This window comes from Polaromonas eurypsychrophila (assembly GCF_014641715.1).
GTDB lineage: Bacteria > Pseudomonadota > Gammaproteobacteria > Burkholderiales > Burkholderiaceae_C > Polaromonas > Polaromonas eurypsychrophila.
This window is the reverse complement of sequence record NZ_BMIG01000003.1, coordinates 56,418-112,869: the sequence shown is the minus strand read 5'-3', so window position 1 is coordinate 112,869 and position 56,452 is coordinate 56,418. Positions and strand designations below refer to the sequence as shown.

General features: G+C 62.2%; 51 protein-coding genes and 1 pseudogene (1 of these 52 running past the window's edge). 30 read left to right on the top strand and 22 right to left on the bottom strand.

Features of this window, described 5'->3' with window-relative positions; genetic code table 11:
- The first annotated feature begins 158 nt into the window (after positions 1–158).
- On the top strand, positions 159–1,031 hold the full coding sequence (locus IEX16_RS05420; protein WP_188707334.1) for a transglutaminase-like domain-containing protein: 873 nt from the start codon (positions 159–161) through the stop codon (positions 1,029–1,031).
- A gap of 103 nt (positions 1,032–1,134) precedes the next feature.
- Here the strand turns inward: IEX16_RS05420 and IEX16_RS05415 are convergent, their stop codons facing one another.
- The 6 genes from IEX16_RS05415 to IEX16_RS05390 form a co-directional block, all read right to left on the bottom strand.
- Positions 1,135–2,097, bottom strand: coding sequence for a branched-chain amino acid ABC transporter permease (locus tag IEX16_RS05415; protein ID WP_188707564.1), 963 nt, complete (start codon positions 2,095–2,097; stop codon positions 1,135–1,137).
- Between the two features lie 42 nt (positions 2,098–2,139).
- Positions 2,140–3,024: a branched-chain amino acid ABC transporter permease gene (locus tag IEX16_RS05410; protein WP_188707333.1), complete on the bottom strand. Its 885-nt coding sequence runs from the start codon at positions 3,022–3,024 to the stop codon at positions 2,140–2,142.
- Between the two features lie 93 nt (positions 3,025–3,117).
- Positions 3,118–4,311 (bottom strand): ABC transporter substrate-binding protein, encoded by a 1,194-nt coding sequence (locus IEX16_RS05405; protein ID WP_188707332.1) that lies wholly within the window; start codon positions 4,309–4,311, stop codon positions 3,118–3,120.
- A 60-nt stretch (positions 4,312–4,371) separates the two neighbouring features.
- Positions 4,372–5,076 (bottom strand): ABC transporter ATP-binding protein, encoded by a 705-nt coding sequence (locus IEX16_RS05400; protein WP_188707331.1) that lies wholly within the window; start codon positions 5,074–5,076, stop codon positions 4,372–4,374.
- The gene (locus IEX16_RS05395; protein ID WP_188707330.1) at positions 5,076–5,849 is read right to left on the bottom strand and encodes an ABC transporter ATP-binding protein; all 774 of its coding nucleotides are present in this window, start codon (positions 5,847–5,849) and stop codon (positions 5,076–5,078) included. Before IEX16_RS05395 ends, IEX16_RS05400 begins: the two co-directional genes overlap by 1 nt.
- 264 nt (positions 5,850–6,113) lie before the next feature.
- On the bottom strand, positions 6,114–6,878 hold the full coding sequence (locus IEX16_RS05390) for an SDR family oxidoreductase (RefSeq protein WP_188707329.1): 765 nt from the start codon (positions 6,876–6,878) through the stop codon (positions 6,114–6,116).
- Between the two features lie 313 nt (positions 6,879–7,191).
- Here IEX16_RS05390 and IEX16_RS05385 point away from each other — a divergent pair, with 313 nt between their 5' ends.
- A complete protein-coding gene (locus IEX16_RS05385; protein WP_188707328.1) occupies positions 7,192–7,437 on the top strand; it encodes a DUF6139 family protein in 246 nt (81 codons plus the stop codon).
- Between the two features lie 12 nt (positions 7,438–7,449).
- Here IEX16_RS05385 and IEX16_RS05380 read toward each other — a convergent pair whose 3' ends face one another.
- Positions 7,450–8,715: a DEAD/DEAH box helicase gene (locus IEX16_RS05380; protein WP_188707327.1), complete on the bottom strand. Its 1,266-nt coding sequence runs from the start codon at positions 8,713–8,715 to the stop codon at positions 7,450–7,452.
- Positions 8,716–8,872: 157 nt separating this feature from the next.
- Here IEX16_RS05380 and IEX16_RS05375 point away from each other — a divergent pair, with 157 nt between their 5' ends.
- The 3 genes from IEX16_RS05375 to IEX16_RS05365 all read left to right on the top strand — a co-directional run bounded on the left by IEX16_RS05375 (position 8,873) and on the right by IEX16_RS05365 (position 10,192).
- A complete protein-coding gene (locus tag IEX16_RS05375) occupies positions 8,873–9,223 on the top strand; it encodes a DUF6172 family protein (protein ID WP_188707326.1) in 351 nt (116 codons plus the stop codon).
- Positions 9,220–9,534: a hypothetical protein gene (locus IEX16_RS05370; protein ID WP_188707325.1), complete on the top strand. Its 315-nt coding sequence runs from the start codon at positions 9,220–9,222 to the stop codon at positions 9,532–9,534. The genes IEX16_RS05375 and IEX16_RS05370 overlap by 4 nt, the downstream gene beginning before the upstream one ends.
- 127 nt (positions 9,535–9,661) lie before the next feature.
- A complete protein-coding gene (locus IEX16_RS05365) occupies positions 9,662–10,192 on the top strand; it encodes an RcnB family protein (RefSeq protein ID WP_188707324.1) in 531 nt (176 codons plus the stop codon).
- 122 nt (positions 10,193–10,314) lie between these two features.
- Here the strand turns inward: IEX16_RS05365 and IEX16_RS05360 are convergent, their stop codons facing one another.
- From IEX16_RS05360 to fdxA, 5 genes are read right to left on the bottom strand one after another with little or no spacing between them, the layout of a single operon-like run.
- Positions 10,315–10,923: a 3'-5' exonuclease gene (locus IEX16_RS05360; RefSeq protein WP_188707323.1), complete on the bottom strand. Its 609-nt coding sequence runs from the start codon at positions 10,921–10,923 to the stop codon at positions 10,315–10,317.
- 10 nt (positions 10,924–10,933) lie between these two features.
- Complete coding sequence (locus IEX16_RS05355) at positions 10,934–12,130, bottom strand: amidohydrolase family protein (protein ID WP_188707322.1); 1,197 nt, start codon at positions 12,128–12,130, stop codon at positions 10,934–10,936.
- Between the two features lie 20 nt (positions 12,131–12,150).
- Positions 12,151–12,867 carry a TetR/AcrR family transcriptional regulator gene (locus IEX16_RS05350; RefSeq protein ID WP_188707321.1) on the bottom strand — a complete coding sequence of 239 codons (717 nt, stop codon included), beginning with the start codon at positions 12,865–12,867 and terminating at the stop codon, positions 12,151–12,153.
- A 37-nt stretch (positions 12,868–12,904) separates the two neighbouring features.
- Positions 12,905–13,678: a ferredoxin--NADP reductase gene (locus IEX16_RS05345; protein WP_188707320.1), complete on the bottom strand. Its 774-nt coding sequence runs from the start codon at positions 13,676–13,678 to the stop codon at positions 12,905–12,907.
- A 26-nt stretch (positions 13,679–13,704) separates the two neighbouring features.
- Entirely contained in the window at positions 13,705–14,049 is a 345-nt protein-coding gene (gene fdxA, locus IEX16_RS05340; protein ID WP_188707319.1) for a ferredoxin FdxA, read from the bottom strand.
- Positions 14,050–14,310: 261 nt separating this feature from the next.
- Here fdxA and IEX16_RS05335 point away from each other — a divergent pair, with 261 nt between their 5' ends.
- The 11 genes from IEX16_RS05335 (at position 14,311) to IEX16_RS05280 (ending at position 28,179) form a co-directional block, all read left to right on the top strand.
- Positions 14,311–15,933 carry a 6-hydroxynicotinate reductase gene (locus tag IEX16_RS05335; protein ID WP_188707318.1) on the top strand — a complete coding sequence of 541 codons (1,623 nt, stop codon included), beginning with the start codon at positions 14,311–14,313 and terminating at the stop codon, positions 15,931–15,933.
- Positions 15,934–15,958: 25 nt separating this feature from the next.
- Complete coding sequence (locus IEX16_RS05330) at positions 15,959–16,867, top strand: UPF0280 family protein (protein ID WP_188707563.1); 909 nt, start codon at positions 15,959–15,961, stop codon at positions 16,865–16,867.
- Between the two features lie 22 nt (positions 16,868–16,889).
- Positions 16,890–17,531, top strand: a complete 642-nt coding sequence (locus tag IEX16_RS05325) for an amino acid synthesis family protein (RefSeq protein WP_188707317.1) — start codon at positions 16,890–16,892, stop codon at positions 17,529–17,531.
- Between the two features lie 35 nt (positions 17,532–17,566).
- On the top strand, positions 17,567–18,151 hold the full coding sequence (locus tag IEX16_RS05320; RefSeq protein WP_188707316.1) for an amino acid synthesis family protein: 585 nt from the start codon (positions 17,567–17,569) through the stop codon (positions 18,149–18,151).
- Between the two features lie 75 nt (positions 18,152–18,226).
- Complete coding sequence (locus IEX16_RS05315; protein ID WP_373288293.1) at positions 18,227–19,402, top strand: ABC transporter substrate-binding protein; 1,176 nt, start codon at positions 18,227–18,229, stop codon at positions 19,400–19,402.
- 74 nt (positions 19,403–19,476) lie between these two features.
- The gene (locus IEX16_RS05310) at positions 19,477–21,393 is read left to right on the top strand and encodes an ABC transporter permease (RefSeq protein WP_188707314.1); all 1,917 of its coding nucleotides are present in this window, start codon (positions 19,477–19,479) and stop codon (positions 21,391–21,393) included.
- Positions 21,390–22,199, top strand: coding sequence for an ABC transporter ATP-binding protein (locus IEX16_RS05305; RefSeq protein WP_188707313.1), 810 nt, complete (start codon positions 21,390–21,392; stop codon positions 22,197–22,199). The genes IEX16_RS05310 and IEX16_RS05305 overlap by 4 nt, the downstream gene beginning before the upstream one ends.
- 55 nt (positions 22,200–22,254) lie before the next feature.
- On the top strand, positions 22,255–22,986 hold the full coding sequence (locus IEX16_RS05300) for an ABC transporter ATP-binding protein (protein ID WP_188707312.1): 732 nt from the start codon (positions 22,255–22,257) through the stop codon (positions 22,984–22,986).
- A gap of 42 nt (positions 22,987–23,028) precedes the next feature.
- Positions 23,029–23,748: a bifunctional nicotinamidase/pyrazinamidase gene (gene pncA / locus IEX16_RS05295; RefSeq protein ID WP_188707311.1), complete on the top strand. Its 720-nt coding sequence runs from the start codon at positions 23,029–23,031 to the stop codon at positions 23,746–23,748.
- Between the two features lie 34 nt (positions 23,749–23,782).
- Positions 23,783–24,274 carry a (2Fe-2S)-binding protein gene (locus IEX16_RS05290; protein ID WP_188707310.1) on the top strand — a complete coding sequence of 164 codons (492 nt, stop codon included), beginning with the start codon at positions 23,783–23,785 and terminating at the stop codon, positions 24,272–24,274.
- Positions 24,271–28,179 (top strand): molybdopterin cofactor-binding domain-containing protein, encoded by a 3,909-nt coding sequence (locus IEX16_RS05280; RefSeq protein ID WP_229676200.1) that lies wholly within the window; start codon positions 24,271–24,273, stop codon positions 28,177–28,179. The genes IEX16_RS05290 and IEX16_RS05280 overlap by 4 nt, the downstream gene beginning before the upstream one ends.
- 75 nt (positions 28,180–28,254) lie before the next feature.
- Here the strand turns inward: IEX16_RS05280 and IEX16_RS05275 are convergent, their stop codons facing one another.
- Together IEX16_RS05275 and IEX16_RS05270 are read right to left on the bottom strand one after the other, a co-directional pair.
- Positions 28,255–29,466 (bottom strand): CaiB/BaiF CoA transferase family protein, encoded by a 1,212-nt coding sequence (locus IEX16_RS05275; protein ID WP_188707309.1) that lies wholly within the window; start codon positions 29,464–29,466, stop codon positions 28,255–28,257.
- Between the two features lie 63 nt (positions 29,467–29,529).
- On the bottom strand, positions 29,530–30,720 hold the full coding sequence (locus IEX16_RS05270; protein WP_188707308.1) for an acyl-CoA dehydrogenase: 1,191 nt from the start codon (positions 30,718–30,720) through the stop codon (positions 29,530–29,532).
- Between the two features lie 171 nt (positions 30,721–30,891).
- On the opposite strand from IEX16_RS05270, the gene IEX16_RS05265 reads away from it, so the two are divergent.
- Complete coding sequence (locus IEX16_RS05265) at positions 30,892–31,803, top strand: LysR substrate-binding domain-containing protein (RefSeq protein WP_188707307.1); 912 nt, start codon at positions 30,892–30,894, stop codon at positions 31,801–31,803.
- Positions 31,804–31,811: 8 nt separating this feature from the next.
- On the opposite strand, the gene IEX16_RS05260 is transcribed toward IEX16_RS05265, so the two are convergent.
- Complete coding sequence (locus IEX16_RS05260; RefSeq protein WP_188707306.1) at positions 31,812–32,336, bottom strand: hypothetical protein; 525 nt, start codon at positions 32,334–32,336, stop codon at positions 31,812–31,814.
- A gap of 220 nt (positions 32,337–32,556) precedes the next feature.
- Between IEX16_RS05260 and IEX16_RS05255 the strand changes: the two genes are divergently transcribed.
- The 4 genes from IEX16_RS05255 to IEX16_RS05240 all read left to right on the top strand — a co-directional run bounded on the left by IEX16_RS05255 (position 32,557) and on the right by IEX16_RS05240 (position 35,557).
- On the top strand, positions 32,557–33,618 hold the full coding sequence (locus IEX16_RS05255; RefSeq protein ID WP_188707305.1) for a DUF6352 family protein: 1,062 nt from the start codon (positions 32,557–32,559) through the stop codon (positions 33,616–33,618).
- Between the two features lie 5 nt (positions 33,619–33,623).
- Positions 33,624–34,457: an aldo/keto reductase gene (locus tag IEX16_RS05250; RefSeq protein ID WP_188707304.1), complete on the top strand. Its 834-nt coding sequence runs from the start codon at positions 33,624–33,626 to the stop codon at positions 34,455–34,457.
- A 101-nt stretch (positions 34,458–34,558) separates the two neighbouring features.
- Positions 34,559–34,723: a hypothetical protein gene (locus IEX16_RS05245; RefSeq protein WP_188707303.1), complete on the top strand. Its 165-nt coding sequence runs from the start codon at positions 34,559–34,561 to the stop codon at positions 34,721–34,723.
- 108 nt (positions 34,724–34,831) lie between these two features.
- Positions 34,832–35,557 (top strand): sulfite exporter TauE/SafE family protein, encoded by a 726-nt coding sequence (locus tag IEX16_RS05240; protein WP_188707302.1) that lies wholly within the window; start codon positions 34,832–34,834, stop codon positions 35,555–35,557.
- Between the two features lie 614 nt (positions 35,558–36,171).
- Here the strand turns inward: IEX16_RS05240 and icmF are convergent.
- The 5 genes from icmF to IEX16_RS05215 form a co-directional block, all read right to left on the bottom strand.
- Positions 36,172–39,465 carry a fused isobutyryl-CoA mutase/GTPase IcmF gene (icmF, locus tag IEX16_RS05235; protein ID WP_188707301.1) on the bottom strand — a complete coding sequence of 1,098 codons (3,294 nt, stop codon included), beginning with the start codon at positions 39,463–39,465 and terminating at the stop codon, positions 36,172–36,174.
- A gap of 25 nt (positions 39,466–39,490) precedes the next feature.
- The gene (locus tag IEX16_RS05230) at positions 39,491–40,333 is read right to left on the bottom strand and encodes a PPK2 family polyphosphate kinase (protein ID WP_188707300.1); all 843 of its coding nucleotides are present in this window, start codon (positions 40,331–40,333) and stop codon (positions 39,491–39,493) included.
- A 128-nt stretch (positions 40,334–40,461) separates the two neighbouring features.
- A complete protein-coding gene (locus IEX16_RS05225; protein WP_188707299.1) occupies positions 40,462–42,432 on the bottom strand; it encodes a TRAP transporter large permease subunit in 1,971 nt (656 codons plus the stop codon).
- 2 nt (positions 42,433–42,434) lie between these two features.
- Positions 42,435–43,061 (bottom strand): TRAP transporter small permease subunit, encoded by a 627-nt coding sequence (locus IEX16_RS05220; RefSeq protein ID WP_188707298.1) that lies wholly within the window; start codon positions 43,059–43,061, stop codon positions 42,435–42,437.
- A gap of 93 nt (positions 43,062–43,154) precedes the next feature.
- Complete coding sequence (locus IEX16_RS05215) at positions 43,155–44,273, bottom strand: TRAP transporter substrate-binding protein (protein ID WP_188707297.1); 1,119 nt, start codon at positions 44,271–44,273, stop codon at positions 43,155–43,157.
- Between the two features lie 428 nt (positions 44,274–44,701).
- Here IEX16_RS05215 and IEX16_RS19925 point away from each other — a divergent pair.
- The 4 genes and pseudogenes from IEX16_RS19925 to cqsA form a co-directional block, all read left to right on the top strand.
- Positions 44,702–45,202 (top strand): annotated as a pseudogene (locus tag IEX16_RS19925) (MBL fold metallo-hydrolase); the annotation flags it as partial.
- A gap of 120 nt (positions 45,203–45,322) precedes the next feature.
- Complete coding sequence (locus IEX16_RS19920; RefSeq protein ID WP_373288292.1) at positions 45,323–45,823, top strand: rhodanese-like domain-containing protein; 501 nt, start codon at positions 45,323–45,325, stop codon at positions 45,821–45,823.
- A gap of 232 nt (positions 45,824–46,055) precedes the next feature.
- Positions 46,056–47,366 (top strand): acetylornithine deacetylase/succinyl-diaminopimelate desuccinylase family protein, encoded by a 1,311-nt coding sequence (locus IEX16_RS05205; protein ID WP_188707295.1) that lies wholly within the window; start codon positions 46,056–46,058, stop codon positions 47,364–47,366.
- Positions 47,367–47,515: 149 nt separating this feature from the next.
- Positions 47,516–48,793, top strand: coding sequence for an alpha-hydroxyketone-type quorum-sensing autoinducer synthase (gene cqsA, locus IEX16_RS05200; RefSeq protein WP_188707294.1), 1,278 nt, complete (start codon positions 47,516–47,518; stop codon positions 48,791–48,793).
- A gap of 37 nt (positions 48,794–48,830) precedes the next feature.
- Here cqsA and IEX16_RS05195 read toward each other — a convergent pair whose 3' ends face one another.
- Together IEX16_RS05195 and IEX16_RS05190 are read right to left on the bottom strand one after the other, a co-directional pair.
- Positions 48,831–49,808, bottom strand: a complete 978-nt coding sequence (locus IEX16_RS05195) for a DNA-binding transcriptional response regulator (RefSeq protein WP_188707293.1) — start codon at positions 49,806–49,808, stop codon at positions 48,831–48,833.
- Between the two features lie 20 nt (positions 49,809–49,828).
- A complete protein-coding gene (locus IEX16_RS05190; RefSeq protein WP_229676199.1) occupies positions 49,829–51,181 on the bottom strand; it encodes a sensor histidine kinase in 1,353 nt (450 codons plus the stop codon).
- A gap of 39 nt (positions 51,182–51,220) precedes the next feature.
- Here IEX16_RS05190 and IEX16_RS05185 point away from each other — a divergent pair, with 39 nt between their 5' ends.
- The 5 genes from IEX16_RS05185 to IEX16_RS05165 form a co-directional block, all read left to right on the top strand.
- Positions 51,221–51,886, top strand: coding sequence for a helix-turn-helix transcriptional regulator (locus IEX16_RS05185; protein WP_188707292.1), 666 nt, complete (start codon positions 51,221–51,223; stop codon positions 51,884–51,886).
- 135 nt (positions 51,887–52,021) lie between these two features.
- A complete protein-coding gene (locus tag IEX16_RS05180) occupies positions 52,022–53,605 on the top strand; it encodes an ABC transporter substrate-binding protein (RefSeq protein WP_188707291.1) in 1,584 nt (527 codons plus the stop codon).
- Between the two features lie 187 nt (positions 53,606–53,792).
- Positions 53,793–54,746, top strand: coding sequence for an ABC transporter permease (locus IEX16_RS05175; protein ID WP_188707290.1), 954 nt, complete (start codon positions 53,793–53,795; stop codon positions 54,744–54,746).
- Positions 54,747–54,760: 14 nt separating this feature from the next.
- Positions 54,761–55,633 carry an ABC transporter permease gene (locus tag IEX16_RS05170; RefSeq protein ID WP_229676198.1) on the top strand — a complete coding sequence of 291 codons (873 nt, stop codon included), beginning with the start codon at positions 54,761–54,763 and terminating at the stop codon, positions 55,631–55,633.
- A protein-coding gene (locus tag IEX16_RS05165) for a dipeptide ABC transporter ATP-binding protein (protein ID WP_188707288.1) crosses the window boundary here: on the top strand, positions 55,630–56,452 show its 5' portion. Its footprint extends 830 nt past the window's final position; only the first 823 of its 1,653 coding nucleotides appear in the window; the start codon lies at positions 55,630–55,632; its stop codon lies off the right edge, out of view. Before IEX16_RS05170 ends, IEX16_RS05165 begins: the two co-directional genes overlap by 4 nt.

Here is a 56,452-nt window from a genome sequence, read left to right as displayed (position 1 = left end):
CGCTGGCGCGACTTGCCGGCGCGGTCATTTTCTTTCCTCACAATCAACCGTCGCGGGTGACGCCCGGCCTTGGACGCTGCTGCGGCCTTCGCCCCTCATTCTTTTTCCATTTGCAGCCTGCGCCCGCCGGCTGAAGCCCCCCCTTCAGGAAGCACCCCATGGTCAGGCTCAAATTTTCAATAGAACTCGCTTACCAGGTGGCCGACGCCGGCTGTGACTTTGTGTTCAACATTCATGCGGCGCAGACGCGTCAGCAGGTCGTGGTGTATGAGACGCTGGGCATCAGCCAGGTGTTGCAGCCCGACATCTACACCGATGCCGTCAGCCACAACCGCTACCTGCGCTTTCACGCTGCGCCCGGCCCGCTGACGGTGAGCTACGCGGCCACGGTCGATGTGCACCACTACCGTGAGTTGCCCGACAACCTGTCCGAGATTGGCGTGCTGCATTTGCCCGGCCAGGTGTTGCCTTACCTCTACCCCAGCCGTTATTGCCAGTCTGACCGGTTGCACCGGCTGGCGGTCAAGGAATTCGGACACCTGCGCCAGGGCTACAGCCGGGTGCAGGCGATCCGCGACTGGGTTAATCAGCGTGTGACCTTCACCCCCAACAGCTCGACCGGCACCACCACAGCGGTGGATACGCTGATCGACGAGGCTGGCGTCTGCCGCGATTTCGCGCATCTGATGATTGCGCTGTGCCGGGCGGTCAACATCCCGGCGCGTTTTGTCAGCGGCATTGACTACGGCGCCGACCCGGCCCTGGGGCCGACCGACTTTCACGCCTATGTGGAGGTGTATGTGGGCCACCGCTGGTATCTGTTCGATCCCTCGGGTACGGCGATTCCCATGGGGTTTGTGCGTTTTGCCACAGGCCGCGATGCCGCGTCTGCTGCGTTTGCCACGATGTTTGGCGGTGTCAGTTCTTCAGCGCCGGTGATCAGCATCGAGGCGTTACCCGATGACAACGGCAACCTGGTTCTGCCTGAACATCTTGCCGAAGCCTTGTCCACCGCCGGCCTGGAAGATTAGACCTCCACCTTCGCTCACTGATCTTCCGTTTTCCCCGAGCTTGTAGAAGAATGCCCCCCCGGGGGAGCCGTGCTTGCTTGGGCGGTCCTGCTGCGTCCCGCGATCAATTTACTGTTGTCGTTGCAGCGCGCCGGCGCCGCTCCAGATACGCCTGCACCTCGCCGACCACACCCTTGCGGAAGGCCAGCACGCAAATCACAAAAATAACGCCGATGATGACGGTGACCCAGGAGCCGACCTTGTCAGCCAAAAGATTTTGCAGCGAGATCACGATGCCGGCGCCGAATACCGGGCCAAAGAAGGTGCCGACGCCGCCCAGCAGCGTCATCAGGATCACCTCACCCGACATTGACCAATGTGCGTCGGACAGCGTGGCAAAACCCATGACCAGGGTTTTCAGCGAGCCGGCCAGACCAGCCAGTGCGCTGGAGAGCACAAAAGCGAGCAGCTTGTAGCGGTCCACCTGATAGCCCAACGAAATCGCACGGGGTTCGTTTTCGCGGATCATCTTGAGGACCTGGCCAAAAGGCGACCGCACGATGCGCGAGATAAAGAGAAAGCAGGCAACGAACACTGCCACCACCAGGTAATACATGGCGGTGTCCGACTCCAGCGAGATCAAGCCGAACAGCGCACCGCGCGGCACGCCCTGCAAGCCGTCTTCACCGCCGGTAAAGGGCGCCTGCAGGCAGACGAAATACACCATCTGTGCAATGGCCAGCGTGATCATGGCGAAGTAGATGCCCTGGCGCCGGATGGCGACCGCGCCGACCAGCAGCCCGATCAAGCCGGAAGCAATCACACCGGCTGCAATGCCGAGTTCGGGGGTCCAGCCCTGGGATTTGATGAACCAGCCCGTTACATAGGCAGCTGAGCCGAAAAACGCAGCGTGGCCAAAAGACAGCAGGCCGGTGAAGCCGAGCAGCAGGTTGAAAGCGGCCGCAAAAATGGCGAAACACAGCAGCTTCATCACGAACACCGGGTAAAGCCCGATCATGGGAGCTACCAGCGCCAGGGCGAGCAGGGCGATGTAAGTGATGCGAATGAGTTTGGCGGCTTTGGACATCGGAGTTTGGTGGATAGTAGGAGCGGTGGCTGTGCTCATGGCTCAGGCCTCCTTGCCGAACAGACCCGCAGGCCGGAACATCAGCACAATGACCATGATGACGAACACCACGATGTTCGACGCTTCCGGATAAAACACCCGCGTCAGCCCTTCGACAATGCCCAGGCCGAGGCCCGTCACGATGGAACCCATGATGGAGCCCATGCCGCCGATCACCACCACGGCGAACACCACGATGATCAGGTTGGAGCCCATCAACGGGTTGACTTGGATGATAGGCGCGGCCAGCACGCCAGCCAGCGCAGCCAGCGCAGCGCCGGCGCCGTAAGTCAGCATCACCATCATGGGCACGTTGATGCCGAAGGCCTGAACCAGGGCGGCGTTTTCGGTGCCGGCCCGCAGATAGGCGCCCAGGCGCGTGCGCTCGATCAGGTACCAAGTGCCCAGGCAGACCACCAGCGAGACCAGCACCACCCAAGCGCGGTAGTTCGGCAGGATCATGAAGCCCAGGTTGGTTGCACCCGAGAGCAGTTCCGGCACGTTGTAGGACTGGCCGGATGCGCCATAAATTTCGCGGAATACGCCCTCGAAAATCAGCGCCAGGCCAAAGGTCAACAGCAGGCCGTACAGCGGGTCCAGCTTGTACAGATGCTTGAGGAAAAGCCGCTCGATGACCACACCGAGGGCGCCCACCGTCAGCGGCGCCAGAATCAGCGCCGCCCAGTAATTGATGCCGAACTTGTCGAGCATGATCCAGGCGGCAAACGCACCCAGCATATACAGTGCGCCGTGCGCAAAATTCACAACGCCCAACAGACCGAAGATCACGGCCAGCCCGAGGCTGAGCATGGCGTAAAACGCACCATTGACCAGGCCCAGCAGCAGCTGGCCCAGAAATGCTTGATGGGGAATACCGAAAATTTCCATGGAAGCCCGTCAGTTCACACAACAACAATACATCACAACAGGAAAGTGAAAAGTGGCCGGTCGCGCATGCGGGCGGCCACTTCCGGACTCAGATTACTTTTTGATCAGCGCGCACTTGGACTCGGCGACCGTGGTGAAAGCCTGGTCGCCGGGAACCTTGGCGACCATCTTGTAGTAGTCCCATGGCGTGGTCGACTCCTTGGGCGACTTGACCTGGTACAGGTACATGTCGTGAATCATGCGGCCGTCGGCGCGGATCTGGCCCTTGTTGTAGAAGTCGTCGATCTTCATGCCTTTGAGGGTAGCCATGACCTTGTCACCGTCGGTTGTGCCGGCAGTTTGCACGGCCTTGAGGTAGTTCGTCGCGGCCGAGTAGTCGGCAGCATGCAGGCTGGAAGGCATGCGCTTGTATTTTTCGAAGAAGCGTTTGGCGAACTTGCGGGAAGCGTCGTCCTGGTTCCAGTACCAGCTGTCGGCCAGTTGCAGGCCTTCCGTGTTGGACAGGCCCAGGCTGTGCACGTCGTTAATGAAAACCAGCAGACCGGCGACCTTCATGGTTTTGTTGATGCCGAATTCCTTGGCCGCCTTCATGGCGTTGGTGAAGTCGCCGCCGGCGTTGGCCAGACCCAGCATCTGTGCCTTGGAGGTTTGTGCCTGCAAAAGGAAGGACGAAAAATCCGAAGCGTTGAGTGGGTGGCGCACGGTGCCGGCCACTGTGCCGCCATTGGCCTTGACCACGGTTGAGGCATCGGCTTCGAGCGAATGGCCGAAAGCGTAGTCAGCCGTCAGGAAAAACCAGTTCTTGGCACCAGCTTTCACCAGTGCACCGCCCGCCACCTTGGCCAGCGCCACGGTGTCGTAAGCGTAGTGCACGGTGTAGGGAGAGCAGGCCTCATTGGTCAGGCGAGCTGAGCCGGGGCCAATGGCGATGAATGGGCGTTTCTTTTCCTCGGCGACCTTGGCCATGGCCAGTGCCGTGCCCGAATTGGTGCCGCCGATGAGCATGGACAGGTTGTCCTTGTCCATCCACTCGCGGGCCTTGGAGCTGGCCACGTCGGCCTTGTTCTGGTGGTCAGCGCTCAGCACTTCGATCGGACGATTCAGCACTTTGCCGCCAAAATCCTGTGCTGCCCATCTGATCATTTCGGCGCCGGCCGGGCCGTCGATGTCGGCATACAGGCTGGACATGTCGGTGATGAAGCCGATCTTCACCGGGCCGGTGTTCTGGGCGGATGCGGCAGCGCCGAATCCGATGGCCAGTGCGGCGACGAGGGTCTTGAGTTTCATGGGGTCTCCTTGGGTTGTGGTCGAAAGCGGAAAACAGGTTAAGGATGCACCGGGCGGTTGTCAGACACCGAGGTATTCCTGCAGCATGCCCATGTTCTGGGTCAACTCGTTCTGGGCAAACTGTTTGACGATGGTGCCGTGCTCCATCACATAAAAGCGGTCGGCCAACGGCGCGGCAAAACGAAAGTTCTGCTCCACCAGCACGATGGTGTAACCCTTGGCCTTGAGCGTGAGGATCATCTCGCCGAGTTTTTGCACGATGACCGGCGCCAGGCCTTCGGAAATTTCATCTAGCAGCAGCAGGCGGGCGCCGGTGCGCAAGATGCGCGCGACCGCCAGCATCTGCTGCTCACCGCCGGACAGGCGTGTGCCGGGGCTGGACGCACGCTCTTTCAAATTGGGGAACATGTCGTAGATCTCGGCCAGACTCATGCCGCCCGGCGCGATTGTCGGCGGCAGCATAAGGTTTTCTTCAGCCGACAGGCTGGCGAAAATGCCGCGTTCTTCCGGGCAATAACCGATGCCCAGGCGCGCGACCTTGTGCGGGGCCAGCTTGATGGTTTCCTCACCCTTGATGCGAATGGATCCCTTGCGCGTTCCGGTCAGGCCGACGATGGCGCGCATGGTGGTGGTCCGGCCGGCGCCGTTGCGGCCGAGCAGGGTGACGACTTCCCCCTCGTGCACCGTCAGATTGACGCCATGCAGCACATGCGACTCACCGTACCAGGCGTGCAGGTCTTCGATCTTCAGGAGTTCCTTCGACATCAATGGGCTCCTTGCAGCTCTGTGTTGGCACTGCCCATATAGGCTTCGATCACCAGAGGATTCTTCGACACCTCGGCATAAGGCCCGTCGGCGATGATGGCGCCGCGTTGCAGCACAGTGATGCGGTCGGCAATCGAGGCCACCACATTCATGTTGTGCTCAACCATCAGGATGGTGCGGCCGGTTGATACCTGTTTGATCAGCTGTGTCACGCGGTCCACGTCCTCGTGCCCCATGCCCTGGGTCGGTTCGTCGAGCAGCATCAGTTCGGGCTCCAGCGCCAGCGTGGTGGCCAGCTCCAGCGCGCGCTTGCGGCCGTAGGGAAGGTTGACTGTCAGCTCATCGGCAAAGTCCTGCAGGTCGACTTCGGCCAGCAACTGGCGAGCGCGTTCGTGCAGATGAAACAGCGTGCTTTCGGCTTTCCAGAAATGAAACGAGGTGCCGAGGTTGCGCTGCAGCGCCGCACGCACGTTCTCCAGCACCGTCATGTGCGGGAAAACGGCCGAAATCTGGAAGGAGCGCACGATGCCGCGCCGCGCCGTCTGAGCCGGCTGCTCGGTCGTGATGTCGGTGCCGTTGAAGAGGATGGTGCCGGACGTCGGGTGCAGGAATTTGGTCAGCAGGTTGAAGAAAGTGGTCTTGCCGGCACCGTTGGGTCCGATCAGCGCGTGAATGTGTCCGCGCTGGACTTTCAGGTCTACCTGGTTGACGGCCACGAATCCCTTGAATTCCTTGGTCAAACCCCGCGTTTCAAGAATGAACTCCGCTGACAAATTGCTCTCCGGCTATTGAAGTTGCATGGACGAACGCACGGGCACGCCACAAGAGGATTGGATGCTAACGACTTGCGATGGCTGGTGCCAGCGGGTTAGGACTTAGGTAGTTTTACCTGCCTTGTAGTGATGCGGCGAACTACAGTTTGAGTCGCACTGTGCTGGCGGCTGCGATTGCGCAATGCGGCCGCTGCTTTTGCAAGAAAAGTGTAAGCAAAAAGATGCTGTTGAGCCACCTCGACATGGCCGCCATGCGCCAGCGGCTCAGCGCGCGTGGGTCACCCCGCCATCAACCACCAGCGTGGAGCCCACCACATAGTCGCCAGCACGCGAGGCCAGGTAAATCGCCGCACCAGCCATGTCGGCGTCTTCACCGACGCGACCGGCGGGAACCCGGGCCGCCACCGCCTCGCCATGGTCGCGCGCGTCCTTGTTCATGTCCGAGGCAAACGCGCCCGGTGCGATGGCGGTCACGACGATGTTGTCCTCGATCAGGCGCAATGCCATGCGGCGCGTGAGCTGGATCAGGCCGGCCTTGCTGGCCGCGTACGAGTAGGTTTCCATCGGGTTGACCGAAATGCCGTCGATTGAGGCGATGTTGATGACCTTGGCCGGCCGCTGTGCTGCCGCCTTGCGCAGCAGCGGTGCCAGCGCCTGGGTCAGGAAAAAGGGCGTCTTGAGGTTCAGGTCTACCACCTTGTCCCAACCGCTTTCCGGAAAGTCGTCAAAAGGCGCGCCCCAGGCCGCGCCGGCGTTGTTGACCAGGATGTCGAGCTGGCTTTCGTGTGCCGAAAACGCGGAGACCAGTGCGGCAATGCCGTCCGGGGTGGACACGTCGGCGGGCAGCGAGACGCAGTGGCCCTGGCTGGAGAGCTCTTTCGCGGTCTGGTTGCAAGCGGCGGCCTTCCGTGCCGAAATGTAAACGCGCGCGCCCTGCGCCAGAAAACCTGCGGCAATCATGCGGCCTATGCCGCGCGAGCCACCTGTGATCAGCGCGGTGCGGCCCTGGAGGGAGAAAAGATCTTTCATGGGTGAGTTCCTTGTCGTGGAAGGCCGGAGGGCGGCCTGGATGCGGCGCAGCTTAGCGCGGATGGTCATGCCTTGAGGTCACCTGTGTGTCTCAGGCCGGCGAAACTGGCCCAAGGGCGGTGCCCTGCCGGTTTTATGAGAAAAATAGGCCTGTAGCCCATACCCAGTGGACGTCAATAGCTATCAAAATAGGAGCGACGCACGTCAGGCGTCTCCGCTCCTGTGAACCGCAAGTCCCGAATGCGGGTTTCTCCTACAGCGCGGCCCCGGCACTGCGCTAAGGTAGGTGTCCAGCAAGCGCAAAGGAGCCAGCATGCGATTGGATATTTACCGCCGTGCCGAATCGGGGCACCGTTTTTCCTATTTGGCCGTGCCCGAGGGCCGGCTCATTCCTGAGGAAGCCACCAACACCGACTGGGAGACCGAGGCACGCGGGCTGGAAGGCGGTGCCAATGCCGAGCAACTCAGCAAATATGCGATTGCCGGGCTGGAGCAGCAGATCAGCGAAAAAGGCTATGCGATCACCAGTATCCATGCCAGGGTCGACGCCGGCGACTGAGGGGACGGCCGTTCAGGCGTCTTTGGCGCTGTCAGCGACGGCTGCCGCAGTGCGTAGCTTGTCTTTTTTGCTGGGGCGTTTGCCCTTGACGCCACCCGTTGAGGGCGCGGCGCTTTCAACAGGAGGGCTTATCGCGGCTTGCTGCGGCTCGAAACCTTCCACCTGCTCCAGCGGCAGACTCACGCCCTGGCGTTTTTCGATCAGCCGGAAATGCGTCTCGGTGTCGGCGCTGACAAAACTGACTGCCAAGCCGCTTTCACCGGCGCGCCCGGTGCGACCAATGCGGTGGATGTAATCCTGCGCCGAGCGCGGCAGGTCGTAATTGACCACCACCGGCAGTTGCGCAATGTCGATGCCGCGCGAGGCGACGTCGGTAGCCACCACCACCTTGAGCCGCGAGGCCTTGAAGTCGGCAAGCACCTGCGTGCGTTTGCCCTGGCTGAGTTCGCCATGGAAGGGTTCGGCATAAATCCTGGCCTTGCGCAACTTGTCTGCAACAATTTCGGCGGCATGTTTGGTGGCGACAAACACCAGCACCCGGCGCCAGGCGTTTTGCGTGATCAGGTGCCGCAGCAACTGCGTGCGCCGGCCCGGGTCCACCGCGATCGCGCGCTGCGTGATGTCCGGTTCGCCCTCGGCTTCGGCCGGCGCATCAATGTGCACAGGCTCGCGCAGCAGGCGCTGGGCCAGCGCCTGTACGGCGGGAGGGAAGGTTGCCGAGAAAAACAGGTTTTGCCGCTGCGCCGGCAGCAGCGCGAGGATGCGGCTGAGCTCATCGGCAAAGCCCAGGTCCAGCAGGCGGTCAGCCTCGTCCAGCACCAGCGCCGCCACGCCAGAGAGGACCACCGCGTTGTGGTCGGCCAGGTCCAGCAGCCGGCCGGGCGTCGCCACCACGATGTCGGCGCCGCCGCGCAAATTCATCATCTGCGGATTGATGGACACGCCGCCGAACACGACGGCGACCTTGAGCGCCTGCGGAAGGTGCTGGCCCAGGCTGCGGATTTCTCCGCCGACCTGCGCGGCCAGTTCGCGCGTGGGCACCAGCACCAGCAGGCGCAGACGGCGTGGTTTCTCGCTGGGCGCCTGCTGCAGCAACTGCAGCAGCGGCAGCGCAAAGGCGGCAGTTTTGCCCGAACCGGTTTGCGCCGAGGCCAGCACATCGCGGCCCTGCAGCACGGCTGGAATGGCGGCCGCCTGGATTGCGGTGGGGGCGAGGTAAGCCCGGGCGCTGACGGCGCGCAGCAGGGCGGGGGACAAGCCCAGGGAGGTAAATGGCATGAACAGGGCTTCGTGAGGAGGCGAGAGCCGGATTCGGCCCCGCAGTCGCCCAGTTTAAGCCCGCCAGACCCGGTGCTCCGGAGGGCAAGCCGCATAATCGACCGATGGCGAACCGGCTCATTTCAGGGGCCGGTCAAAAATCGACTTCAAGGCATCTGTGAAAAAGACATTCAAGCTGAACATCGAAGGCAAAAACCGTGAGCGCGTGCTGGACGCGGTCAAACACGACATCCGAAAATACGTCAAACGGCAGCGCCGCGTCGCCTTGCCCAAGGGCGTGGACTTCTGGGACTTTGACTGCCGCTTTGGCGCCAGCGAAGAAACGGCGGCGGTGGTGCATTTCGCGACCATCCTGCCGCTGGTCGATGCCGCCGCCAAAGACGGCGCCGACTCTTTTTACCTCGAGCTGCTTGCCAAAGAGGGCCGGCGAACGCACCGACCTCGTCCGCTGGACGATGAGGGCGGCGGCGGTGACGCGAATATGCAGGACCCCGAAGCCGGCGAATGAGCCTGCAGTTTCTCAACTTCGACTTCAGCGAGGACCCCGAGGGCGGGGGCACTTTCGACGCCATGGCCTCGGTGCGGTCAGCCCAGCTTGCTGCTGCGCGCGCTGAGATCGCTGAAGTTCTGGACTGGGCTGAAACAGCGTTTGCGGGGCAGCGTGCGCCCCTCGACGAGGGCGGCGAGTGGGACGTCGACCTGCAAGAGCACGCCGATGCGGCATCACCGCCCTGGCATGTACTGACTTTGTCCATCAGCGGCAGCGCGGCCTTTTGCGCGGCGTTTATGCAGCGCTTTGGCCTGGACTCGGACGACTGACGGTTTTTCTTCGCGATTGCCGGCCGAGCCCATGGCCTACTCTCACATCGTGAAAGCTCCTACTTCGGCGTGTAAGAAAATGTGACACACTTTTAGGAGCCAATTTCGGCTTCAAGGACCTCACGCCATGACTTATTTTTCATCCAAAACCCGCATCGTGACACTGGTCATTGCCACCCTTTTGCTCGCGGGGCCCGCGTTGTCAAAGGAAAAGGACGATGACGACAACCGTGGCAAAGGCAACGGTAAACACGCCCAGAAGGCAGAGGGAAAACAGCAAAAGCATGAATTCAAGGAGCAAGACAAGGCCGCCAAGCGGGAGCGCAAGGACATCCAGCCCGGCACCTACTTCAACGATCAGCAGCGTACGGTTGTGCGTCAGTACTACGTGCAAAACTACTCAAACGGAAAAAAATGCCCTCCAGGGCTGGCCAAGAAAAACAATGGCTGCATGCCCCCAGGCCAAGCGCGCAACTGGGTTGTGGGCCAACCGATACCACGCGGCGTCACGACTTATTCCGTGCCTCAACCCGTCATTTTGCAGCTACCGCCCGCGCCTTACGGCTATCGCTATACCCGCATTGGTGGCGACATCGTGTTGGTGCAGCAGCAGAACAACCTGATTGTGGACATTATTCAGGGCCTGCTGGGCGGCTGAATCAGGGAGATAACCGGGTTAGTCATGCTGATTGAAGCATGAGAACCCTGGCCAGCTCCTGCGGGTGCGATGGCCGGAGCAGCAGTTTTCACCTCACTCACACAGCGCAATTTTGTTGGTGTTCACACCCCCTGGCTAGGGGGCCAACCCAGCGCGTCGAACACCCGCATCGCGGCCCAGGCATCGTTGGCGGCATAGACCAACTGGCTCTCGCTGAGCTGGCGGTTGGCCCAGTTGGAGGTGGTGGCTTTTTTTGATTTCAGGAAACGGCGATTGAACAGCACCGCCACGGCACCACGCACGCCGATCTCTTTCGCATAACCCTTTTTGCGGAACACTCCATTCAGGTCAAGCACATTGCGCGGCTCCACGCCCAGCGTCCGCCGGATCTGCGTGTGGTCGCCGGCCAGGCCGAAGCCGACTTTGGTGATGTGCTCGGCTTCCAGCAGCGCCGCGACGATCGCGCGGCAGCGCACATCGAAAAGCTGGAACACCCAGGCCCTGTCCAGCGTGGAAAGTTGCACCACATGCGGGCCCTCGGAGACCTGGTCGCGGAAAAAAGTGGGTTTGGATTCGGTGTCGAAACCGAGCGCGCTGCAGGATGACAGGAGTTTCCAGGCGTGGTCGGCCTGCGCTGCCGTGGCGACCAGCACGATATCTGCCAGGCCCAGTCGGTCCAGCGGCTCCAGCAGCGCGAGTTCATCGCGCGTCGGTGACGCAAACTGCGGCATAACCTGCGCCTCAGGCCTGCGCCGACATGCTGGGAATGGTGGTGGCCGGGGGCGTGTTGCGGCTGCGGCCGCAGCGCACGATGCCGTCGATCATCACCATGCCGACACCGGGGATGTCGCCGCGTTGCACGCTGTCGAGCAGGTCGCGGCCGGCCGTGTGCTGGGCGCGGTCCATGAACACGAAGTCGGCATCGCGGCCGACCTCGATCAGGCCGCAGTTGAGCTTGCGGATACGCGCCGTGTTGCCGGTCGCAAAACAAAAGGCCAGTTCGGCCGGGATGTTGCCCAGGCTGGACAGCAGCGAGATCAGACGCAACATGCCGAGCGGCTGGACACCGGAACCAGCCGGACCGTCGGTGCCCAGGATCACGCGGTGCGGGCATTTGAGCTGCAGCGCGGCCTGTGCGGCGGCAATCGCGACCTTTTCGTTGCCGTTGTGCACGATTTCGATCGCGCGCGAGGATTTTTCGCAGAGCTCGCAGACATGCTGCTCCGACAGCGCCGTGTGCCCGCCGTTGATGTGGCCGATCACATCGGCATCGGCCTCCAGCACCACGTCCTTGTCGATCAGACCGGAGCCGGGAATCGACGGGCCACCGGTGTGGATGGTGCTCTGGATGCCGTATTTGCGCGCCCAGGCCACCATCTCTTTGGCCTCGTAACCTGCCTTGACCGAGCCCAGGCCGACCTCGCCGAGCAGGCTCACGCCAGCCTCGGCGAGTTCCTTGAAGTCCTGCTCGACCATGCCTTTTTCAATGACGGGGGCACCGGCCAGCACCTTGACGCCGCCGGGCCGGAAGTTGTCGAAGGCGCGCTGGGCCGTGATGGCCAGCGCCTTCAGGCCGACGATGTCCTTGGGGCGGCCTGGCAGGTGTACCTCGCCGGCCGAGATCATGGTGGTGACGCCGCCGTGCATGGTGGAATCGATCCAGCCGATCTGATTCTGGCGCGGCGTCCAGTCGCCAAACACCGGGTGCACGTGGCTATCGATCAGGCCGGGCGCGACGCAGGTCTGGTGCGCGTCGATGGTGGTCTGGGCATGCGCCATGTCGCAGTCCTTGGCCTTGCCGACGGCCACGATGATGCCATCGTTGATGACGATGGTGTCGGCGTCCAGGATCGGCCGGTCGATGTCGCCCGACAGCAGCAGGCCGATGTTGGTGATGACAACTTTGCCGGACTTGCCGCTTGCTGCTGCTTCTGCCATGGATGTCTTTCGAGAGGGATTCAGGGGTTCAACATCACGGTGCGCAGCACGGTGCTGATGATGAAAGCCTGCCACTGCGCCAGCGCTTCCGGCGTCTGCAAGTCTTCACCGAGGAAGGCCGACAGTGTGTGGCGATTGGAGATATAGAAGTAGCCGGTTGCCGCGATCAGCAGGTAGACGTTGCGTGCGGAGACATCGGCACGAAACACGCCCTGGCTGGCGCCGCTTTCAAGCAGCTGGCGGATGATGGCAATTGCCGGTGAGGAGTAGTCACGGGCGCGCGCCGACTTGGAGATATGTTTGCCGCGGTGCAGGTTTTCGGTGTTGAGCAGCGTGATGAACTCCGGGTTCTTGCTGTAGTAGGTGACGACAAAATTAATCACGTCCTTGAGCGACTCCACCGGCTGCGCCAGATCCAGCGTCAATTCCAGTTCGGCATCATTCATGCGCCGGTACATGTCTTCCAGCACTTCGATGAACAGGCCTTCTTTGCTGCCGAAGTAGTAATAAATCATCCGGTCAAAAGACTTGGCCGACTGGGAGATTTTTTCCACGCTGCCGCCTTCGTAGCCGTAACGCGCAAACACCTTGGTGGCCGCACGCAGTATGTTGTCGCGCGTGGTCTGCGCCGCCTGTTCGCGCACGCCCGGCCGTTTGGCTGACGCGAGTCGGGCAGCTGGGGTGCGGGTTCGCGCGGGCTTTGCAGTTTTCGCGGTGCTGACAGGTTTGGCGGTCATGTCGTGATCAGTGTTTCCGAGGCGGGAAAGCCTTGCCTTATTGTTCTGCGAAGGCCCGCTCGATCACAAAGTCGCCAGGCTTGGAGGTGTTGCCCTCATGAAAGCCTTTTTGCTCCAGCATGTGTTTCAAATCCTTGAGCATGCCCGGGCTGCCGCAAATCATCACGCGGTCGCTGGCCGGGTCGAGCGCCGGCAGATTCAGATCGGCGAACATCTTGCCCGTTTCCATCAGGTCAGTGACACGGCCCATATTGCGGTAACTTTCGCGCGTGACGGTCGGGTAGTACAGCAATTGCCTGGAGACCAGCTCGCCAAGAAATTCGTGTTGAGGCAGGTGTTCGACCACCAGGTCGTGGTAGGCCAGCTCGTCGGCCTGGCGCACGCCGTGCACCAGCACCACCTGCTCGAAACGCTCATAGGTCTCGGGGTCGCGGATGATGCTCATGAAAGGCGCCAGGCCGGTGCCGGTGGACAGCAGGTACAGGCGTTTGCCGGGCAACAGGTAGTCGATCACCAGCGTGCCGGTGGGCTTGCGCCCGACGATGATCTTGTCACCGACCTTCATGTGCTGCAGGCGCGAGGTCAGGGGGCCGTCGGCCACCTTGATGCTCAGGAATTCGAGGTGTTCCTCATGGTTCGGGCTCACGATGCTGTAGGCGCGAAGCAGCGGTTTGTCGTTGACGCGCAGGCCGATCATGGTGAAGTGGCCGTTGCTGAACCGCAGGGAGGTGTCGCGGGTGGTGGTGAACGTGAACAGCTTGTTGGTCCAGTGGTGGACGGACAAAACGGTTTCTTCGTTGAAAGCGCTCATGGTGATTGCAGGTTGGAAGTTGGTGATCAGGTGGGAGGGGCCAGCAGTGCGGGGTCCAGGCCCGAAAGCTTACCGGCTTTACCCTGCCATTGTGCCGCCTCTGGAGAAGGGGCGACGCGTCTGGAGATGGTTGGCCACTGCCGGGACAGCCGGGCATTGAGTCCCAGGAAGGCGCTGAACTCGCCGGGTATGTCCGCATCGGCATAAATCGCGTTGACCGGATACTCGGGAATGCAGACCGCGCAGTCAATACCCTCGCCGGGGTCAATGATCAGGAATTCGGGCCCTTCCCGGAAGCAGTCCACGGGACAGACATCGACACAATCGGTGTATTTGCATTTGATGCAAGGGTCGGTTACGACGTGGGTCACAGCGGTCCTTTGGCAGTGCAGGTCCGGGGAAAACCGTCCGGGCAAATGTCAATGTGCCACACTAATGTAGTGAACGCAACATTAAAATTCAGTAACCACAACATTTTTGAAATAAATTTGTAATTGCCGTGGAAATGCTATTGCGCCGGAAATTTTCACGCGCTACATTGATTTCAAATGTAGTAAATGCAACATATAAATTAAGTGTGCACTACATTTGCGTGATGCACCACGATGGCATGCGACAAAGAGGCGAACACGATGACGGAACACACCAAAACGGACGGCTTGCCTGGCATGGAAACGCCGGCTTTTGGCCAGGCGCTGGAAAAAGCCAGACCGCGCAACGACCGCATGAACAGTGAAAAAATCGAGTGCAATGCCTGTCCCGTGTTGTGCCAGATTTCCGACGGCCGCACCGGCGCATGCGACCGTTATGCGAATCGCGGCGGCACCCTGATCCGTGTGGATCCCGTACTGCTGCTGCGGCGTTCGCTGTCGGAGGCTGAGGCGAAGGTGGTTGCCTTTGCAGGTCGTGTGGCGCCTGCCCAGGCTGCAGAGGCTGCCGAAGAGGTTCTTCCAACGACCTGGCGCGGCGATCTGCTGCTGGCCGACGAGGTGTTTGTCACAGGCGTCGGTTCCTCGACCACTTACCCCGACTACAAGCCCGCGCCCTTCATCGTGTCCTCGCAGGTGAACGGTGTCGACATGGTCACGGTTGTCACCGAAGGCATTTTCAGCTACTGCAGCCTCAAGGTGAAGATCGACACCGACCGTTTTCTCGGCGCCGAGCAGGCCAATGTGCGCTGCAAGGGCGAAGTGGTCGGCCATGTGACGACGGCGGAATACGGTTCGCAGATGCTGTCGCTGGGCGGCGTGCACCACCTGACCGGCGGCAGCAAGAAGGAAGGCCGTGTGACCATGGACATGATGCAGTCGCTGGGCAACAAGAAGGCGGTGGAGTTCACGATTGATGGCGGCTCGCAGATCGTGATTCAGGCCGGCCGCGCACCGATTGTCAACGGTGTGGAAGAGCGGCGCATGCGGGTCGGCTGTGGCTCTGCGACCATTGGTATTTTTGCAAAACAACTGTTTGGCAAGCTCGACGAGGTGGTGGTGGTGGATGACCACATCACGGGTGTTCTGACCGAACACCAGGCGGGCCGGTGCCTGGAAATGCGCTCTTCAGGCATCAGGATGCGCGGGCGCAAATCGACCCCCGGCCGCTACTTCCAGGTCGCCAATCCGGGGACCGGCTGGGGCGGCACCGACATCGCCGAGCCGCTGTCCATCATCGAAAGCTGGGATGCCGATACAGCCTGGCCGGGTTTGCGCCTGCTGATGACTTCCACTACCGGGGAACACGCGAGCTGGTATGTGCTCAATGAGGACCTCGTGGCTGTTGAGCAGCACATGCCAGCCGAGGTGCGACTGGTTGTCGAGCGCATTGGCGAGAACTGCGAGCCATCCCTGTCCACGGTGCTGTTCCTCGGGGGCGCCGGAGGCAGCCTGCGCGCTGGCGTCACTGAAAACCCGGTGCTGCTGACTCGGGCCATCAAGAATGCGCTGGTCAATGTCACCTGCGGCGGCGCGCCCGCCTATGTCTGGCCGGGCGGCGGCATCACTGTGATGGTCGATGTCATGCGCATGCCGGACAACAGCTTTGGCATTGTGCCCACGCCAGCCATTGTGGCGCCCATCGAGTTCAGCATGAAGCTGGAAGACTACCGTGCGCTGGGTGGCCATATGGACCATGTCCGCACGCTGGAGGATGCGCTTTCGCGCGGTGCCTGGCACAACGAAGGTGCGCCGTTGTCATTGCAATGGACGGCTTTGCCAGCCGCCAACCCCTGGCCGCTTGCGCGTCCTCCCCTGCTCGGCTGACCAGGGCCTGTTCACACACCTCGACATGGACGCCCAGCGCAAACGTTTACCGGATGGCCGCTGGCATTTGCAGCATGGCCCCATCGATATCGTGATCGGTGCCAGTGGTGATGCTTCGGCTGTCCAGGGTGCACACGAGGATGCATGGCTGCGCTTTCGCAGCATTCTGGGGGAACTCGTGGAAGAGCTTGCGCTGCTGCAGTGTCCGGTGCAGGGCAACTGCATGCTGCGGGGCCCGATTGCACGGCGCATGTGGAATGCCTGCCAACCCCATAAAAGCAGTTTCATCACGCCGATGGCGGCGGTGGCTGGATCCGTTGCGCAGGAGCTTATTGCATGTTATTCGGCTGGTGGCGTGGCGAGGGCCTGGGTCAACAACGGCGGTGACATCGCGTTGCACCTGGCGCCGTCTCAATCTGTGCGCATCGGCCTTTACGCGGACATGGCACGCCTGAACCTGGACGAGTTGCGCGGCGGTATCCGCACGGACGGGCAGTTTGAAATTTCCAGCTTGCTACCGGTGCGCGGTGTGGCCACCAGCGGCTGGCGCGGCAGGAGTTTTTCACTGGGGATTGCCGACAGCGTGACGGTGCTGGCACGCACGGCGTCCGAAGCCGATGCGGCCGCCACCGTCATTGCCAATGCCGTCAACCTGTCCGATCCCCGCATCCAGCGCCGCCCGGCGTGTGAAATCAAGGACAACGCCGACCTGGGAAGTCTGCCGGTCACGATAGGTGTTCCGCCGCTGGAGCCGGCGCTTGTGCAACAGGCTTTGCGCGCGGGTCTGCGGTGTGCGCAGGCCCTGCGCGCAGCCGGCCTGATTTGGTCGGCCGCGCTGATTTGTCAGAATCAGATCGCCAGCACCGATACTTCGGCCATGGGAGCGCTCGAAAACCACCACAGCAACCAGCAAGCTGGTTCGGTATTTGCTTAATGAATCAGATGGACGCACAGAGATGATTGAAATACGACGAATCTTCACGCACGTGGAGCAGATCCGGCACGAATTCGGGCCCGTCGCTCCCGTGCCGCTGCTGCGCGGCGCCATCGGTGTGGTGCTGACCAATCCGTTTGCCGGGCGGTATGAGCCCGAGATCCTGCCGATGATGGCGGCGCTGGACCCTGTGGGGCTCACGATGGCGCGCAAGCTGCTCGCGGCCATGGACGTATCCACGGAGCGCATCGAAGGTTACGGCAAGGGCGCCATCATTGGTGCGGCCGGAGAGCTGGAGCATGGCGCGTTGTGGCATGTGCCGGGTGGCTACGCCATGCGCGAACTGCTGGGCTGGAAGGGTGATGCTGCGGCTTATGCCAAGGGGCAGGGCGAAGAAAAATCAGTGCGACCCGGCAATGCCTTGTCCATCGTGCCCTCGACCAAGAAAGTGGGCGGGCCCGGCGCGGCGCTGGACGTGCCGATGACCAACATCAATGCCGTCTACGTGCGCAGCCATTTTGACGCGATTGAAGTGCGCGTTCCCGGCGCGCCGCGTGCGGATGAAATTGTATTCATCCTGGCGATGAGCACCGGTCCGCGCATTCATGCGCGTGTCGGCGGCCTCGCTGCCGGCGCGATCAGCAAATGGGACGGGTTGCGCTGAAGCGCCGCCGCCATTGCAACATACAAGGAAAACACATGACAGCTAACATCCGAAAAATAATTGTTCAGGTCGACGAAATCCATCTGGAAATGGGCCAGCCCGTGAGTCCGCCGACGCGCAGGGCGCTGGCCATGGCAGTGATCGCCAACCCTTTTGCCGGCGTTTACCAGGAAAACCTGGACGAACTGATCTCGATGGGTGAAGAGCTGGGCGCGCTGCTCGGAAAAAAATGCGTTGAGGCGCTGGGTATCTTACCGGCCCAGGCGCAAAGTTACGGCAAGGCCGCCATCGTCGGCGAGGCCGGCGAACTCGAACATGCTGCGGCCATCCTGCACCCAAAATTGGGCGCGCCCCTTCGCCTGGCTGTGGAAAAGGGGGCGGCGCTGGTGCCATCGAGCAAAAAACGCGGCGGACTGGGAACCGCGATTGATGTGCCGCTGGGTCACAAGGACGCCGCTTTTGTGCGCAGTCATTTTGATGCGATGGAGGCCCGTGTGGCTGACGCGCCGCGAGCCAATGAAATCGTGGTCGCTGTCGTCGTGACTGACAGTGGCCGACCATTACCGCGCGTGGGCGGACTGCAGATCCACGAAATCAGGGGCGAAGACGGGCTTCGCTAAGACCGGACCTTTCCAGTTATAAACCGATCCACGACAGGAGTTTTTATGAAAATGCAATACAGAGTGCTGGGCACCATGACTTATCTGGGTCTGCTGGCTTCGCTGGTGACAGCGCAGGCGCAAGGCGTGATCAAAATCGGCGAGGTCAACAGCTACAAGGCGCAGCCCGCCTTCCTCGAGCCCTACAAAAAAGGCATGGAACTGGCGGTCGAGGAAATCAATGCGGCTGGTGGCGTCAATGGCAAGAAAATCGAGTTGATCACACGCGATGACAACGCCAACCCGGGTGATGCGGTGCGGGTGGCTGAAGAGCTGATCTCGCGCGAAAAGATCGACGTGCTGACCGGCACCTTCCTGTCCAACACCGGCCTCGCCGTGGCTGACTTAGCCAAGCAGAAGAAGTTTTTTTTCCTCGCGGGTGAGCCGCTGACCGACAAGATGACCTGGCAGGGCGGCAACCAGTACACCTTCCGTCTGCGTCCCGGCACTTACATGCAGGCCGCAATGCTGGTGCCCGAGGCTGCCAAGCTCAAGAAAAAACGCTGGGCCATCGTGTACCCCAACTACGAATACGGCCAGTCTGCGGTGGCGGCCTTCAAGCAACTGCTGAAGGCGGCGCAGCCCGATGTGGAGTTTGTGGCCGAGCAGGCAACGCCGCTGGGCCGGGTCGATGCCGGCAGCGTGGTGCAGGCGCTGGCCGATGCCAAGCCCGATGCGATTTTCAACGTCTTGTTTGGCGCTGATCTGTCAAGGTTTGTGCGTGAGGGCAATACGCGTGGCCTATTCAAGGACCGCACCGTGGTCAGTGTGCTGACGGGCGAGCCCGAGTACCTGGACCCCCTTAAGGAAGAAACGCCGAATGGCTGGATCGTCACCGGTTATCCGTGGCATGGCATCCAGACGCCTGAACACAAGGCCTTTTTCCTGGCCTATCACGCCAAGTACAAGGACTATCCGCGCCTGGGTTCGGTCGTCGGTTACGCCATGATCCATTCTGTCGCCGCTGGCGCCGCGAAAGCCAAAAGCACGGAATCGGCCAAGATGGTGGCCGCATTCAAGGGCCTGCAAGTCTCGACGCCCTTCGGCAAGATCACCTACCGCCCGGAGGACCACCAGTCGACCATGGGTGCATTTGTCGGCAAGACCAAAAACGAAAACGGCAAAGGCGTCATGGTGGACTACACCTATTTCGACGGCGCCAAGTTCCAGCCGCCTGCAGCCGACGTGAAGAAGTCGCGCGCCACCGACTGAGCAACCCGACCCGCATAAAGCACTACGCTCCATCGCCGCGTGGTGCGCTGTGTCGGGCTCCAGAGGATTATTGAATGAGTTTTTCAGGCTTCATCGTCCAGTTGCTCAATGGGCTGGCCGGCGCGTCGTCGCTGTTTCTTGTCGCTGCGGGCTTGTCGCTGATCTTCGGAGTCACGCGCATCGTCAACTTTGCACACGGCTCGTTTTTCATGGTCGGGATCTACATCGCCTACACGCTGGTCGAGAAACTTGGCACCGGTTTTGGCTTCTGGCCCGCGCTGTTGCTCGCCGCCGTGGCGACCGGCATCCTGGGCGCGTTGATCGAGATGGTGCTGCTGCGCCGCATCTACAAGGCACCCGAGTTGTTCCAGTTGCTGGCCACCTTTGCGCTGGTGCTGGTGATCAAGGACCTGGTTCTTTATTTGTGGGGGCCTGACGAATTGCTCGGCCCGCGCGCGCCCGGCCTGTCGGGTGCGGTGGAAATCCTGGGCCGGCAGTTTCCGAGCTACGACCTGTTCCTGATCGTGGTGGGTCCTGTGGTGCTGTGCCTGCTCTGGCTGCTGCTGACCCGTACGCGCTGGGGCACGCTGGTGCGTGCCGCCACGCAGGACCGCGAGATGGTCAGTGCTCTGGGCGTCAACCAGGCCTGGCTGTTCACTGCCGTGTTTGCGTTGGGCGCCATGCTGGCCGGCCTCGGCGGTGCGCTGCAACTGCCGCGGGAGCCGGCCACGCTGGAGATGGACCTGCACACTATAGGCTCGGCTTTTGTGGTGGTGGTGGTGGGCGGCATGGGATCCATTCCCGGCGCTTACGCGGCCGCACTGCTGATTTCCGAAATCAAGGCTATCTGCATCTGGCTCGGTGTCGTCGACATTTTTGGATACAGCATCTCCTTTTCAAAACTCACGCTGGTCGCGGATTTTCTGGTCATGGCCATCGTGCTGGTGTGGCGGCCCTGGGGCCTGTTCGGTCGGCCGCAGGCACCGAGCCGTTATGTCGGCATGCAGGAGGAGCCGCTGCGCAAGAGCAGCCGCACTTACGTCATCGCGGCCGCCGTGTTGGGCCTGGTGCTGGCCGCGATGCCCTTCTTCACGGTCAATTCGCCCTACACCACAGTGTTGATGATTGACCTGCTGATCGCCGCGCTGTTTGCCGCCAGCCTGCACTTCATCATGGGCCCTGCCGGCATGCATTCCTTCGGCCATGCCGCCTACTTCGGACTCGGTGCCTACGCTGCGGCCTTGCTGGTGCGCAGCAGCGGCATGCCAATGGAGCTCGCGCTTGTTGTTGCGCCGTTGGTGGCGGCCATTGGCGCGTTTGTCTACGGCTGGTTCGCGGTGCGGCTGTCGGGTGTCTACCTCGCCATGCTGACGCTGGCGTTTGCGCAGATCACATGGGCCATCACCTACCAGTGGGATTCCTTCACCGGCGGTAGCAACGGGCTAACCGGTGTCTGGCCGTCGGAATGGTTGTCTGACAAACGCATGTATTACTGGCTCACGCTGGCACTGGTGGCCGGCGCGGTGTTGTGGCTGCGCCGCGTGTTGTTTTCGCCCTTCGGTTATGCGCTGCGCGCAGGCCGTGATTCGGTGCTGCGTGCCGACGCCATCGGCATAGATGTCAAGCGCATGCAGTGGACCGCTTTTGTCATCGCCGGCGCTGCGGCCGGTCTGGCCGGATCGCTTTACGCATTTTCCAAAGGCAGTATTTCTCCCGAGAGCCTGAGTGTCGGCAAATCGGTGGACGGCCTGGTCATGGTGCTGCTGGGCGGCATCCAGACGCTGGCTGGCCCGGTGGTGGGCGCGGTGACTTTCACCTGGCTGCACGACACGGTGGCGCGCAACACCGACTACTGGCGTGCCATGCTGGGCGCCATCATCCTGCTGCTGGTGCTGCTGTTCCCGCAAGGTATTGCCGGCTCGGCCAAGCTGCTGTTTGATCGGCTTCGCAACAAGGCTTCCAGCACAAAAACCGGCGAGGTGAAAGCATGAGTACACCCTTGCTCCAGGTCAGTAACCTCGGCAAGTCCTTCGGCGGCGTCAAGGCGGTGGACGGCATCAGCTTTGATCTCCATGCGGGAGAACTATTGGCGTTGATCGGCCCCAACGGCGCCGGCAAGACCACCACCTTCAACATGGTCAATGGCCAGTTGCCTGCGGGCCAGGGCTCCATCCTGCTCAACGGCCAGGAACTGGTGGGCCGCGCACCGCGCGCGATCTGGCGCCTTGGTGTGGGCCGCACCTTCCAGATCGCCGAAACCTTTGCCTCGCTGACGGTTGTCGAAAACGTGCAGATGGCGCTGCTGTCGCATGATGGCAGGTTGTTTTCCATGTGGCGCAGCGCGTCCGCTTACAAACGCGATGAGGCGCTGGCCCTGCTGGAGCAGGTCGGCATGGCCGCGCAGGCGGACCGGCCCTGCAGCGAACTGGCTTATGGCGACGTCAAACGTGTCGAACTGGCGATTGCCATGGCCAACAGCCCGAAACTGCTACTGATGGATGAGCCCACGGCCGGCATGGCGCCGCGCGAGCGCAATGCGCTGATGGCCTTGACCAAACAACTGGTGGTCGACCGCGGCATGGCGGTGTTATTTACCGAACACAGCATGGACGTGGTGTTTGCCTATGCCGACCGCATGATTGTGCTGGCGCGCGGCAGGCTGATCGCCCAGGGAAAACCGCTGGAAATTCGCGATCACCCGAAAGTGCAGGAGGTGTACTTCGGCAGCGGAAAGACCTTCGAAAAAATTGCGCAGAAATCCGCGGAGATCAGTGGCGTGACAGGAGAAACAGCATGAGCCGCCGGGCCGTTCCCAAGGCGAATACCGTAGCTCGCAGAGCGGAGGTTATTCAATGAGCGCGGACATCCTGCTCGACGCCAAAGGCCTGTCGGCCTGGTATGGCGCGGCCCAGATTCTGTATGACGTGGACCTGCAGGTGCGGCGCGGCGAGGTGGTGGCGCTGATGGGCCGCAACGGCGCCGGCAAATCGACCACGCTCAAGACGCTGATCGGCATGCTGGCCAAGCGCAAGGGCGCAGTGAGCTTTTTGGGGCAGGACATTTCCAGAAGCGAGTCACATGTGGCGGCTCGTCTGGGTCTGGGTTTTGTGCCGGAAGACCGCCGTGTCTTCACCGACCTCACGGTGCTGGAAAACCTCGAAGTCGGCAAACAGCCCGCCCGGCACTGGCCAGACGGCGCAGCCGCTCCGGTGTGGACGCCCGAGCGCCTGTTCAAGCTGTTTCCCAATCTCGGTGAAATGCCGGACCGGCCTGGCGGCCGCATGAGCGGCGGCGAGCAGCAGATGCTGACGGTGGCCCGCACGCTGATGGGCAACCCTTATCTGGTGCTGCTTGACGAACCTTCCGAAGGTGTGGCGCCCCTCATCGTCGAGCAGATGGCGTTGATGATTCTCGAGCTCAAGTCGCAAGGCGTCAGCATCCTGCTGTCCGAGCAAAACATGCATTTTGCGGAGCTGGTGTCGGACCGGGCCTATGTGCTCGAAAAGGGCCAGATCCGCTACGAGGGAGCGATGGCCGAGCTGTCGGCCAATGAAGAGATCAGGCGCGCCTATCTCAGCGTGTAATTTTCCCGTGTCGTTCTTTCACCTACTTCAGGAGATCGCATCATGCAGACAGCTCATCGCAGAACCCTGTTGAAAGCCGTGTACGGCGCCGGCCTTGCGGCGGCGACCGCCTCCCTGTCCTTTGCCGCAGGCCGGATCAAACCCGACGGCAAAAGCGCGCTGATTGTGGTGGATGTGCAGAACTGTTTCGTGACCGGCGGCACCTTGCCGGTCAAAGGCGGCGAAGAGGTGGTTCCGGTGATCAACAAGCTGGCCGCGGCTTTCGAAAACATCGTGGTCACGCAGGACTGGCACACCAAAGGCCATGCCTCATTTGCCAGCACCCATGCCGGTAAAAAACCGTTTGAAGTCAAGAAGCTGGCTTACGGCAACCAGGTGTTGTGGCCCGACCACTGCGTGCAGGGCACCGAGGATGCGGCCCTGCACAAGGACCTGGCGCTGCCGACGGCGCAGTTGATTGTGCGCAAGGGCTACCACCAGGAGGTGGACAGTTATTCGGCCTTCACCGAAGCCGACGGCAAGACGCCGACCGGCTTGGGCGGCTACCTCAAGCAGCGCGGGATCAAGCGCGTGTTCGTAACCGGGCTGGCTACCGACTTCTGCGTGGCATGGACGGCCATGGATGCGCGCAAGGCTGGCTTCGAGGTTTATGTGATTGAAGACGCGACCCGCGCCATCGACCTGAACGGCTCGCTGGCGGCGGCGTGGAAGCAGATGACAGCACGTGGCGTCAAACGCATCCAGTCCACCGACTTGGCCTGAAGCCTGCATTGAGGCCACGCTTGCGCGCGCATCCATGAGCTTGCAGGTGGTCACCCTCAGCGTTAACGGGGTGGAGCAGACTGTGCCTGTTTCGGTGCAGGCCAGCCTGCTCACCGTGCTGCGCAACGACCTGTGCCTGAACAGCCCCAAGTACGGCTGCGGCCTCGGCGAATGCGGGGCCTGCACGGTGCTGGTGGATGGCGTGGCGGCGAGGTCCTGCGTGATCCCGGCGGCTCACGCGGGCGGTCGGGCCGTCACCACCCTCGAAGGGCTGGGTTCGGCGGGCCGCCTGCACCCGGTGCAGCAGGCTTTCATCGACGAACAGGCGGCCCAGTGCGGTTACTGCCTGAGCGGCATGATTGTTATGACGGCCGCGCTGCTGGCGCGCAACCCGGATCCGACGGACGAGGAGATACGCCGTGAGCTGTCCGGCAACCTCTGCCGCTGCGGCACCCATCTGGAAATCCTCAAGGCCGTGAAACGCGCGGCGCATGTAATGCGCAGCGCAAGCGAAGCCTCGTCATGAGACTGCGCGCCGCCATCCCGCTCACGCGCGCCGGCTTGCACGCCGCCGGTGGTGTGCTGCTGATCACGCGTGAACCGCCGCCGGCCCCGCCACCTGCCCCCGGCCAACCGCCGCTGGTCACGGCCAATCCGCTCGAAGGTGCAGAAATCCTGCTTGCGGTCTGGGACGACGGCAGCGTGACGGCGCTCAACGGTCATGTGGACCTGGGCACCGGCATACGCACGGCGCTGGGCCAGATCGTGGCTGAAGAGCTCGACGTGGCGCTGGGCAGCGTCCACATGGTGCTGGGCGACACGGCCAGTGTGCCGAACCAGGGCGCCACGATTGCCAGCACTTCGATACAGATTCATGCCGTCCCGCTGCGCGCCGCCGCAGCACAGGCGCGCGCCTGGTTGCTGGCCCGCGCAGCCCAACAGCTGGCCGCCGAGTTTTCCGCATTGCGTGTGCGCGATGGGGTGGTCAGCGTGGTGGATGAGGATGCCCGCGCCGTGGCCTATGGCGCGCTGGTCAGCGGCCAACATGTCGATTTGATGCTGACCCCTGACGCCCCGCTCAAGCCGCCGGAAGACTACCGCATCGTTGGCACCAGCCAGCCACGTGTCGATATCCCCGCCAAGGCCACCGGCGCGCTGACCTTTGTGCATGACATGCGGGTGCCCGGCATGCTGCACGGCCGCGTGGTGCGCCCGCCTTACGCGGGCGCGGACCACGGCGACTTCATCGGCAACACGCTGGAAGCAGTGGATGAGTCATCGATCGCGCACATCCCCGGCATACGCGCCGTGGTCGTGATCCGCGATTTTGTCGGCATCGTTGCCGAGCGCGAGGAATTCGCCGAGCAGGCGCTGCGCGAACTCAAGGTGACCTGGAAACCCTGGCCCGGCCTGCAGAAGCTCGACGACCTGGAACAGGCGATTCGCGCCAACCCTTCGACGCAACGCAGGCTGGTCGATGAAGGCGATGTGGACGCGGCGATTGCCGGCGCGGCGCAGGCCATGGCGCGCAACTATGTCTGGCCTTACCAGATGCACGGCGCCATTGGCCCGTCCTGTGCGCTGGCCGACTGGCGAGAAGTGCCCCCACGCTCCCCCACTTCGTGTGGGTCGCTGCCCCCCGAGGGGGCTGGCCTTGCTCGGGGCGGCCCTGCGCAGCGGCCCACGCCCCCACGCTCCCCCACTTTGTGTGGGTCGCTGCCCCCCGAGGGGGCTGGCCTTGCTCGGGGCGGCCCTGCGCAGCGGCCCACGCCCCCACGCTCCCCCACTTTGTGTGGGTCGCTGCCCCATGAGGGGGCCGTGTCCCGCCTTGGGAGCGGCCCAGCGCCGGGACCTCATCTAACCGTCTGGGCCGGCACGCAGAACCCGCATGTGTTGCGCGCCGACCTGTCGCGCCTGATGGGCCTGGCCGATATGGCCATTGACGTGGTGCGCATGGAAGCGGCCGGCTGTTATGGCCGCAACTGCGCCGACGATGTGGCCGCCGACGCCGCCCTGCTGTCGCGCGCCGTCAATGCGCCGGTGCGGGTGCAGCTCACGCGCGAGCAGGAGCACGCCTGGGAGCCCAAGGGTGCGGCGCAGCTGATGCAGGTGCGTGGCGGTCTTAATCAGGACGGCTCGGTCGCCGCCTACGACTTCCAGACCTCTTACCCCTCCAACGGCTCCCCGACGCTGGCGCTGCTGCTGACCCGGACGATAGAGCCGGTGGCGCAGGCCTTCGAAATGGGCGACCGCAGCGCGCGGCCGCCCTACGACTACGACAACCTGCGCATCAGTGTCAACGACATGGCGCCCATGCTGCGCGCGTCCTGGTTGCGCGGTGTGTCTGCCCTGCCTAACTCCTTTGCGCACGAGTCCTATATTGACGAACTCGCGACCGCGGCCGGTGTCGATCCGGTCGAGTTCCGCCTGCGTTACCTCAGCGAGCCGCGTGCCGCCGAGCTGGTCCGTGCGACCGCCGAGCGCGCGTTATGGAAGAAACACACGCAGCCGCAGCAACAGGCGACTGATGCCGATGGCACTTCGGATATCGTGCACGGCCAGGGCGTGGCTTATGCGCGGTATGTGCACAGCAAGTGGCCTGGCTTTGGCGGTGCCTGGGCTGCCTGGGTGGCCGATGTGGAGGTCAATCGCAAGACAGGCGAGGTCCATGTCCGGCGCGTGGTGGTCGGCCATGACGCCGGCATGATGATCAACCCGGCCGGCGTCCGGCACCAGATCCACGGCAACGTGGTGCAGACCACTAGTCGCGCGCTGACCGAGCAGGTGGCGCTGAACCCGGTCAACAACACGGTCGCCGCGCTCGAATGGGGCGCGTACCCCATCCTGAATTTCCGCGATGTGCCGGTGATCGAGGTGGTGACCATGGCGCGTCCTGGCGAGCCGCCCTTGGGCGCCGGCGAGTCGGCTTCGGTGCCGGGCACAGCGGCGATTGCCAATGCGATTTTCGACGCGACCGGCGTGCGGTTCCGTCAGCCACCGTTCACGCCTGAGGTGATTCGCGCGGTGCTGAACCCGGCGCCCGACAGCGAACCGGCGCGTCTGCAGCCGGTCCCTGAACCCGGCAGCGGCCAATTGCCCGCAACGGCCGTCTGGCCGCGAAACCGGAAAACCTGGGTGCGCGGCGGGGCGGTGCTGGCCAGTGTGTTCGGTATCGCCGCCGCGCTGCTGGGTTGGCGCTCGGCCATCGCGCCTGTTTTTTCGCCTGTCGTGGCCGGTGGTTCGTCGATTTACACCGCCGCCACCATTGAGCGAGGCCGTCAACTCGCCGCTCCGGGCGATTGCGTGGTCTGCCACACCGCACCCGGCGGTGTTCCCAACGCGGGCGGCCTGGCCATGGAAACGCCCTTTGGCAAGGTAGTGACCACCAACATCACCCCCGATGCCCAGACCGGCCTTGGCCTGTGGTCCTTCAGCGCTTTCCAGCGCGCCATGCGCGAAGGTATCTCGCGTGACGGCCACCATTTGTATCCGGCGTTTCCCTACACGGCCTTTGCCAAAACCAGCGACGAGGACCTGACGGCGCTGTATGCGTACCTGATGGCGCAGCCGGCAGTGCGCTCCGAGCCGCCTGCCACCCAACTGGCCTTTCCGTTCAGCGTGCGGCCGCTGATGGCAGGGTGGAACGCGCTGTTTCATGATGCCGCACCCTACCCGCCGGACCCGACCCAAACCGTCGAATGGAACCGGGGCGCCTACTTGGTCAATGGCCTAGGCCATTGCGGCGCCTGCCACACGCCGCGCAATGCCTTCGGCGCCGAGCGCAGCGGCAAAGCCTATTTGAGTGGTGCCATGGTGGACGGCTGGGAGGCGCCTGCGCTGACCGCGCTGTCGCGCGCGCCGGTGCCGTGGACCCGCGACCAGCTTTACAGCTACCTGCGCACCGGCCATTCACCGCAGCACGGCATCGCCGCCGGACCGATGGCGCCAGTGGTCAGGGAGCTGGCTGCCTTGCCCGACGCCGACATCCGTGCCATGGCGTCCTACCTGGCTTCGTACAACGCGCCGCTGACTGAATCCGAAAGCGCGGCGCGCGCGCTGCAGGCGATGGCCGCTGCGCAGAAAACCAGCATGACCTTGCCGGGCCCCGGTCAGCGCCTGTTCAACGGCGCCTGCGCCTCCTGCCACCATGACGGCGACGGCCCGACGCTGCTGGGCGCCAATGTGCCGCTGGCGCTCAACAGCAAGCTGCACAGCGAACGGCCCGACAATCTGGTGCGTGTGATCCTGGACGGCATTCGGGAGCCGGTGTCGGCACAGGTCGGTTTCATGCCGGCGTTTCGCCACAGCTTGAGCGATGCACAAATCGCCGAGCTGGCGAGTTACATGCGCAGCCGGTATGCGCCGGGACGGGCTGCCTGGGACGCGCTGCCGGCGGTGGTGTCACGATTGCGCCAGGAAGCTATCAAATAAATAGCTGTTTGCGCCCGCCCGTCATGGGCCGGAGGCATTTTTTGCTTAAAAATCCCAATTTCGTGATTCGGACGATCAGGCGACGGTTTGCACGCCCAGCCACTGCGCCAGCACCTCGGCCGTGTGTTCGCCCAACAGCGGCGGCGGGCGCCGGTAGGCCACTGGCGAACCGGACAGGCGGATCGGATTCGCCACAAGCGGCACGCTGCCCGCCAGAGTGTGCGGCAGCGTGATCTGCAGGCCGCGAGCGATCACTTGCGGGTCGGCAAACACCTGGTCGATGTGATTGATCGGCCCGCAGGGTACACCCGCCGCTTCCAGTGCGGCAATCCAGTCGGCAGAGCTGCGCATCACTGTTGCCTGGCGCAGCAGCGGAACCAGCACGGCGCGGTTCGCCAAGCGCTGCGCGTTGCTTGAAAATCGTTCATCGCTGGACCAGTCCGGGTGGCCGGCCACCGTGCAGAATCTGGCGAACTGACCGTCGTTGCCGACCGCCAGGATGATGTCGCCATCCGCGGTGGGAAAGGCCCGGTAAGGCACGATGTTCGGGTGCGCATTGCCCATGCGGCGCGGCACCATACCACCGGCCAAATAATTGGAGGCCTGGTTGGCCAGGCAGGCAATCTGCACGTCCAGCAGCGCCAGGTCGATATGTTGTCCCAGGCCGGACTTTTCACGTTCGGCCAGCGCCGCCTGCACCGCAATCGTCGCATAGAGACCGGTCATGATGTCGGTCAGCGCCACGCCGACTTTTTGCGGCCCGGCACCCGGTTCACCGTCGGGCTGGCCGGTCACACTCATGAGCCCGCCCATGCCCTGGATCAAAAAGTCATAACCGGCGCGTGCCGCATAGGGACCGGTCTGGCCGAAGCCGGTGATCGAGCAATAGACCAGGCGCGGGTTGGCTTCTTTCAGGCTGGCGTAATCCAGGCCGTAGCGCTGCAGCCCGCTGACTTTGAAGTTTTCCAGCAGCACATCAGCCTGTTGCGCCAGCGCGCGCACCTGGGCTTGGCCTTCGGACGTGGCGGTGTCGATGGCGACCGAACGCTTGTTGCGGTTGGCACAGAGAAAATAAGTCGCTTCCGTGGTGTTGTGGCCGGAGGCGTCCTCCAGGTAGGGCGGGCCCCAGGCGCGGGTGTCGTCGCCGGCGCCGGGCTTTTCGACCTTGACCACATCGGCGCCCAAGTCGGCCAGCAACTGCCCGGCCCAGGGGCCGGCGAGCACGCGCGACAGGTCCAGCACCCGCACACCGGTCAGCGGCGGCGGGCGCACATCGGTAGCGCTCATCGGATAACCTTCGCCTTGCCGGCTTCGGTATTTGCCTTGGGAACGGCCCGGCGGCTCATGACTTCAGGAAAACGCCGAGATGCCGGTGATGCCGCGGCCCAGGATCAGCGCATGCACGTCGTGGGTGCCTTCGTAGGTGTTGACGACCTCGAGGTTGACCAGGTGCCGCGCAACGCCGAACTCGTCGCTGATGCCGTTGCCGCCCAGCATGTCACGCGCCATGCGTGCGATGTCCAGCGCCTTGCCGCAGGAGTTGCGTTTCATGATCGAAGTGATCTCGATCGCGGCCGTGCCTTCGTCCTTCATGCGGCCCAGGCGCAAACAGCCCTGCAGGCCCAACGCGATTTCGGTCTGCATGTCGGCGAGTTTCTTCTGGATCAGCTGGTTCGCGGCCAGCGGGCGGCCGAACTGCTTGCGGTCCATCGTGTACTGGCGTGCCTTGTCGAAGCAGTCCTCGGCCGCGCCCAGCGCGCCCCAGGCGATGCCGTAACGGGCGGAGTTCAAACAGGTGAACGGGCCCTTGAGGCCGCGCACTTCCGGAAACGCGTTTTCTTCGGGGCAGAACACCTCGTCCATGACAATTTCACCGGTGACGGAGGCGCGCAGGCCGACCTTGCTGTGGATGGCCGGCGTGCTCAAGCCCTTGCTGCCCCTGTCGAGCACAAAGCCGCGAATCGCGCCTTCGTCATCTTTGGCCCAGACCACAAACACGTCGGCGATCGGGCTGTTGGTGATCCACATCTTGTTGCCGGTGAGGGAGTACCCGCCGGCCACCTTGCGCGCACGCGTCAGCATGCCGGCCGGGTCGGAGCCGTGGTTGGGTTCGGTCAGGCCGAAGCAGCCTATCCATTCGCCGCTGGCGAGTTTGGGCAGATATTTCTGTTTCGTCGCCTCGTTACCGAATTCGTTGATCGGCACCATGACCAGCGAGGACTGCACGCTCATCATCGAGCGGTAGCCGGAGTCGACACGTTCGACCTCGCGCGCCACCAGGCCGTAACAGACGTAGTTCAGGCCGGCACCGCCATAGGCTTCGGGAATGGTTGCGCCCAGCAGGCCAAGCGCGCCCATCTCGCGAAAAATCGCGGTGTCGGTTTTTTCGTGGCGGAAGGCTTCGAGCACGCGCGGCGCCAGCTTGTCCTGGCAGTAGGCGGCTGCCGATTCGCGCACCATGCGTTCGTCGTCGCTCAGTTGCTGGTCCAGCAGCAACGGATCGGCCCAATGGAAGCTGGCTTTTTTGGTGGAAGTGCTCATGACGGTCTCCAAAGGTGGGGAAGATGCTCTGTGTGCGAAAATCGCAACTCAGGCGGTCAAAAAATTTGGCCTTGTCCTCAAGCATACGATGCGCCGCCCTCCGGCGCAAACCATGATTTGGCACAGACCTGTGCCTAAAGAGAACTCTGAAACCTGTCATCAGGAGCTGACATGCGGCGCAACATTCCTTCCACCACGGCGCTGGCCTTGTTCGAGTCCGCCGCACGTCACCAGAGTTTCACCCAGGCCGCTGAGGAGCATTCGCTCACGCAAAGTGCGGTCTGCCGGCAGATTGCCGGGCTCGAAGACTTCCTCAGCGTCAAGCTGTTCCGGCGTACCAAACGCGGCGTGTTGCTGACTGAGGCCGGGGCCAGTTATGCGCGCAATGTGCGCTCGCGGCTCGACGATGTGGAGCGCGACACACTCGACATGATGGCGCGCGGCGGCGCGGGTGGCGCGCTGGAACTCGGCGTGCTGCCGACCTTTGCGGCCCGCTGGCTGGTACCGCGGTTGGCGCGTTTTCACCGCCTGCATCCTGACATCACTGTTCATCTGTCGTCGCGCACGCGGCCTTTTTTGTTTGCCGACACCGCGCTGGATGCGGCGATCTGCGCGGTGGAGGCCGGCTGGCCGGGCACCGAGTCCTGCTTCCTGATGGACGAAAGCATTGTCGCCGTCGGTAGCCCGGCGCTGGTCAGACCGAAGCGCACGCTCAAGGCCGCCGACTTCGCCGGCCTGCCGCTGCTGCAGATGAGCACCCGGCCTTATGCCTGGCGCCAGTGGTTTGCCTCGCTGGGGATGGCGGTGGAGGGCGACCTGGCCGGTGCGCGTATGGAGCTGTTTTCCATCACCACCGAAGCGGCCATCCACGGTCAGGGGCTGGCGTTGATCCCGCGCTTTCTGATCGAGGACGACCTGGCGCTGGGGCGGCTGGTCGAACTGGTGAAACATGTATTTGTCAGCGACCGGCGTTATTACTTCATCTACCCCGATCAGAAGTCGGACAACACGGCTCTCACGCTGTTTCGCGCTTGGCTGGAAGAAGAAGCCCTGCTATACCGAAGCGCCGCGCCTGCCGCATGAAGGCTTGGCTAGCGGGGCGTCGCCATGCGGCCCTGCTCGCGCCGGTTCTGGGCCTGCTCGCGCAGCGCGCGCTGGCCCGGTGATTCGCTCTCCTGGCGTATCCGCTGGTCGTCCTGGCGGGTCTGCTCGCGTTGCTGGCGCCATACCTCGCGCTGCATCTGCTGCTGGTCGCGCCAGACGCGCTCCTGGTCGCTGAGTCCGGGCGGCGCGGGCACCCAGGTGCCGTTACGCTGCGCCTGCTCACGCAGGGCGCGCTGGCCCAGCGACTCCTGGCTTTGGCTCAACTGCGCGTCCTGCTGCCGCGTCAGCTCAAGCTGGCGGCGTTGCTGCTCGCGCTGCAGTTGCCACTGCTCCCACTGCAGGCGCTCGGTCTCGCGATCCCTGGGCTGACCGTTGCCGCTCCAGATCTCGGTGCGCGTGGTGACCGTCGGAAACTGCGCGTGGGCGGACTGCAGCGTGCCCGCGCACAGGCTGACGAGCAGCACGGCGCTGGCTGCGTAAAAATGGCGGCTCAGGTTCAGGGCTGGGTACATGGCATGTCTCCGTCAGTCGCGCCGTAGCGCGTGAATCAACTCGTGGATGACTCACTGTACGCAAAGCGAAAAACATTGGCCAAGGGTTGATTTTCCCTGGAAGCCGTTTTGCCAGGTTTTGTGCATCAAATCTGGCTTTAGCCCATACGCAGAAAGAGCAAGCAGCTATAAAAAATATAGCAGATTAACAACACTCAGTGATTATGAGAGGATTGCCACCATGCAAGATTTCTGGCCTTCCAGCGGTTTCAGCCGGCTCCAGCGCAACCCGCGCGGCTGGCTGCCGCCCACCGACGATTACCTGCGCCTGTTCCTGGGCCGTCCCGAGCTGGCGCTGCTGCCCGAGTCCTGTGCGGCCGAGCAGGCGCTGCACGCTGACCTGCAGGCCACGCCGGTGCGCTCTGTGAGCGAGGATCAACTTCTGGCCCTGCAGGACGCTGACGCACGCGAGAGTTACGGCCTGTTCCTGCGCTTTCGCGACGGGCTGCTGGACGCCGGCACGCTGGAGGCCTATTACCTGGGCCTGTTCCGCAGCGGCAGCATCAGCATCCCGCCGCTGTTCATTGACCTGCTCGCGCAGGCCATCGTCCGCAACCTGCTCGACGATGTGACTGATGCGTATGAAGTGCGCGCCGCCGAGATGTTGTTTCGCCCGCAGCGCATCTCGACCGAGGACGGGCAGGTGCTGGCCGGCGACCGCGACCGGCTCGACATGCTGAATGACCACGGCGGACTCGGCGACTTCGGGCGTTTCCTGGCGGAAGCCAAGGCCCCGCTGCGCAGCATCGAGATGCAGGTACTGTCAGACAGCAATGCCCCCGATTATTGGCCCGCCAGCGAGCGGCACAGCTTCCTGCTGGATCTGACGCACGAAATCAACAACGACCTGAGCCACGGCCTGGTGTTGACCATGACACGCGCGCGCTCCGGTCTGAAAGCACTGGCGCGTGTGCTCGAGAAATGGGTGCAGCATTTCCTTGGCGTAGCTGTGACCATCCGGCCACTGCAAAAAGTTGATGACGAGGCCTGGCGCTGGCATGTGGGCCTGGACATCGATGCGACCGCGCTGCTCAATGATTTGTACGAAGGCCGCGAGGTGGAGGCCGAACGCATGCAGCGCCTGCTCAGCCTGTTCCGGCTGGACTTTGAGCAGCCGCAGGAAATGCGCGCCGACGTGGCCGGCAAGCCGGTTTACCTCGGCCTGATGATGAATGCCGACCGGGTGCTCAGGCTCAAGCCGCAGAACCTGCTGGTCAACCTGCCGCTGCGTGCGCCGGTGTAATTGACATGAAAACCGTGCGCTTGCCCTCCGGTGAAGCTGTCCCCGCGCTGGGCATGGGCACCTGGCGCATGGGTGAGGCGCCGGCCTTGCGTGCGCAGGAGATCGCTACCCTCCAGTTGGGGCTCGAACTCGGTTGCAGCCTGATCGACACTGCAGAAATGTACGGTGAGGGCCTGGCGGAAGAACTCGTTGGTGAGGCCCTGCAGGGTCGGCGTGACAACGCCTTTGTGGTCAGCAAGGTATATCCGCACAATGCGTCGGCGGCCGGCGTGGTCGCCGCCTGTGAGCGCAGCCTGCGCCGCCTGAAGACCGACCGCATCGACCTCTACCTGCTGCACTGGCGCGGATCGGTGCCGTTGACCCAGACGCTGGCGGGGCTGGTGGCGCTGCAGCAGGCCGGCAAGATCCGCCACTACGGCGTGAGCAACCTCGATCTGGCCGACATGCAGGAGTTGTGGTCTTTGCCCGGCGGGCGCGATGTGCAGACCAACCAGTTGCTCTACAACCTGTCGCGCCGCGGCATCGAATGGGACCTGCAGCCCTGGATGCGCGAGCGCCGGCTGCCGGTGATGGCCTATTCGCCGATGGAGCAGGCGCGTTTGCTGCGCCACCGTGGGCTCGCAGCTTTTGCGCAGCGCCAGGGCATGACTTCGGGCCAGGCGGCGCTGGCCTGGCTCTTGGGGCAGGGCGACGTGATCGCCCTCCCCAAGACCAGCGATCCGCAGCGCCTGCGCGGCAACGTCGCTGCCGCAGGCCTCGTGCTGGATGTCGCACAACAGGCCGAACTCGACGCGCTGTTCCCGCCACCGACGGGGTCGTCGGCACTGGAAATGATCTGAATTTCAGCGCGGGCGGACGGGCCGAATCGGGCCCGGGCCCAGCCGCCGTCCCGGTGGCTTAAAATAACGGGTTCTGCCATTTTTCCAACCCGGAGCCCTCCATGCCCAAAAGAATCCGTGTCGAAGCCGACATCTGTGCCCCCAAACCCGTTCCTGCACCCGGCATGACCCGCACCGCCGGCCGTGGCCAGAAGATCAGCCTTGAGCGCGGCAGCTGGACCCGCAGCAAAAAGAACCCCGGCAAGCGCCCGCACAAAGGCGGTTAAGCCCTCAGGCGCCCCACTTCCATCGTGATTCACTGATGGGGGTGTATTTGCAGCAAGCCTCGCCCCGCGGGGCTTTTTGCTGCACGCCGGCAGGGCGGGTCTGAGGCCGTGGCCGCTTACACCTTTGTCCTGCTCGCCGGCTTTGCCGCTGGCTTTCTGAGCGGTGTCATCGGCACTGGTTCGTCGATTCTGTTGCTGCCGGTGCTGGTGCATAACTTCGGGCCGAAGCAGGCGGTGCCCATCATGGCCATCGCGGCGGTGATGGCCAATTTGTCGCGTGTGCTGGTCTGGTGGCGCGAGGTTGACTGGAAGGCGGTTGCTTCTTATGCCGTCACCGGTGTGCCGGCAGCGGCCCTGGGCGCACGCACGCTGCTGGCATTTCCACCTCACGTCATCGAGATATCGCTGGGTATTTTTTTTCTGGCGATGATTCCGGTCCGGCACCTGCTGGCGCGCCTGCAGTGGAAGACCACCCTATGGCAGCTCGCGCTGGCCGGCGCGGTCATCGGCTTTCTCACCGGCATCGTGTTGTCCACCGGACCGCTCAGCGTGCCGGTGTTTCTGGCCTATGGCCTGGTCAAGGGCGCTTTTTTGGCGACCGAAGCCGCCAGTTCGTTGTTCATCTACATCAGCAAGGTGGTGACCTTCCGCGAGTTCGGCGCCTTGCCCGCTGACGTGTTGCTGCAGGGGCTGATCGTCGGTTTATCCCTGATGGCGGGGACTTTTGCAGGTAAGGCGCTGGTGCTGAGCATGAGCGCTGCTGCGCATGGGTATGTGCTGGATGGGTTGTTATTGATGTCGGGATTGGCCTTGCTCGCGGCGGCACTCACTTGATGGCGAGAATGGATTTGTCATCCTGGACTTGATCCAGAATTCATCTATTGCTTCCTCGTATTCCGCAGGGCGCCAACAAGCCGGGTCTCGCCCCGGCCGGCGACTCACTTTCTCTTGCTTCGCCAAGAGAAAGTAAGCAAAGAGAAGGCGTCCCGATGGTCCGGGTCCTTCCGCTTCGCTCCAGGCAACCTGCGGTGCTCGCCGAAAACGGGGTCGAGCTCGAACTCGGCTAGCGCCTCAGACAATCGCTCGCCCTGATCCGTTTTCGGCTGCGCTCCTCGGCCCAGCCCGACGGGTGGGGAATAAATCAATGCGGGGGACAAACATCCGGAGCAGAAGAAGCGCGCAGCGCTTCTTCTGCGGGAATCCCAACAGTCGGTCATGTTTGCACGCGAGTGCAGCGCACGCGGCCAAATGAAGTCCCCCTCCATCGCCCAGCGGGGCGAGGGAGGGGCTAGGGGTGGGAGTGGGGAGTCAGACCTACTGTCCAGTAAGGACCACGGACGCAGCGAGATGCCGCGAGAGGTGTTTAAGCTATAAATCGCTTTCTATGAGAAAAAAGTATCTCTAGCCCATATCTGGCAAGCGCCACCAGCTATCAAATAAATAGCAAATTACATGTTCCGCCGATACTGCCCACCGACCTCAAACAGCGCATTGGTGATCTGCCCCAACGAGCAGATACGTACCGCGTCCATCAGCACTTCGAACACATTGGCATTGGCGATCACCGCCTGCTGCAGGCGCTTGAGCATGGCCGGGGATTCGGCAGCATGTTGGGCGTGGAATTCATTCAGGCGTTTGAGCTGGTTCTGCTTTTCCGCGTCGGTCGAACGCGCCAGTTCCAGCTTGTCCTGCACCGCGTCGCCATGCGGGTTGCGGAAGGTGTTGACGCCGATGATGGGCAGCCCTCCCGTGTGTTTGAGCATCTCGTAATGCATGGACTCGTCCTGGATGCGGCCGCGCTGGTAGCCGGTTTCCATCGCACCCAGCACGCCGCCGCGCTCGGCGATACGTTCGAACTCCAGCAACACGGCTTCCTCCAGCAATTCGGTCAGCTCCTCGATGATGAAGGCGCCTTGTGAGGGGTTCTCGTTTTTTGCCAGGCCCCACTCGCGGTTGATGATGAGCTGGATCGCCATCGCGCGGCGCACCGATTCCTCGGTCGGCGTGGTGATGGCTTCGTCAAACGCGTTGGTATGCAGGCTGTTGCAGTTGTCGTAAATCGCAATCAGCGCCTGCAGCGTGGTGCGGATGTCGTTGAACTGGATCTCCTGCGCGTGCAGGCTGCGGCCCGAGGTCTGGATGTGGTACTTGAGCTTCTGGCTGCGTTCGTTGGCGCCGTATTTCTCTTTCATGGCCACGGCCCAGATGCGGCGCGCAACGCGACCCATCACGGTATATTCAGGGTCCATGCCGTTGCTGAAGAAAAAGCTCAGATTGGGCGCGAAGTCGTCGATGTGCATGCCGCGCGCCAGATAAGCTTCGACGAAAGTGAAGCCGTTGGACAGCGTGAAAGCCAATTGTGAGATCGGATTCGCACCGGCTTCAGCGATGTGATAGCCGCTGATGGAGACGCTGTAAAAATTGCGCACCTTGTGGTGCACGAAGTACTGGGCGATGTCGCCCATCACTTTCAGGCTGAACTCGGTTGAGAAAATGCAGGTGTTCTGGCCCTGATCTTCTTTCAGGATGTCGGCTTGCACCGTGCCGCGTACGTTCTCCTGCACCCATTCGCGGATTTTCTCTAGCTCGGTCGGCGTCGGGTCGCGGCCGTTGTCCTTTTTGAACTTGCCAATGTTCTGGTCGATGGCGGTGTTCATGAACATCGCAAGAATCGTCGGCGCCGGACCGTTGATGGTCATGGACACTGAGGTACTCGGATTGCACAGATCAAAGCCGTCGTACAGCACCTTCATGTCGTCCAGCGTGGCGATGGACACGCCCGAGTTTCCGACCTTGCCGTAGATGTCGGGGCGCAGGGCCGGGTCGTTGCCGTACAGCGTGACCGAATCAAATGCGGTGGACAGGCGCTTGGCGGCCATGCCTTCGGACAGCAGCTTGAAACGGGTATTGGTACGGAAGGCGTCGCCTTCTCCGGCAAACATGCGCGTCGGGTCCTCGCCCTCGCGTTTGAAGGCGAAGGTGCCAGCGGTGTAGGGGTAGCTGCCCGGCACGTTGTCCAGCATCAGCCACTTGAGGATTTCGCCGTGATCTTCGTATTGCGGCAGCGCCACCTTGCGGATGGTGGTGCCCGACAGCGATTTTGTTGTCAATGCCGTGCGGATTTCCTTGTCGCGGATTTTCACCACGTATTCATCGCCCGCATAGGCGGCCTGCATGTCGGGCCACTGGACCAGCAGGGCGCGGGCGTCACCATCCATGCGGGCCTTGCGGTGGCCTGCGAGGTCCAGCGCCGCCTCGGCGGCCGGTGCCCGGCCCGGTTTGTCGATCTTGAGCATGGCGGCAGCGGCTTTGAGCTGCTGCACCTCGCGCGCGAGCTGGGCCTGGGCGCGGGCGCGTTTTTTGTAGCCGCGCACCGTGTCACTGATCTCGGCCAGGTAACGCGTGCGGGCCGCCGGCACCACCGGTGTCTGGTTGGTGCTGTGGCGCACATCGGCGTGTGGCAGGGTGCCTTCGGACAGCTTCAGGCCGAGCCCGGCCAGGCGCGGCTTGAGTGCCTGGTACAGCGCGGTGACGCCGTCGTCGTTGAAGCGGGCCGCCATGGTGCCGAAGACCGGCATCTGGTCGGCCGGTGTGGTCCAGGCCTCCTTGTTGCGTTGCACTTGCTTGGCCACATCGCGCAGGGCGTCGAGCGACCCCTTGCGGTCGAACTTGTTGATCGCGATAAATTCTGCGAAGTCCAGCATGTCGATTTTTTCGAGCTGGCTGGCCGCACCGAACTCGGGTGTCATTACGTACATGGGCACGTCCACATGTGGCACGATGGCGGCATCGCCCTGGCCGATGCCCGAGGTCTCGACCACGATCAAATCGAAGCCTGCGACCTTGCAGGCGGCGATCACGTCGGGCAGGGCCTTGCTGATTTCTGAGCCGAAGTCGCGGGTAGCCAGTGATCGCATAAACACGCGTTGTCCGCCAGCCCATGGATTGATGGCGTTCATGCGAATCCGGTCGCCGAGCAAGGCGCCACCGCTTTTACGGCGAGAAGGGTCAATGCTGATGATGGCTATGCGCAACTGGTCGTTCTGGTCCAGCCGAAGGCGGCGTATCAACTCGTCGGTGAGCGATGACTTGCCAGCACCGCCGGTGCCGGTGATGCCCAGTACCGGTATTTTTTTGGTGGCGGCTTGTGTCCTTACGGCCTCGAGCAGCGCGAGCTCGGCTTTGTCGTTTTCAAGGGCGGTGATGAGCTGGGCCAGCGCCCGCCAGGCCAGCTCGCCATGGCCTTCAATCGCCTGAATGTTCGCTGGGGCGAAACCGGTCAGGTCCTTGTCGCAGCGCATGACCATCTCGCCGATCATGCCGGCCAGGCCCATTTTCTGGCCGTCTTCGGGGCTGTAGATGCGGGTCACGCCGTAGGCCTGCAGTTCGCGGATTTCAGGCGGCACGATCACGCCGCCGCCACCCCCAAAGACCTGGATGTGCTCGCCGCCGCGGCTTTTGAGCAGGTCCACCATGTACTTGAAATACTCGACATGGCCGCCCTGGTAGGAGCTGATGGCAATGCCCTGCGCGTCTTCCTGCAGCGCGGCGGTCACGACTTCGTCGACGCTGCGGTTGTGGCCCAGGTGAATCACCTCGGCGCCCATGCCCTGCAAGATGCGCCGCATGATGTTAATGGCCGCGTCATGCCCGTCAAACAGCGAGGCGGCGGTGACAAAACGCACCTTGTGCGTGGGACGGTAGTTGGCAAGAGCCTTGTATTCGGCGGAGAGGTCGGTCATGGCGGGATCTTTCGCGTGGATTTTTTCAGGTGATCACCAGGCCCTGGAGCGCGGGATCGCTGGGGGGATAACGCAGCTTGAGTTTTTTCAGGGTGTCGCGCACCACAGTGGCAATCATCAGGTTGCGGTGTGTCTTGGAATTGGCAGGCACGATGGTCCAGGGGGCGTACGGCGTACTGGTGGCGCGCAGCAAAGCCTCATAGGCCTTCTGGTAGTCATCCCACTGCTTGCGCACCGCCAGGTCGCCCATGCTGAACTTCCAGTGCTTGGTCGGGTCGTTGATACGCTCCTGCAGGCGTCCGCGTTGCTCTTCAAACCCGATATGCAGCATGAATTTCAGGATCACGGTGCCGGTATCGCTGAGCAGGCGTTCGAAGTCATTGATGTGCTGGTACCGCTGCCGGGTTTGCTCGGGCGTGATCCATTGATTGACAACGGGCACCAGCACATCTTCATAGTGGCTGCGGTTGAAAATCATGGCTTCGCCCGCACCCGGCATCACTTTGTGGATGCGCCAGAGGTAGTCGTGAGCCTTTTCGTCCTCGCTGGGTGCTTTCCAGCCCAGGGTGTGCACACCCAGCGGGCTGGTACGGCTGAACACACTGCGTACCGTGCCGTCTTTGCCCGACGTGTCGGTGCCCTGCAGCACCACCAGAAGTTTGAAGCGCCTGTCGGCATAAAACAGGTCCTGCAGGGCGTCCAGCTCCATCGCCAGCGCATCGACTGCAGCCTTGTCGCTCTCCTTGTCGCCAGAAGACCAGGGCTTGGCAGCAGGATCCAGCCGGGCCAGGGAAAACCGGGAAGCACTTTTCCCCGCAGGAGCTTGCCAGTTCGCAAGCGTGTGGGCGGCTGAGCTCTTGTTCGCCATGCATGTCTCCTGTAGGCTGCCTGCATTTGATTGACGTTTACGTAAACGTCAATCTTACTGCTTTTCCAACAAAAAAGGGGCGCTTGCGCGCCCCTTGAGAAGGTTCAAGGCCATTTTGGCCCGCTTGATCAGCCGTACAGGTATTTCGGCAGCCACAGTGTCAAACCCGGCCAGATGTACATGAACACCATGCACAGGATCACGATCAGCATGTAGGGCATCATGCCCGCGAAAATCTGGTTGATCGTCACATGCGCCGGAGACACCCCTTTCAGGTAGAAGGCCGACATGGCCACCGGCGGCGACAGGAAGGCCGCCTGCAGGTTGACGAAGACCAGCACGCCCCACAGGATGGGGTCTATCTGGAAATGCGCCAGCAGCGGCAGGAAGATCGGCACAAAAATCACCAGGATCTCGGTCCACTCCAGCGGCCAGCCGAGGATGAAGATGATGGCCTGCGACAGCAGCAAAAACTGCAGTGGCGACAGGTCCATCGACAGTACCCATTCTTCCACCACGCGCTGACCACCCAGCAGGGCAAACACCGCCGAAAAGAGGGCCGAGCCGACAAACAGCCAGCACACCATGGAGGTGGTCTTGGCGGTCAGGAACACGGCTTCCTTGATGCGCTGGAAGTTAAGGGTGCGCGCATGCCAGGCCATCAGGAAGGCGCCGGCCGCCCCGACAGCAGCAGATTCGGTGGCAGTGGTCAGGCCAAACAAAATGACTGCCAGCACCATCAGCGTCAACAGGGTCAGTGGCATAACGGAGGACACCAGCATCCGGAGGATTTCAAACTGCTCGGCGTCGAAGCGCCAGTAATACCAGGCGAGCAGCAGAAGCGTCAGGCCGCAGGCGATCCAGAAGCCGGTGTAAAACGCCTCGGGTACAGATGCAGTCTGCGGTGCCGGCGCGCTCGGGTCGCCCAATTGCTGCATGGCCGTCTCGCCACCCTCCTTGCCGCCGGCAGGAGTCTGAACATCCGCCGCCCCGGGGGGAGCCTCCAGTCCGCCGTCACTGGACAGCTCCTTGAGGCCGCCTTCGGCAGGGGGCTCCTGCAAACCGACAGAAGCCGCCGGCGGCTCTTGTACGCCGCTTGCAGCAGGTTCTGCCAGGCCAGTACCGGGGGGGGGGGCCGCCACATCGACACCCGCTCTGGCTGGCTGCGTGACCTGGGCGGCCATGTTCGCGTTGTTGTCTTCCTGGGAGTGAATCACCACGTACCACCAGACCGCGCCCAGGGTCCCTGCCGCCAGCGCCAGCGGCACCAGCGCCGTCACCAGGCTGCGCAGAAGCAGTCCCCAGGTGATGCGCATGCCGTCCACACTGGCCTGCAGCGCCTTGCCCGGCATGGCTACCGCGCTGGCGAGGGCCGGCAGCATGCGGCGCGAGTAGGCGTTGGAGAGATGGCTCAACCAGGGCGGCACCGGAACCTGTTGCTGCTCGGGCGGAAGCCGGGGTGCGATCTTCGGGTTGATCAGCACCCAGCCAATGATGTAGACCAGGTACAGAAACGCCAGGAAGAAGCCGGGAAACATGGCCGCGGCATACAGCTTGACCACCGACTGGCCGGCCACGGCGGCATACACAATGATCATTACCGACGGCGGGATCAAAATGCCCAAGGTGCCGCCGGCGGTAATTACCCCAGCCGCCAGGCGCGTGTCATACCCCGCATTGAGCATGGGCCGCATCGCGATCACACCCATCAGCACCACCACAGCACCGACCAGGCCGCTGGCAATGCCCCAGAAGGTGCAGATGATCAGTGTGGTGACCGCCAGCGAGCCAGGCACGCTGCGAAAGGCCAGTTGCACGCTGTGAAACATCTTGTCCACCAGCGCGCCGCGTTCCATCACATAACCCATCAATACAAAAAGCGGGATGGATAAAAGCGTTTCGTTGGTCATCGCGCCAAAGGCACGCTGCACCATCAGATCGAAAATCCGGTTGTCCAACCAGGAAGCTGTGGGGTCGTAAAAAGCGACATAGCCAAACAGCATGCCAAGCCCCATCAGGGTGAACGCTGTTGGAAAACCCATCATGATGACGACCACGATGAGGCCGAGCATGGTCATGCCAAGTGCTGCGTTACTCATGATCAGCCCTTCATCCCTTTGGATTTTTCGATGGCCAACTGACGTGCCTCCTCATCGACGTATTCGCTGGCGGCGAGTTGCTGCGCAACGACATCAGACTCTTCCGCGTCCTTCAGGCGCGGTGTCCACTCGCCGGTCTTGATACACACCAGACAGCGAATGATTTCGGCGATACCCTGCATCAGCACAATCGCGCCGGCCATGGGAATCACAAACTTGAACGGGTAAAGCGGTATCGGGTCTGCATTGAAAGTCTGCTCGCGCATGGCCAGGGAGTCCCCAAAATAAGTCCATCCGGCCCAGGTGAGCGCTGCAATGCCGGGAATAAAAAACAGGAAGTACATGACGAAGTCCACCGTCGCCTGTGTGCGCGGTTTCATGTTGCCGTAAAAAAAATCGCCGCGAACATGACCATCGTGGGCCAGGGTGTAAGCACCACCCAGCATGAAGAGCGTGCCGTAAAGCATGTTGTTGACGTCGTAAATCCATGCGGTCGGTGCGTTCAGCGCGTAGCGCTTGAAAACTTCGGCGCAGACCAGCAGCATCAATACCACGATAAGCCAGGCTGCAGCCTTCCCGACCCAGGTGCTGATTTCATCAGCGGTATAAAGAACGCGTTGGATACTCATAAAAACACCTGCTCACCCCTTTTTGGCGCTGCACAAAATAAAACCAGCCACCCAGAAGAACCGGATGGCTGGGTCATCAGGGAAAGACTGGTATCAGGCTTTCTTCTTGCCGAAGTAGTGGTTGTAGGCCATTTTGAAATCGACCATGTAGTCATTTTGCCACTGGCTGGCGCGCGCCGCAAAGGCCTTCTGGGAGGCCAGCACTTTGACAAACAGCGGATTGTCCTTGCTCTTTTTCTCGATGGTCTTGTCCCAGGCTTCGAGTTGCGCACGCAAGATCGCATCGGGTGTTTTGTAGAACTTGATGCCAGCTTTCTTCAGCTCGATGTAGTCCTGGGAATTGCGCTCAACCGCTTTCCAGCTCATGTCTGCACTAGCCGCCTGAACGGCGTAGTCGATGATGGACTTGAGTTCGGGCGCCAGGGCGTTGTACTTGCCCTTGTTGAACAAGATTTCAAACTGCTCGCCACTCTGGTGGAAGCTCTGCAGCATGCAGTTCTTCACCACATCAGGAAAGCCCAGAATACGGTCGGAGGTTGCATTGTTGAATTCTGCAGCGTCAATCAAGCCCCGGTCCAGTGCTGGCACAATTTCGCCGCCTGGCAGCGGGTTCACCGCCATGCCCAACTCGGTGAAAATGTCCACCGACAGGCCGACGGTGCGGAACTTCAGGCCCTTCATGTCGGCAACTTTGGCAATCGGCTTCTTGAACCAGCCCAGGGGTTGTGTCGGCATGGGTCCGGTGAGGTAGGACACCACGTCCATGTTGATCGATTTGTAGATCTCCTCCAGCAGCGCCTTGCCGCCGCCGTAGTTGTGCCAGGCCAGCACCATGTTGGGGTCCATGCCGTAAGCCGGGCCTGAGCCCCACAGCGCCAGCGCTGCCTGCTTGCCATAGTGGTACGCGACCACGCCATGACCGCCGTCCAGCGTGCCCTTGTTCACGGCTTCCAGCAACTGGAACGCGGGCACCACGGCACCGGAAGGCAACACTTCGATCTTGAGTTTTCCGCCCGCCATGTCATTGACTTTTTTGGCGAAGTCGTTGGCGTATTCGTGGAAGATATCCTTGGCTGGCCAGGTGCTCTGGAAACGCAGAGTGGTGGTGGTCTGTGCGGTAGCCAGCATAGGTGCGGACATGGCACCGGCACCCGCGGCGACAGCGGCGCCCTTCAGCAGACTGCGGCGGCGAGGGGTTGTGATATCTGTCATGGCGTGTCTCCTGTTGATGATTGAAAGTTAGCAAGCTATCTTTCGCGATTGGCGCCCTGCATGAAAGAGGGTTTTTACCAACGAGTCGCCGATGATTGCATCCAATTGGGGTGAAACTGTTTATCAGTGCCCTGTTTGAGTAGCAACTGTCAGCATTTCGTCAAGATTCCGAGATCGCATTTCATATTGTCTGGAAAGCGCGGTGCGGCGCTCTGGCAGTAGCTCGGATTTTTAGCCCTTTTGGCCTCCAGCCCACGGCGGATTAAAGGCAAGCAGCTATAAAAAAAGGAGCAGATAACTGCTCAGGAGATTGCAGGGGTGCGCTTTGTCGGTTGGCGCGGCTGAACGCTTGCGGCGGCCTAAACTTGGCGTCACGCTTGTGTAGTTTGCCGACGGCCATCGTGCCCCTGCCTGAACCTGGAATTGCCATGAAACCGCTCCAACTTTTTGACCCTGCTTCCAGCACCTACACCTATTTGTTGTTCGATCCAGTGACGCGCGAGGCTCTCATCATCGACCCGGTGGATCAGCAACTGGAGCGCGATCTCGCCGTTCTTCGGGACCAGGGGCTCAAGCTGCGGTGGACGGTGGAAACGCACGCCCATGCAGACCACATCACCAGCGCCGGGCAACTGGCCGAGCACACAGGAGCGCAGACGGTGGCACCGGAAGCTTGCGGCATTGCGACTGCCGCACGTCAGCTCAAGGATGGCGACACGTTGCGGGTGGGCGGCGAGCAGATCACAGTGATACACACACCCGGCCATACCGCCGGCAGCGTCAGTTATCTTTGGCGCGAGCATCTTTTTACTGGCGACACCCTGCTCATCAATGGGTGTGGTCGCACCGATTTTCAGTCGGGCAGCGCTCAGGCGCTGTACAAGAGCATCACGCAACGGCTGTTCACTTTGCCGGACAGCACCATGGTCTGGCCTGGTCACGATTACCAGGGCCGTACCCATTCCACGATCGCTGCGGAGAAGGCTGGCAATGTGCGCATTGCCGGCAAAAGCCTGGCGGAGTTCGTGGCCACCATGTCGCAGCTTCACTTGCCGCGTCCGGCGCGCATGGACGAGGCACTGCCAGCGAATCAGAACTCGGGCCTGGGCAGGGGCCGACAAGATGCCGACGGCGCCTGCTTGTTGCAGGTCCAGCCCGCCCAGGCGTATGCCGGCAATGTGTCGCCCGAGCTGGCTTGCCAGTGGTGGCAGGCCGGCCAGGCGGTGCTGATTGATGTGCGCAGCGATGCCGAGCGCGAATGGGTCGGTTTTGTGCCGGGTGCGGTGGCGCTGGCCTGGAAGCAGTGGCCCGGCATGGACATGAATCCGCAGTTCGACGAAGCCCTGAAGGCCGTCGTGCCAACCGGCGGCAAGGCGGTGATGTTGTGCCGCAGCGGAGTGCGTTCAATTGCGGCTGCCAAACGCGCCACCGAGCTGGGACTGGAGGCCTACAACATCCTCGAAGGTTTCGAGGGCGACCCGGATGCCGAGGCGCGCCGCGGCACGCGCGGTGGTTGGCGTTTTCGTGGCTTGCCCTGGCGGCAAAATTAGGCCCCCACGTTCGCTCACTTCGTGTAGCTTTCTGCCCCCCGAGGGGGCGCATTTTCCCTTGGGACGGCCCGGCGGGAAAACCAGACCCCCAAGCTCTCCACTGCGTGTGGTCGCTGCCCCCAGAGGGGGCGCTGCGCCTGCGGGCCGGAGGAGCCGGACCCGCGGCCCCTGCTTGAAAAAACAGGATTCGAGATTGCGAGACAGCGCGGCATGGTTCACATAAACTGGCCGCATGAACCATGACAGCCTGCTCAAACGCATCGAGTCTAAACGCGACGAGGTCGTTGCCCTTACCCAAGACCTGGTGCGCATTCCGACGACCAATCCACCCGGCGACGCCTACGAAGCCTGTGCCCGCATGCTCGGTGAGCGGCTGGCAAAACGCGGTTTTGCGGTGGAATATATCCGTGCCACAGGCGCTCCGGGGGACCGCGACTCACACCCGCGCATCAATGTGGTGGCACGCTACGAAGGTCAGCCCGGCGGGGAGTGTGTTCACTTCAACAGTCACATCGATGTGGTCGAAGCCGGCTCCGGCTGGAGCAGTGACCCCTTCGGTGCCGACATCCGGGACGGCAAGGTGTATGGACGCGGCACCTGCGACATGAAAGGCGGGCTGGCCTCCAGCGTGATCGCCTGCGAGGCGATTCTCGAGGAAGGCCTGCCGTTCGCCGGCGCGCTGGAAATTTCAGGCACAGTCGATGAAGAGTCGGGCGGTTTTGCCGGCGTGGGTTACCTCGCCGAGCGCGGTTACTTCACCAAACCCCGCGTGCACCATGTGATCATTCCCGAGCCGCTCGGTGTGGACCGCATCTGCCTGGGCCACCGCGGCGTGTGGTGGGGCGAGGTCGAAACCCTGGGCCGCATCGCCCATGGCTCCATGCCTTTCCTGGGCGACAGCGCCATCAACCACATGAGTGCTTTCATCCATCTGCTGGAGACGCAGTTGCAGCCGCGCCTGTCGCAGCGCCACACGGCCGAGCCGGTGGAGCCACCCGGCGCCCGGGTCAGCACGTTGAACATCAACAGCCTGCATGGCGGCCAGGTCGAGCAACTGTTCTCCATGGATGCCTTGGACCGACCGACCGGCGACTTGCCTTCGCCGGTGGTGGCGCACTCCTGCCGCGCGGTGCTGGACCGCCGCTTCATTGCCGAGGAAAACCTGGAGACTGTCAAAGCTGAAATCGTGGCCATGCTCGAAGAGCTCAAGCACAGCCGGCCAGGTTTCAACTACGGCATCAAAGACATCATGAGTTTTGTGCCGACGGCGACGCCGAGAGACGCGCCGGTGGTGCTGGCCACTGCCCGGGCGATTGCCCGCGTGCTCGGTCGCGAAGCCAGCTACATCTCCAGCCCCGGCACTTACGACCAGAAACATATCGTGCGCACTGCCAAGCTTGACGCGTGTATTGCCTACGGTCCCGGCATTCTGGATCTGGCGCACCAGCCGGATGAATATGTGGGTATTCAGGAACTGGTGGACAGCGCAAAAATCATGGCGCTGGCCGCATTGAGTCTGACCCGAGGCGCGCGTGATGCATGACGCAAGTAATACAAAAGAATCTCATTTAGGCACGCATTAACTTTAATCGCCAGTGCTGACTCGCTATCCCTGTCAATATTGACAGGGGTTCCAGTCTCAAATTTGTCGATTTCATTTTCAATGGTGTTACTTTTTCACAAGGTAACTCCATGCAACTTGAAATCCTCGACATTGTTCCCGTCCGTACTGTCACCAAATCGACTATCAATCCCGGGCTTTCCGCGCATTTGCGGCAACGTATTGCACGCGAATTCACACCACGCTGGCAAAAGCAATGGGGCGGAAAATTCGTGCTTCACGGCAAAACCGCGGGTTCCGATTCGGTGCGTCTGGACGGCAACGACTACCTCAGCGTGACAGGTCATCCGGACATTGTTGGCGCCCAGGTGGCAGCCTTGCGGCATGACCGCGAGTTCGTGATCCAGTCCGGGGTGTTCGTGCATGGCGAGCATCCGGCCCGGTCGCTCGAAAAATCCTTGGCCAACTGGGTTGGAAAAGACGATGGTTTTATCTGCCAGTCGGGTTATGCGGCCAATGTGGGCTTGCTGCAGGCGATAGCCGACGCGCAAACACCGGTCTATCTCGATACCTTGGCGCATACCTCGCTTTGGGAAGGGGCCCACGCGGCACGTGCCCCGGCCCATCCCTTCCGCCACAATGACCCGGCGCACCTGGAGCGTATGCTCACCCGCCACGGTGCCGGGGTGGTGGTGGTGGACTCCGTGTACAGCACCACAGGCGCCCTGTGTCCGCTGCGCGAGATGGTGGAGGTCGCAGAACGCCATGGCTGCATGATTCTGGTCGATGAGTCACATTCGCTGGGAACCCACGGCCCGGGCGGTGCCGGCTTGTGCGCGGAACTCGGGTTGACCGACCGGGTGCACTTCATCACGGCCAGCCTCGCCAAGGCTTTCGCGGGACGCGGCGGCTTTTTTACCGCCCCGGCCGACCTCCGCTATTACATCCTCAGTTCAAGTTATCCGAACATTTTCAGTTCCTGCCTGTTGCCCTACGAAATTGCGGGCCTGAATGCGACGCTCGCCGTGATCGGCCAGCGCGACGAGCAGCGCCACCGCCTGCGCGCCCACACTCTGAGGCTGCGCGCCAGCTTGTCCGACTTGGGTTATCCGATTCACCAGGGAACCGAGCAGATCATTTCGCTGGAGGCCGGCACCGAACCCGACACCATGGTGCTGCGCGATCATCTGGAAGATCGTGGGGTGTTTGGCGCCGTGTTCTGCGCGCCGGCGACCAGCCGCAACCGCGCCATGGTGCGACTAACACTGCATGCGGCGCTGACAGACGCCGAACTCGGCCATGTGGAGGCGGTGGCGCGCGAGGTGGCGCCGCTGGTCAAGCCCTGGGACTGGCCAATCGCCAGACGGGCACGTGCTGCCGGATCAAGCGGCAATCAGCTCGCGGGTTAGGGATAGTTCGCATCTGCATTTATGGTGTGAACGGCCCCTAGTCCTGCACCGTGCGGGGGCCGTTCTTCTTGAGCCACTTGGCGTAACCGGTCCATTGCCGCTCGCTGGATGGAAGTTCCAGCGGGAACATCGCGGCCAGCATCGAGCCTTCGTGCCCAATGGAAAAGGCGGGTGCCATTCCGGGCGGGCCCGTCCTTTTCAGGGCTTGTTGCAGCTCCAGATCCACCAGTTGTTGGCCGTTTCGGATGTCGGCTGCGCAGTTGGCGTCCATACCCTGAGATTCGGCCAGTTCAGCCAGCTCTGCCAGCCCGGAAGCGGGCTCCAGTTGCAGCCAGCTCACAAGTCCTTCCGCGTTCATGCCCAGGATGCCGAAGGGCTCACCAATCACCACATATTCGACCCATTGGTCGGTGGCCACGCTGGTAAGTTGACGGGCTACCGACGGCACCTGCAGCAGCGCCTGTTGCGGTTGGGTCAGCGCCGCACGCCAGGTTTGGGTGTGTCGCAACTGGGGCCGGTCCAGCATGCGCTGCACCATAGATATCAGGTGCTGGGAAATGTCAGGCGTCTGCTTGGCGATGAATTGGTCAATCAACCCGCGGTTGAAAGCACTGACCGCAACATGTTCGTCTGCCTGACCCGTAAGCAACACCCTGCCACCCGGCCAATCGGTCAGTTCTGACAAGGCCTGCAGGCCATCCATGCCCGGCATGGCGTAGTCAAAAACACATACATGGGTGAAGCCATAAGGGTCGGAGCGCGTCGACCAATATTGCAGGATTTGCGGGATCAGTGGGCTGCCGGCGCGCCAGTTGTCGATGATCTCCTGCTGGGCCCAGGCGTCGGCCTCCCACTGCGGCGGTTCCTGCTGCAGCTGGTTGATGCAAGTCCGAGGCCTCAAAAACAGCCTGATATGCCAATGCCTGGGCAAGACCATGGCGAGCATTTCCAGGTAGTCGGGGTCATCGTCAAGAAAAACGACGGCGCCAGGGCGATGAAACAGAGGGAAACTCATGGCGTGAAGATGGTGAAGGATTACCTGAGGACGGGAAGATCGATGATGAAAATGGCGCCACGGCCCAACTCGGATTTGACGCGGATGGAGCCGCGTGCACTTTGCACAACCTGTCGGCAAAACGCCAAGCCGAGGCCATGACCCGTGCCCCGGTCGGTGGAGAAAAACGGTTCGAAAATCCGCGCCTGCAATTCCGGCGCGATACCGCAACCCTGGTCGGTGATGATGATGCGTCCGGACCCGTTCAGCACGCCGACTTCAATGCGCAGGTTGCCGGGTTTTGATGCTGCGCTGCTGGCCGCCAGCGAATGAAAGGCATTTTTCAGGAGGTTGTTGACGACCTGGGAGAACAGCCGGTAGGACGATTCAAAGGAAAAGTCCTTGCGCAGTACCAACACCACGCTTTCGCGTTCGCGCAAGCTTCTGTAAGGGTAGTCCTTGACCACATTGCGCAGCAATTCAGCGGCCATCACCGTTTCCTTGTGGATGGGCAGGCGCATCAGACGCGCATTGGCGATCTGTGTGTCGATCTGCTGGTTCATGTTGCGCACCAGGGTGTGCAGCCTGACCACCAGTTGCTCCAGCCGCTGTTCGCCGCCCGCCTCCTTCAATGGCTGGCTCTCGTTGCGCACAGCGTCCCCGACCAGGGACATGGTCGCGAGCGGCGTTCGCAGCTCGTGCGCCATGATGCCTATGGTGGTCAGGGTGTGCTGCAGGTGGTCCCGGCGCAGGTTGGCCGACGACAGGCCGAGCAGCAGGGCGCTGGCCCAGCAAAAAGCAATCACTACCGCGTTGATCGCAAACTGCTGCTCACTCATGGGCGGCACGACCGGTCCCAACCAGACAAACAGGGCCCTGGCCCCCAACAAGCCGCTGACGATGCCTACCGTGGCCACGCGCCAGTCAGTCACATGGTAGTAAATCAACACCATGGCGCAAAAACTGGGGAGCCAGGCCGTATTGCCGTTGTTGCAAAAATACATCCAGCTAAAAAAAAGCGGAAGTTGCGTCCAGAAAACAAAGGTGAAAATGCGCGCGGAAAGCTTGCTGGAAGGGTCGTTGGTAATGCTTTCGGAAATGAGCAGCAAGCCCAGCGTGCCCATGGCGGCGCGCAGGCCGGGATTCTCATAGGGCTGTGGCAGCCAGTGGCCCCAGATCCAGCCAAACAAGGGGTGTCCGACCAGCGTGAAGATGCCGAGCCAGCGCAGACGCCATGGTGAGGGGTGCAAAATAGGAACCAGCTGTTCGTGAAACAGCTCGGCCCGGATTCGCGACAGCAGTCGTCCCCAGGCACCGGGAAAATTCCACAGCGTGCGCACCCATTGTTTGAGCCTTGCAGGCACTCCTGAAGCCATGAAGAAATCTTGGAACATATCTCGGTACATTGTCACAGTTCTGGGGCGTCGCTGAGCATGCGCCTACCTGTCAACTTTGACAGTGTCGTACTGGACGCCATGCTGAGCGACTGGATTTCGGCCTTGCGCGAGTTCGCGGTTGAAGCTGTGGTGGTGCTCGGTCCGGACCCCTATGGCCAGCGTCCGGACCGGCTGGTGGCAGCGGTTCATCCGCCGCGCTTTATGGATGCTGCCTCGGCCTTGGCCGACAGCCAGGACTTTGGCGCGCCGTGGCGGGAATCGGATGCTCCGATGGTGGCCTGGCAGCATATTGGCAACTCGGACACGGGCCGCGACCGCTGGCGTCTGTTGTGGCTGGCCCACGGTTTCCAGAGCGTGGTACGTGTTGAGTTCCCCCTGCCTTCGGGGCGCGCCTTTGAATGTTTCATGCTGAGCCCGCGCCAGTTTCATGACCGGGCTGAGGCGGCCGCTCTGGTCTGGTCGGCGCTCAATATCTGGCCCTTGTTCAAGCGCACCATGGCCGCCGCCAGCAGCCCGCTCAGCCCGCGCGAAAGCGAATGTCTGGCGCTGGCTTTCGAAGGCTTGACCGCGCGCCAGACAGGCGAGCGCTTGCGGTGCACCGAACGTACGGTCAATTACCACATGGCCAATGCCATGGCCAAACTCAAGGTGGACAACAAGATGTCGGCGATTCAGCGCGCTTGCTGGATGGGCGTGATCTAGGGAGCCCCGCGGCTTTGGGTATCCAATGTTTCCCTGTGGCTTGAATATTGCCTATGAACTATGGTTACATTACGCAAACAGCCCGTGTGATTGCAGTCTGGCTGTTCCACCTCTTGTTTCTAAGGAAAATTCGTCATGAAACGTCGCTCCCTTGTTGCCCTGGCCGCTTCCACGGCGGTGATCTCTGCCTTGCTGCTTCCGGCCTTTGCCCAAGCCCAGGGCAAGACGCTCAAAGTGGTGCCGCACTCGAACATCACCATTCTGGACCCGGTCTGGACCACGGCGTTCGTGACCCGCAATCATGGGTACATGATTTACGACACGCTGTTCGGCACCGACCTGGAGGGCAAGGTCAAGCCGCAAATGGTGGACACCTACAGTGCGTCCAAGGACAACAAGGTCTGGACCTTCACGCTGCGCGATGGCCTGGAATTTCATGATGGCAAGGCTGTCACCAGCGAGGACGTGGTGGCATCGCTCAAGCGTTGGGCCAGCCGCGACAGTTTTGGCGGGGTCATGGCCAAAAGCGTGGCCAGTTATGAAACGCCCAATGCCAAGACTTTTGTCATCAAATTCAACCAGCCTTTCGGCGTAATGCTTGAAGCGCTCGGCAAGCCTTCGTCGAACGTGCCTTTCATCATGCCGGCGCGCATCGCGGCCACGCCGGGCAGCGAGCAGATCAAGGAAAACATCGGCTCCGGACCCTATAAGTTCGTCACGGCCGAGTACAAACCCGGTGAAAAACTGGTCTATGTCAAGAACGACAAATACACGCCGCGCAGTGAAGCGCCCAATGGAACAACAGGCGGCAAAAACGTCTATCTGGATCGCGTGGAATGGATCATCATCCGTGATCCGCAAACCCAGTTCAATGCACTGATCGCCGGCGAGGTGGACATCATCGAACAACCCGCTTTTGAGCAGTACGCCTCGCTCAAGGCGGCCAAGGACGTCCAGATTGTGGACGCCCAGCCGGCCGGTCTGCAGTACATCTTTCGCTTCAACCACCTGCACGCCCCGTTCGACAACGTGAAGATCCGCCAGGCGGCTATGGTGGCCATGGGCCAGGAGGCCTTCCTGAAAACCCAGGTCGGCGCGCCTGGCATGTACAAGTTCTGCAAGAGCATCTTTCCCTGCGGCACACCCTATGCCAGCGACAACGCCGGGATTTACACCGGCATGGCCAATCCGGCCAAGGCCAAACAGATGCTGGCCGAGGCCGGTTACAAGGGCGAGCCTGTGGTGCTGATGCGGCCGACCGATCTGGCCTCGATTGCCAAGCTGCCGCTGGTGGCCAAGCAGCAGCTTGAAGCCGCCGGCTTCAAGGTGGACATGCAGCAGTCCGACTGGGCTACCTTGCTTGCCCGCCGGGCAAAGAAGGATGCACCCGACAAAGGCGGTTGGAACGCGTTCATGACGGCATGGACCGCCGGCGACATCCAGAACCCGCTGACCATGGCCATGCTCAACGCCACCGGTGACAAGGGCTGGTTCGGCTGGCAGGACGACAAGGTCATCGAGGACCTGAAGGTCAAGTTCGCCCAGGCCAGCACCGAGGCTGAGAAGAAGAAACTCGCCGAACAACTGCAGCTCCGCGCGATTGAAACGGCCTCGCATGTGCACCTGGGTCAGTACAACAATCCGGCCGCGCTGCGCAGCAACATCTCCGGTCTGGTGCCTGGCGGCGCGCAGGTGTACTGGAACATCAAGAAGAACTAGTGCCCCCACGCTTGTCGCTTCGCGAGCCTTCGGCACTCCGCTGCCCCTTGCCCGAAACAGAGGGGCGCTGCGCCTGCGGCCCGGCGAAGCCGGTTCCGCGGTCCCCGCTAATAAGGAATGGGCCCGCACGCGTGTCGCTTGAAGCTGTCGAAGGGTGTACCCAACCGATGCCGAGCGGAAGAAACTCATGCTGAGATTTTTGCTGCAGCGCCTGCTCGCCACCATCCCGGTGCTTCTCGTCGTGGCGGTCGTGGTTTTCCTGATACTGCGCTTGACGCCCGGAGACCCGGCGGCGGTGATTGCCGGCAACAATTCGACCAATGAAGACATCGAAAAAATCCGCGAGACCCTGGGCCTGAGCAAACCGCTGCTGGTTCAGTTCTGGATATGGTTCAGTGGTGTGCTGCAGGGCGACCTCGGTTACTCCTTTTATCTGAACAAACCCGTCACCGAATTGATCGCGCAGCGGCTGGAGCCCACGCTCAGTCTGGCGGTGGGCACCCTGGTCCTGGCGGTGCTGGTAGCGGTGCCGCTGGGCACCATCGCCGCCTGGCGCATGGGCGGCTGGCTGGACCGCCTGCTGTCGGGCTTTTCAGTAGCCGGATTTTCCATTCCTGTGTTTGTCACCGGGTACCTGCTGATTTACGTATTTGCAGTGCAGCTTGAATGGTTTCCGGTGCAGGGTTACCGGCGCTTGTTCGGCAGCGACGGGCAGGGCGCTTGGCCCTGGGCGCGCCAGTTGGTGCTGCCCTGGATCACGCTGGCCATGATTTATGTCGCACTGATTGCCCGCGTTACGCGCGCCAGTGTGTCCGAGGCCCTGACTGAAGATTACATTCGCACGGCGCGCGCCAAGGGGCTTGCTGAATTCGCGGTGTTGATGCGCCATGCACTGGCCAACGCGGCGGTGCCCATCGTGACCGTGATCGGCATCGGCGTGGCGCTGTTGATCGGCGGCGTGGTGGTGACCGAGACGGTGTATTCGATTCCTGGCCTGGGCTCGTTGACGGTGGATGCGGTGCTGAACCGTGACTTTCCGGTGATCCAGGGCCTGGTGCTGTTTTTCAGCCTGCTGTATGTCGGCGTCAACCTGCTGGTGGATGTCAGTTACCTGTTTCTGGACCCGAGGATCCGTTACTGATGCAGGCCCGGTTGATGCTTTTGCAAAGGCTCTGGCGCAACAGTGCCTTCCGTTTTGGTGTGACGGTGCTGGGCGTACTGCTGCTGTTGGCCGCGCTGGCGCCGGTACTGGGTACGGTAGACCCCGCCGCCATGGATTCGGCCAACATCAATACCGCTTCGGGCGTGCGCGGGGAGTTCGCGCAACTTGACGGCACGGTGGTCCAACACACCTTCTGGATGGGCGCCGACAACTTCGGTCGCGACATTTTCAGCCGCGTGCTGTACGGCACGCGCACCTCCCTGCTGGTGGCAGCCTTCACCGCGACGGTGGCCATCGGTGTGGGTGCCCTGCTGGGCATGCTGGCAGGTTACTTCCGCATGGTGGACGCGGTGCTGATGCGTTTCATGGATGGGCTGATGGCCATCCCGGCGATCCTGCTGGCGATCGCGCTGGTGGCCGCGCTGGGCGCGCAGTTGTGGACGGTGGTGGTGGCCATCGCGATCCCGGAGATCCCGCGCGTCACGCGCTTGGTGCGCTCCATGGTGTTGACCCTGCGCGAGGAACCGTTTGTGGAGGCTGCCCGTGCGCTGGCGACCCCGACGCCGGTGATCCTGTGGCGGCACATCCTGCCCAATGCGATGGCGCCACTGATTGTGCAGGGCACCTTTGTGGCCGCATCAGCGGTCCTGACCGAGGCGATCCTGAGTTTTCTCGGGCTCGGTCTGCCCGCCGACATCCCGACCTGGGGCAACATCATGGCCGAAGGGCGGGTGCAGTTCACCCAGTACCCGGGCAATGTGTTGTTCCCGGCGCTGTTCCTCGTGCCCACTGTGCTGGCGATTAACCTGCTGGGTGACGGATTGCGCGATGTACTCGATCCGAAATTTTCAAAACGCAGCCCATGAATACAGAGGCAACTCCCGTTCTCGTCATCGACAAGCTGCATGTGGCCTTGCCGGCGGGCAGTGACCGTGCCTATGCCGTCGAAAACGTCAGTTTGAACATCCGCCCGGGCAAGACGCTGTGTATCGTGGGGGAGTCTGGCTCCGGAAAATCGGTCATGGCCACCGCCGTGATGGGACTGCTCGCGCGTGAGCTCAAGCCCGGACCGGGTGCCATCCTTCTGAACGGGGAATCGCTGCTCGATGCCAACCCCACGCGCCTGCGCGCGTTGCGCGGCCAGGCCATGGGCATGGTGTTCCAGGAGCCGATGACGGCGCTCAATCCGGTGATGAGCTGCGGCGATCAGATTGACGAGTTGCTCAGGGTACACACCGACTGGAACGCAAAGCGGCGCAGTGAGGCGGTTTCCGACATCGTGCAGCGCGTCAAGTTGCCCGAGCCGGAGCGCATGTTGCGCAGCTACCCGCATCAGCTTTCGGGTGGTCAGCGCCAGCGCATCATGATTGCGATGGCGGTGATTTTGCAGCCGGCCCTGCTGATCTGTGACGAGCCGACCACGGCGCTGGATGTCACGACGCAAAAGGAAATCCTCAAGTTGATTGCAGAGTTGCAGGAGGACCAGTCCAGCGGCCGCCGGCAGGCCTGTGCCGTGTTATTCATCACGCACGACATGGGCGTCGTGGCCGACATTGCCGACGAGGTGCTGGTAATGCACCAGGGGCGGGCGGTTGAGTACGGCACGCGCGATGCCGTGCTGCGCAACCCCCAGGCCGATTACACCAAAATGCTTCTCGCTGCGGTGCCTGGCATGACGCCGCCGC

What these genes read in the sequence shown, in the direction of transcription:
- cqsA (WP_188707294.1), top strand. Translation starts at nt 47,516, where the DNA reads ATGCAACTTGAAATCCTCGACATTGTTCCCGTCCGTACTGTCACCAAA.
- IEX16_RS05280 (WP_229676200.1), top strand. Translation starts at nt 24,271, where the DNA reads ATGAGACTGCGCGCCGCCATCCCGCTCACGCGCGCCGGCTTGCACGCC.
- IEX16_RS05175 (WP_188707290.1), top strand. Translation starts at nt 53,793, where the DNA reads ATGCTGAGATTTTTGCTGCAGCGCCTGCTCGCCACCATCCCGGTGCTT.
- IEX16_RS05180 (WP_188707291.1), top strand. Translation starts at nt 52,022, where the DNA reads ATGAAACGTCGCTCCCTTGTTGCCCTGGCCGCTTCCACGGCGGTGATC.
- IEX16_RS05260 (WP_188707306.1), bottom strand. Translation starts at nt 32,336, where the DNA reads ATGTACCCAGCCCTGAACCTGAGCCGCCATTTTTACGCAGCCAGCGCC.
- IEX16_RS05275 (WP_188707309.1), bottom strand. Translation starts at nt 29,466, where the DNA reads ATGAGCGCTACCGATGTGCGCCCGCCGCCGCTGACCGGTGTGCGGGTG.
- IEX16_RS05350 (WP_188707321.1), bottom strand. Translation starts at nt 12,867, where the DNA reads ATGACCGCCAAACCTGTCAGCACCGCGAAAACTGCAAAGCCCGCGCGA.
- IEX16_RS05355 (WP_188707322.1), bottom strand. Translation starts at nt 12,130, where the DNA reads ATGGCAGAAGCAGCAGCAAGCGGCAAGTCCGGCAAAGTTGTCATCACC.
- IEX16_RS05250 (WP_188707304.1), top strand. Translation starts at nt 33,624, where the DNA reads ATGAAAACCGTGCGCTTGCCCTCCGGTGAAGCTGTCCCCGCGCTGGGC.
- IEX16_RS05190 (WP_229676199.1), bottom strand. Translation starts at nt 51,181, where the DNA reads ATGTTCCAAGATTTCTTCATGGCTTCAGGAGTGCCTGCAAGGCTCAAA.
- IEX16_RS05305 (WP_188707313.1), top strand. Translation starts at nt 21,390, where the DNA reads ATGAGTACACCCTTGCTCCAGGTCAGTAACCTCGGCAAGTCCTTCGGC.
- IEX16_RS05195 (WP_188707293.1), bottom strand. Translation starts at nt 49,808, where the DNA reads ATGAGTTTCCCTCTGTTTCATCGCCCTGGCGCCGTCGTTTTTCTTGAC.
- IEX16_RS05325 (WP_188707317.1), top strand. Translation starts at nt 16,890, where the DNA reads ATGATTGAAATACGACGAATCTTCACGCACGTGGAGCAGATCCGGCAC.
- pncA (WP_188707311.1), top strand. Translation starts at nt 23,029, where the DNA reads ATGCAGACAGCTCATCGCAGAACCCTGTTGAAAGCCGTGTACGGCGCC.
- IEX16_RS05335 (WP_188707318.1), top strand. Translation starts at nt 14,311, where the DNA reads ATGACGGAACACACCAAAACGGACGGCTTGCCTGGCATGGAAACGCCG.
- IEX16_RS05320 (WP_188707316.1), top strand. Translation starts at nt 17,567, where the DNA reads ATGACAGCTAACATCCGAAAAATAATTGTTCAGGTCGACGAAATCCAT.
- IEX16_RS05270 (WP_188707308.1), bottom strand. Translation starts at nt 30,720, where the DNA reads ATGAGCACTTCCACCAAAAAAGCCAGCTTCCATTGGGCCGATCCGTTG.
- IEX16_RS05420 (WP_188707334.1), top strand. Translation starts at nt 159, where the DNA reads ATGGTCAGGCTCAAATTTTCAATAGAACTCGCTTACCAGGTGGCCGAC.
- IEX16_RS05360 (WP_188707323.1), bottom strand. Translation starts at nt 10,923, where the DNA reads ATGCCGCAGTTTGCGTCACCGACGCGCGATGAACTCGCGCTGCTGGAG.
- IEX16_RS05170 (WP_229676198.1), top strand. Translation starts at nt 54,761, where the DNA reads ATGCTTTTGCAAAGGCTCTGGCGCAACAGTGCCTTCCGTTTTGGTGTG.
- IEX16_RS05255 (WP_188707305.1), top strand. Translation starts at nt 32,557, where the DNA reads ATGCAAGATTTCTGGCCTTCCAGCGGTTTCAGCCGGCTCCAGCGCAAC.
- IEX16_RS05405 (WP_188707332.1), bottom strand. Translation starts at nt 4,311, where the DNA reads ATGAAACTCAAGACCCTCGTCGCCGCACTGGCCATCGGATTCGGCGCT.
- IEX16_RS05315 (WP_373288293.1), top strand. Translation starts at nt 18,227, where the DNA reads ATGACTTATCTGGGTCTGCTGGCTTCGCTGGTGACAGCGCAGGCGCAA.
- IEX16_RS05310 (WP_188707314.1), top strand. Translation starts at nt 19,477, where the DNA reads ATGAGTTTTTCAGGCTTCATCGTCCAGTTGCTCAATGGGCTGGCCGGC.
- IEX16_RS05215 (WP_188707297.1), bottom strand. Translation starts at nt 44,273, where the DNA reads ATGACAGATATCACAACCCCTCGCCGCCGCAGTCTGCTGAAGGGCGCC.
- IEX16_RS05225 (WP_188707299.1), bottom strand. Translation starts at nt 42,432, where the DNA reads ATGAGTAACGCAGCACTTGGCATGACCATGCTCGGCCTCATCGTGGTC.
- IEX16_RS05330 (WP_188707563.1), top strand. Translation starts at nt 15,959, where the DNA reads ATGGACGCCCAGCGCAAACGTTTACCGGATGGCCGCTGGCATTTGCAG.
- IEX16_RS05390 (WP_188707329.1), bottom strand. Translation starts at nt 6,878, where the DNA reads ATGAAAGATCTTTTCTCCCTCCAGGGCCGCACCGCGCTGATCACAGGT.
- IEX16_RS05205 (WP_188707295.1), top strand. Translation starts at nt 46,056, where the DNA reads ATGAACCATGACAGCCTGCTCAAACGCATCGAGTCTAAACGCGACGAG.
- IEX16_RS05265 (WP_188707307.1), top strand. Translation starts at nt 30,892, where the DNA reads ATGCGGCGCAACATTCCTTCCACCACGGCGCTGGCCTTGTTCGAGTCC.
- IEX16_RS05220 (WP_188707298.1), bottom strand. Translation starts at nt 43,061, where the DNA reads ATGAGTATCCAACGCGTTCTTTATACCGCTGATGAAATCAGCACCTGG.
- IEX16_RS05290 (WP_188707310.1), top strand. Translation starts at nt 23,783, where the DNA reads ATGAGCTTGCAGGTGGTCACCCTCAGCGTTAACGGGGTGGAGCAGACT.
- IEX16_RS05230 (WP_188707300.1), bottom strand. Translation starts at nt 40,333, where the DNA reads ATGGCGAACAAGAGCTCAGCCGCCCACACGCTTGCGAACTGGCAAGCT.
- IEX16_RS05410 (WP_188707333.1), bottom strand. Translation starts at nt 3,024, where the DNA reads ATGGAAATTTTCGGTATTCCCCATCAAGCATTTCTGGGCCAGCTGCTG.
- IEX16_RS05385 (WP_188707328.1), top strand. Translation starts at nt 7,192, where the DNA reads ATGCGATTGGATATTTACCGCCGTGCCGAATCGGGGCACCGTTTTTCC.
- IEX16_RS05365 (WP_188707324.1), top strand. Translation starts at nt 9,662, where the DNA reads ATGACTTATTTTTCATCCAAAACCCGCATCGTGACACTGGTCATTGCC.
- IEX16_RS05300 (WP_188707312.1), top strand. Translation starts at nt 22,255, where the DNA reads ATGAGCGCGGACATCCTGCTCGACGCCAAAGGCCTGTCGGCCTGGTAT.
- IEX16_RS05415 (WP_188707564.1), bottom strand. Translation starts at nt 2,097, where the DNA reads ATGTCCAAAGCCGCCAAACTCATTCGCATCACTTACATCGCCCTGCTC.
- IEX16_RS05400 (WP_188707331.1), bottom strand. Translation starts at nt 5,076, where the DNA reads ATGTCGAAGGAACTCCTGAAGATCGAAGACCTGCACGCCTGGTACGGT.
- IEX16_RS05345 (WP_188707320.1), bottom strand. Translation starts at nt 13,678, where the DNA reads ATGAGCGCTTTCAACGAAGAAACCGTTTTGTCCGTCCACCACTGGACC.
- IEX16_RS05380 (WP_188707327.1), bottom strand. Translation starts at nt 8,715, where the DNA reads ATGCCATTTACCTCCCTGGGCTTGTCCCCCGCCCTGCTGCGCGCCGTC.
- IEX16_RS05185 (WP_188707292.1), top strand. Translation starts at nt 51,221, where the DNA reads ATGCGCCTACCTGTCAACTTTGACAGTGTCGTACTGGACGCCATGCTG.
- icmF (WP_188707301.1), bottom strand. Translation starts at nt 39,465, where the DNA reads ATGACCGACCTCTCCGCCGAATACAAGGCTCTTGCCAACTACCGTCCC.
- IEX16_RS05245 (WP_188707303.1), top strand. Translation starts at nt 34,559, where the DNA reads ATGCCCAAAAGAATCCGTGTCGAAGCCGACATCTGTGCCCCCAAACCC.
- IEX16_RS05370 (WP_188707325.1), top strand. Translation starts at nt 9,220, where the DNA reads ATGAGCCTGCAGTTTCTCAACTTCGACTTCAGCGAGGACCCCGAGGGC.